The organism is Pseudomonas sp. NBRC 100443, from assembly GCF_030268185.1.
Taxonomy (GTDB): domain Bacteria; phylum Pseudomonadota; class Gammaproteobacteria; order Pseudomonadales; family Pseudomonadaceae; genus Pseudomonas; species Pseudomonas citronellolis.
Map to the genome: position 1 here is coordinate 112,222 of NZ_BSQE01000011.1, position 57,671 is coordinate 169,892.

Consider the following 57,671-nt stretch of genomic DNA (forward strand, 5'->3'; position numbering starts at 1 on the left):
AGCGGCGAGCGGCGCAGCAACGCCCAGCAGTACCTCAGCAGCCAAGCCCTGATCACTGCTGCGGGAGCCGGCGTCGCCTCCCTGCTCGACACCAGCAGCGGGCAGCTCTCCTACGTGAATAGCAACGGCGCCATCGGCACCGTCGGCATCGGTGCCAACGAGGCCATGGGCCGCATCCTCGCGGGCGGCGTGCAGGACATGTCGCAGTGGGTCAACAAATTGTATGGACAGGCCTTCGCCGCCGTGTACGTCAAGCCCGGCGCCAAGGTCGCCGTACACCTCGAGGAGCCCCTGACTATCGACTACGCACCGGCCGGCCGACGGGTCGACCATCGCCTTGGAGGAACGCCCCATGCGCAGGACCTGGATTGACAGACCGGCGCTGCTGGCCATCACGCTCATCCTTGCAGGCTGTACGACCAGCAAGGAAGAACTGCTGCCACACGACGACGCCACCATGCTCGATGTCTGGAATGCCGGTACAGGCGGCAGCGCCGTCGGCGGCCAGGCAGCCCGGCAGTTGCTCGATGCGCGCCAGTCGCTGCGCCGCCCTCTGCAGGCGCCCGACCGGCAGGCGGCAATGGCGGAACAGGCCCGCTATACCCGCACCGCGGCCAATGAAATCTATCGACAATTCCACCGCCTGCCCAATCCCGACCTGGTGATGTACGTGTACCCGCATCTTGCCGGCAGCGATCCCATCCCGGTGCCTGGCTACACCTCCGTGTTCCCTCTGTACCAGCGAGTGCAGTACGCCATGCCCGGTGAGCGGACCGAGGACTACTGATGCCCTGGCCACTGCGCAAGCGGCCTTGCCGTCAGACAGAGGGTACTGAGGCAACCGATACCTGGGCACGCCATGTCGCTGCGTTACAGGCAAAGGGCATTCCCGAGCCCGGTACAGCACTTCGGCAGCATAGGCCCGCCACCCTGGGCGACGAGCAGGCGCTCTACGACTCCGCACCGTCATTCGCCGATCTGCTGCCCTGGGTGGAGTATCTGCCAGAGTCTCGCTGCATGCTGCTGGACGACGGGCACTCCGTGGCGGCGTTCTTCGAGCTGCAGCCGATCGGCACCGAAGGCCGTGAGCCGAGTTGGCTGTTGCAGGTGCGCGACACGCTGGAGAACGTGCTACAGGACGCGTTCGACGAACTGGATGACAACCCGTGGGTAGTCCAGCTCTACGCCCAGGACGAGGCAGACTGGGAGCCCTACCTTGGCACGCTGCGCGACTACATCCAGCCCCGAGCCCAAGGCTCGGCATTTACCGAGTTCTACCTACGGTTCTTCCGCCACCATCTGGGCGCTATCGCCAAGCCCGGCGGGCTGTTCGAAGACAAGACCATTACCCGCCTGCCCTGGCGTGGCCAGATCCGCCGTACCCGCCTGGTCGTCTATCGTCACGTTGGCCAAGCCGCCGCTCGCCGAGGACAAACACCCGAACAGGCCCTCAACCTGATCTGCGATCGCCTTACCGGAGGCCTGGCCAATGCTGGTGTGCGCTGCCAGCGAATCGACGCTCCGGACATCCATGCCTGGCTGCTGCGCTGGTTCAACCCGTACCCGATCTTGCTCGGCACCGCACCCGCCGATCAGGAACGCTTCTACGCACTGACCCGCTACCCGCAGGAGCAGGAAGCCGGCGAGATCGAGTTGGCCAGCGGCACCGATTTCGCTCAGCGCTTGTTCTTCGGCCAGCCACGATCCGATGTATCCCAAGGCACCTGGCACTTCGATGGATGGCCACACCGCGCCATAACCATCGACCGCCTCCGTATGGCACCGTCCACCGGACACCTCACCGGCGAGACGCACAAGGGCGATGCCATCAATGCGCTGATGGACCAGATGCCGGAGGACACGATCTTGTGCCTGACGCTGGTCATCACTCCGCAGGATGTCCTCGAGGCGCACCTCAACCACCTGGCCCGCAAGGCGGTCGGTGACACCCTGGCGTCCGAGCAGACCCGGCGCGACGTGCAGCAGGCTCGTGGACTGATCGGCAGCGCGCACAAGCTCTTTCGAGGCGCCCTCACCTTCTACCTACGTGGGCGTGATCAGGCCGAGTTGGAGGCCCGTGGACTACAGCTCGGCAATGTGCTGCTCGGTGCTGGCCTGCAGCCTGTGCGGGAAGAAGATGAGGTAGCCCCGCTCAACACGTATCTACGCTGGCTCCCTTGCGTCTACGATCCGGGCAAGGACAAGCGGCAGTGGTACACCCAGCTGATGTTTGCCCAACACGCGGCCAACTTGGCCCCTTTATGGGGGCGCAGCCAGGGTACAGGACATCCAGGCATCACCCTGTTCAACCGTGGTGGCAGCACGCTGACCTTTGATCCGCTGAACAGGGCCGACCGGCAAATGAACGCCCATCTGTTCCTGGTTGGCCCAACAGGCTCAGGCAAGAGCGCCACCCTCAACAACCTGCTCAACCAGGTCATGGCGGTCTACCGCCCGCGGCTATTCATCGTCGAAGCAGGCAACTCGTTCGGCCTGTTCGGCGATTTCGCCGCCCGACTGGGACTGACGGTACATCGAGTGAAGCTCGCGCCTGGCGCAGGTGTGAGCCTCGCACCATTCGCCGATGCCTGGCGCCTAGTTGATACGCCAAGCCAGGTTCAGACGCTCGATGCCGACGCGTTTGATGACGACAACAGCTCGACCGACGAGGGCGATGAGCAGCGCGACGTGCTCGGCGAGTTGGAGATCACTGCGCGACTGATGATCACCGGCGGTGAAGAGCGCGAGGAAGCGCGCATGACGCGCGCCGACCGCAGCCTGATCCGCCAGTGCATTCTCGATGCGGCGCAATGCTGCGTCGCCGAGCAACGCACGACGCTCACGCGCGACGTCCGGGACGCGCTACGCGAGCGCAGCCACGACAGCACGCTGCCGGAGATTCGGCGCGCACGGCTATTGGAAATGGCAGACGCAATGGACATGTTCTGCCAAGGAGCGGACGGTGACATGTTCGACCGCCCAGGCTCGCCGTGGCCGGAGGCCGACATCACTATCGTGGATCTGGCCACCTATGCCCGCGAGGGCTACAACGCCCAGCTTTCGATCGCTTACATCTCGCTGATCAGCACGGTGAACAACATCGCCGAGCGCGACCAGTTCCTCGGCCATCCGATGATCAACGTCACCGACGAAGGGCACATCATCACCAAGAATCCGCTGCTCGCGCCCTACGTGGTGAAAGTGACCAAAATGTGGAGGAAATTGGGTGCATGGTTCTGGCTAGCCACACAGAACCTGGATGACCTGCCCAAGGCCGCCGAGCCGATGCTGAACATGATGGAATGGTGGCTCTGCCTCAGCATGCCACCGGACGAAGTAGAGAAAATTGCGAAGTTCCGCGAACTCACGCCAGCCCAGAAGACGTTGATGCTCTCCGCACGCAAAGAGTCCGGCAAGTTCTCGGAGGGCGTGATTCTGTCGCGCAGCATGGAACTGCTGTTTCGAGCCGTCCCACCCAGCCTCTACCTCGCCCTGGCACAGACCGAGCCGGAGGAAAAAGCCGAGCGCTACCAGCTCATGCAGCAATACGGCATCAGCGAGCTGGATGCTGCACTCCGTATTGCAGAAGCCATCGACCGGGACAGGGGCATTACATCTTGTGCCGGTATGGCGGGACTCGGGCACTAAGCACGTATTGCCTCACTGAGGAGTCAAGCGCTGCAGGGCTCCGTCCGGATCATAGACACGCAGTTGCGCCGCAGGCCGGGACGAGCTGCGGTAGATCACCAGGTTGGTTCCACCCGGCCTTGCCTGCGAAGGGAACAGAATGCCGTCCAGCCCAGCAGCGACCACGTCGTCAGCCATGTACCAAGTGGGCGGCTCGACCGACTTGTCGAACCACTCCGCTCGCCAGTCCACCGTGTAGTCGGCCCAGAGCGGAGGCCAGTGATCCGGATCGAAACCGGCGCTCATGTCAGCGACGCGCAGGCCGTTGACGAAGAACGTGCAGATCGTGCCGGGACGTAGCCACGGGTTGTCCTGCTTGTATTCGGCCAACGCCGTCGACTCATCCAGTGCCAGGTACAACGCCTCCTGGTCCGGACGGTTGAACCGCCCTCCCTGGCGCGCCGCCCCCATCCCGGACAAGGGCGTGCCGGCATAAGCCGGCACGATGACTCGGTAAAAGGCCTCGTCACCGTTGGCGCCGAGCATCTTCGAGATCATCCGGCCGCACCGCCGGCGAAGGATTCCAGGTAGGCGATGACCGCATCGGCGCGACCTTCCTGGATCAGGGTATCCGCGGTCTTGTAGCCAAACGCACGCAGCGGTTCATTGCGCAGCAGAAAGACCGCCCGATGGACGTCACCGGTCATCTCGGTGGCCACCGCCAGCACTCGCACCATGTCCTGCAGGTACTTCTGCAACTGCGGCGCCTGGGGCCGAGCTGTCGGAGTATTGCGATGCACGTGCGCACGCTCGGCCAACTCCTGGACCCGAAATCCAAAGAAGTCACCCACCTTGGACGGAGACAGGTAGGGCGTGTTGGGCTCGCGGAACCGCTCGACAAAGGGCTCTTGTAGCACGGTGTTCATGGTCGTTTACCTAGCGCACCTGATCATGCACTAATTTTGCACTCAAAATGAACAAACGGCAAATGTAGACTGTTCCAGATAGCGTGCGATGTAGGTGGGCTCCTCTGGGAGGATGTCGATCAAGGCTGTTCATTCACCTTTGGAGCAGTAGGCAGTTTCGTACGTTGAGAGATGGAGTGGCAGGCAACGCCGGCCACCTCCGAAGCTCGTATCGTCGCAGGCTGATCGAATCCAATCCTTCACAGCGGCGGCAGAGTAGTTGAGATCTACTGCTCCTCCCGCAGGGCCGAGAGCGCTGCAGCCTCGGGCAGACCCCAATCACGGCTGGCCAACCAGGGCAGGACCCCCATGAAAAGTGCTCCGGCCAGGGTGTTGCCCAGCGTCACCCAGCCCAAGTTCCAGGCCGCGCCCACCCAGTTCAGCCCTTCCGGATGCGGAGACAGCAGGGCCACACCGAAGACCGTCATGTTAGCGATGGAGTGCTCGTAGCCGGAGGCGATGAAAGCGAACAGGCACCAGGCGATGGCGATCATCCGCGCGGTTTCGCTGGCGATGCGGCTGGCCATCCAGATCGCCAGGCACACTAGCCAGTTGCACAGCATTGCGCGGGCCACCAGTTCCGCTGCGCCGGCGTGCATCTTGGTCTCTGCTGCCTTGTAGATGAACTCGCTCGCTGCATGGGTGATCACGCCTCCACCACCCTCGACGAAGATAGCCGACAGCGCCAGGGCGCCGAGCAGGTTACCGACCCAGCTCAGTGCCCACACACGGGCCATCTGGCGGTTGCTGACGGCACCGGTCAGGCGGCCGAGCATCATGGTCATGGTCAGGCTGGTGTACAGCTCGGCGCCGGCGAACACCACCAGGATCAATGCCAGGCCGAAGGCGGCGCCCATGGCCAGCGGGCGCACCGTCGGATCGAGCAAGGATCCCAGGCTGAAGATCAGCAGGATACCCAGGCCGATATAGGCTCCAGCCATGACCGAGGCGATGAGATAGCCCAACGGGTTACGCTCGAGAAAGGTCGCCTTGCCGACAGCGCTGTCAGATAGTTTCGCGATGGTGTCTTTGAACACGGTAGTTCTCCCGATCATGTCAGGGTCGGTTTTCCGACCCCAGCAGGTTTTCCGATACGAGCCGACCTTAGAGCAGCGGCAACGTGTAACTGACGATCAACCGGTTCTCATCCTGATCCCGCTGCGTCGCCGTGCCCGAGCCGCTGACCGGCAGGCCGCTGCGCATGGTGGCGTTCTTCCAGGCCAGGCCCAGGCCCTTGAAGGTGCCTTCCGGGACCACGTAGCCCACGGCGATGTCGCGTTCCCACTCGCCTTGGTCGCCGCGGCCGGTCCGGATGTCGTCGGCGTTGAGGTAGAGCACGCTGAAGGTCAGGCCGGGCACGCCGAGCTTGGCGAAGTCGTAGGCGTAGCGGCCGATCCAGGTGCGCTCGCCGGCGTGGTTGAACTTCAGCAGCTGGGCGTCGGTGTGCAGGTAGGTGCTGGTGCCTTCGCCGTCGCCGCGGTTCAGGTAGGGGAAGTCGCTGTCGCCGGTGAGCACCTGGTAGCCGGCGCCGATGCTGTGGCCGGCGAGGCTGTAGGTGAGCAGGCCGCTGTAGACGTTGTTGTCCACCTCGCCCTTGGTCACGCCGCTGCCGTAGTAGCCGCTGCTGACGTAGCCGTCGGCTCGCCCGGAGGTGCTGCCGTTCTTGCCGTCGGAATCGCTGATGAACACCCGCAGGTCGGTCTTCAGGGTGCCCGGGCCGACCGCCCAGTTGTGCGTCAGGCCGAGGAAGTGCTGCTGGTAGAAGTCGGTCAGCTGGCCGTAGTAGTACTGCAGCGTCAGGTCCTTGGTGGCCTTGTAGTCGCCGCCGGCGAAGTAGAACTTGTTGCTGTCGCGGGAGCTGGCGCTGCTGCCGTTGGCGCCGGCGATGGACATGCTGCGCCAGTCGGTGGAGTTGCGGCCCTTGGTGTGGGTCAGCTGGCCGCCGATCAGGGTCAGGTCCTTGAACTCGTTGGAGGTGACCTGGCCGCCCTCGTAGGTCATCGGCAGCAGGCGCGCGTCGTTGTAGACCACCACCGGCAGCTTGGGCTGCAGGGTGCCGTAGCGGAACTCGGTCTTCGACACCTTGGCCTTGGCGATCAGGCCCAGGCTGCTGAATTCGTCCACCGCGCTGCCGTCGCTCTCCAGCGGGAAGATGGTGCCGGGCTGGCGGTCGATGCCGCTCTTGCCGGACCGGCCGCCGCCGTCCAGGCGCAGGCCGAGCAGGCCCAGGGCGTCGACGCCGAAGCCGATGGTGCCTTCGGTGAAGCCGGAGGCGTAGTTGAGCATGAAGCCCTGACCCCATTCTTCCTGCTTGCTGGGCGAGGCGGGGCCGTTGCGGTTGTCGGTGTTGATGTAGAAGTTGCGCAGGCCGAGGCTGGCCTTGCTGTCTTCGATGAACCCGCCGGCGCTGGCCTGTTGAGCCAGGATGCCCAATGCGAGCGGCAGACCCAGATATGCCTTGTTCATTGTTCTTCCCCAAAGAATCCAATCGATGCCGGCGGATACATGCTCCCCTCGCCGGCGCCAGCGGCAGTCAACTCGCCAGGGCCAACTGCAAGCCCCTGTCGCCCGTTATTTGTTCGCGAGTGCGGCCCAGGCAACCGACCCGCTCGTGCAGCTTCACTCAGGCCATCAGGCCGATTTCCACCGTGTCATCCTGCAAGCGCACCGACCATCCGGTCGTAAGCACATAGCGGCTCTTCGCTGAGCACATGAATGTGGTAGCGATCCGACCCTCCGCGCTCGCCCAATTGCTCGACACAGTGGTGGCCGACCATGTCATCACCGATCACGATCAGGACTTGCGCGACCTTGAAAGTCACGGCGTTGGAGTTCATGGAAGCCCCCGGTAAGCTCAACGGTTTTGCAGCGGAAAACAAAAAAAGGCGCCTGGAGTCTCGCGACTCCAGGCGCCTTTGCCTGTTCATTCTGGGAGGGCCGTCGGGCCACGCTGCCCGATGCACCTGGTACCCCGGATCGTCGATCTGCATTGATCGTCCGGGTGGTCTACCTCGCCGGTGGACACGAGGCTGCTCTAGCGGAGTCTTTAGCAGACTCCATGCCAGACTTCTGGGCCCCCTCCTCCGAGTCCTTCCTCCCCCAGAATACATAGACCGGACAGCCGGTCACGTTCTTCCAACTGCCCTCCGCACCTGGCGCGCCCCGGTACGACAGGCGAGCCAAAACAGTGCGCAGAATGGTAAGCGCGCCCCAGGATGCACCCTTCACTAGCCCAGACGAGTGCCATCTCTCCTCACTGAAAACTCTGCCTTGGCCCGTCCCCACATATACGCCGTCACCCCCTCGGGCATGGGCGAATCCGAGGCCACCAATACCGGCAAGCAGGCTCTGCTCGGCCTGGCTATGGACATCACTGCTGATCTGCTTCTACACCTTCAAGCGGAGCCCCGACGGTAACCGATGCTGGACGGCAATGACATTTTCATCGCATGGGAGAAGTTTGGTGAGGCCTCGGAAGCATGGGTTCTACCTTCGTGGTAGCTGATAACACCGGGATGATCGCCTGCACAGCGATCGCATGGCACCATTCGAGCCTGTCGAACCCCATTGGACGCTCGCTGAGCGAACAGAAGCGTTACCTGCGTGATGTCTATTGAGGCGCACGTTCGGAAAGCTGCCCGGAAGTTCCGGGCCTACGTTATCTACCGTCCACAAATTGCGCGGTACACTACCGGCTCGTTGATGCCCTGCATGGTATAAGAGACACCGCTGTGACCTTGACTGACACAATGATCGCCTTGCTGCTCGCCGCAAAGATCCATGGTACCGATAAGGCGGTGAGAGCCACGGCCAAGCGCTGTGCACAAGCCCTGCCTCGCAGCCAGCGCGACTTGATGTTTTCAATCATCAATAGCCCGCAGCCACTGAAGCGAATCGCCCAGATCGCCGAGAACCTGAGCCTGGACTAACCCGTCCATAGCGCTCCTGTCCCAGTGGTTTGTCGCTTCTTACCACCACAGCCTAGTCAGGCCTGAAACCTGTGACAGCCCCCGCACCGCGTCCCTGGAGCGAGGCTTCTCTTTCGTAGATTGGCTGTCTATCATGCCGTTGTCCCAGAGGCCATGCCTGTGGGGCAAAGCCGTCTGGAGTCCCCTCTCCTGGACGGCTTTTTTGTTTGACGATGACTCCAGCCCGGTAGTTCGCCGGACTGCACCACAGCCCGATACAGAAGGCTTATCAATAACTTAGGCGCATCCATCATATGCCGGTGCTTTCTGAAAACTGACCCGGTTTCCCCTCGCACCGCTCCTATATGGCTCCTGAACAGCAGGCGTTCCAGAACGCCCCGCGCCACAGCAGCAAGCCGGCCACGCGCGAGGCCCGCCGCATCGCCTCGCTGGAAAACCGTCTCGAAAAGATCGACGCCGAACTGGAGGACGCCTGCGACGCCGATAGCAAGCGCCCCGGCTTCGACCGGGGCGCTTTGCTGCTTCCGCATCGCCAGCCGCGATGCCATCCCGCCTTCGGACGGTGGTTCAAAAGTCCGGGCGCGACGGTGGCCCGCCGCGCCCGGCTTCAACAGCCTACGGCCACAGCAGCCGCACCGGCATGGCGTCATGCCACGCAGCTAGTGGCTGTGCTGGTGATGCACGTCAGGGAAATGCGCATGACGATGGGTGACAGGCGCATGCCGATGCGGATGAGCATGTGGCTCCGATCCGTCCCAGGGGAAATCGTGCTGATGCTGGTGGTGTTCGTCATGGGCATGGCGGTGCGTGTGCTCAAGCGGTTCGTGCATATGCGTATGCTCGTGCCGCTCCGTCAAGTGCAGCCAGACGCCAGCGCCCATCAGCATGGCCGCCAGCCAAAACATCAGCGAAGTTGGCTCGTGGAAACCGACGATGGCAATGACTGCGCCGATGAAAGGCGCGGTCGAGAAATACGCGCCCGTGCGAGCGGAGCCGAGACCACGCAGCGCGACAACGAACAAGACCAAACTGATGCCATAGCCGGCCAGTCCGACGCTCATGGCTTCGACCATGCGTGGCCAGGCAGGCAGCGCGGCGCCTAGAGTCAATGCCAGCACGAGGTTGGTGATACCTGCCACTAGCCCCTTGGTGCCGGCGATGAACATGGCATCAGATGCCGATACCTTGCGCGTCAGATTATTGTCCACCGCCCAGCACAGGCAAGCCCCTGCCACGGCAAAGCTGCCCAGTGCGCTGCTTTGCCCGGCACCACTCTGTTGCCACCATGCCAGCAGCAGGCCGCCCGCCACGATGAACATCATGCCGAGCACGATGCGGCGGTCAGCGTTTTCGCGGAAAACCACCCACGCGAGTAACGCAGTCAATACCGCTTCGAGGTTGAGGAGCAGCGATGCATCGGCGGCCGAGGTGTGGGTCAGCCCCATCATCAAGAGTAAGGGGCCAAGCACGCCGCCGCTGGCGATTGCGCCCAGCAGCCAGGGCCACTCCTTCTCGGCCAAGCCCGATGCCGCGAAACCGCGATTTCTGACTATACGAGCCGTCCACAGGCCGATACCGCTGCCCAGGTACATCAGCCCGGCCAGCAGCACCGGCGACACGTCGCCTGTCAGTTGCTTGGCAAATGGTGTGCTGGCACCGAACAGTAGGGCGGCACCCACTGCCGCGAGGATAGAGGTACGACCCGTCACGGAAAAAGCTCTCAATCGACTTTCAAGAATGTCACCTTACACCTGATTTTCTGATCCCGCATATGCTCGAAGCCTTCATCGCCGGAGATCGGGGGTTCAGGAAGGGCTCCGCAACGCGGAGTGTGCCGTCCAAGCCGACATGATGGCCTCGATCGCTGTCCAGTGGCCTCCATTGAACGCGCAGCTCAAGGCTGCGCGTTCTTCATTCTAGATCGCCAAGAGACGCTTGGGCTATGATGATGCGACAGCCCGGCCGTTCCTCAGCAATCCAGCGCGATACAGTGCGATGCGGCTTTCTCTCCCGATGCTCCTATGCCGCTCCTAGCCCACGAGGCCATATCTCGCCAAAGTGGCCAGAAAAGAGCTGACCTATTGTCCCATATATGGTTTCAAGCCCTGCGTGATTTGCACGAAGGACTTGACGCCGGAAATTTTTTGTTTCCAGCGACAGCATGTGCATTCTCAGAATGGGGGCAGTGAGATTCCCGTTTGTGTATCGCCGACCTCTCCCTCCTCAAGTCAACTATCGCCATGACCCATCCCGCGGTAGTTCGACATGCCATCGCTGTTCGCTCGCCCATGCTCCTCGCAGCAGTTCCTGCTCTCCATAGCGCGGTGCGGGATACTGATTGCTTCGCAGGCGCGAGCCGATGAGATCCTCGTCGTCACCGACAGCCTGCATCCTGTTCAGGGATTCACCAATACCCGCATCATCCAGCTGGACCTGCCGACGCGAATAGAGGCCGAACTAGCAGCCCGCTTGCCCAGTGATATCAATCGCAGCACAGCGCTCATCCAACAGCGCCTGGCCAGCGGCGGAGAAGAGCTTCAGCAACGCATAGCAACCGCCTACCAGGGAGTACTGGAAGCCTGGAGCCTAGGCATCACCACCCTTCCTGCAGTGGTCGTCGATCGACATTACGTGGTTTATGGCGAGCCGGACGTCGCCAAGGCGGTTGCGCTCATCGAGGCGCACCGAGGGACGCAACCATGACGCGCCCTAGCCGCCTGCGCGCCGGCATCGCCACCCTCTTCCTGCTGGCTGCCTCGCCATCGTTTGCCCTCGACACGGCGACCATCGTGGCCTCGGTTGTGTCCCCCGATTGCCTGGCCTACCGTGTCGTGGGCATCTGTTATTGGCTGTACTGCAGCCATGGCGGTTGCTCGATACGCACCTCGGTGAAGGTCAGGCACTACGTGCCCGATGCGGTGGTGTCCAGCTACTCGGATACCGGAGCGAACCCCTGGGTGGAAGTACGCCCACTCAGCCCTCCCAACTTCACCGCACAAGCCGGTGGAGACGGCACGACCAATCACGACACCGAAAACAACCTGGCGAAATTCAAGAATACGGACGTGCTCGGCCATCCCGGAGGCTATGCCCTCAGCCGCTTCGCCGCAGCCACGGGCTACGCCTGCCGAGGTGCAGGGATCGCCTTCATGCCCTACCTGCTGAGCACCCTCGATACGCTCGCCTGGCGCTACGATGTGCCAGAGCTGGCGTACCCTGAGGCCCTCACGCCGGGCACACGCGAGATAGGTAGGCGCTCCTCCCTGAACCTCTGGGGCAACGTCTATCCGCGCGGCGGTTTTCTTCACCAGGCCGATGACTACAAAGCCGCTGCCGTGGTGGCTCAACGCGCTGGCGACATCGTCACTCGCCGCGGACAGATCCATGTCTACCAGACTCTGCTCGCCGCTCCTCAAGACGGCTACTGGCCCGCTGGCGCGCTCATCGAGAGCGATGAGGCGACAGGCAAATGGCAGGAGCTGACTCCGTCGCTATCGCCCACCTGCGCGGTTTTCCCCAACGTAGCGCAGCATGTGCAGGCGCCGCAAGGAGACTACGCCTGGGCGTTGTGGCGTCCCTACCGCTGCTGCCAGCGACGCGGCCAAGTGCTTCTCGGCAGCGCGGATTTCGAGTGAGGAATGCCCGCGTGCGTCGGCCCTCCCCCTCCCCCTCACCCATTCGCTTCGGCAGTCTGGCGCTGCTCATGGGAGCCTTCGCGATGGCCTGTCCACTGTTCGGAGCACAAGCCAGCGAGTACAGCGCGCAGCAGCAAGGCTCAATCATCGGCGACGACGTCCTGTACAGCATCGGCGGTGGCCAGGCCGTTTCGATGTCACCAGCCTCGAGCATGCATGGCCTTGGTGTCGGAGTGGGTTGGAACAACAACCTGATCTGCGGAAACATGTCGCTGTCCACGACCATCCAGAACCAGTTGAACGGCCTGACCAACGGCTTCCAGACGATCATGAGCAGTGTCATCCAGAACGCCACCTCGGCCGTGGCGTCGCTGCCGGCACTGATCATCCAGCGCGCCGATCCGGGGCTCTACAACTTGCTCACCAATGGAGTATTGCAAGCCCGGCTCGACTTCGATCGCTCCAAGCTGACCTGCCGCAGCATGGCCGACAAGATGGCCAGCACAGCCGGCGGCCAGCTCGGATGGGACCAGCTAGCCGAAGGCATGGCGTTGAAGCAGGCGGTCGCCAGCCATGACGCCGTCTCCGCCGTCGAGCAGGCCGAAACCCGTCACGGTAACGATGGCGTGCCCTGGGTCGGCGGCGACAATGCCGGCGGCTCAGGACAACGCCCGATACGCATCGTCAGCGACGTTACGCGCGCCGGCTACAACCTGGTCAACGGCCGCGATGCCACCGACGGCAGCTCGATCGACACACGCCAATGCGACGGCAATCTCGCCTGCCAGACCTGGAGCTCTCCAGACGCCGCTGCCAACTGGGCGGTACGGGTGCTGGGCGAACAGGAACAACGGACCTGCGAAGCCTGCACCAAGAGCGTCGCCACCCCGGGAGTGGGCCTCACCCCGCTGATCCAAGAAGAGTACGAGGCGAAGCTGCAGGCGCTGCAGCAGCTGGTTGCCGGCAGCCGCACCATGAGCATCGAGAACCTGCGGGCCGCCGGCAGCAGTTCCCTGCCCATCACCCGCGGCGTCATCGAGGCGCTCAGGGACGAACCCGACCAGGACCTGCTCGCCCGGCGCCTGGCCTCCGAGGTTGCGCTGGCCAGCGTGCTGGAGAAGGCCCTCCTGCTGCAGCGCACCTTGCTGACCGGCCGTAAGGAGCCGAACGTCGCCGCGAACGACCTGGCACAGAAAGCGGTTTCGAACGAGAGCGATGTCCTCGACCGGGAGATCCTCAGCCTGAAAACCGAGTTGGAACTACGCCGTGAACTGGCAGCCAACTCACCGACCACCATCATCCAACGGCACAGCACGCGCGCCGCTGGCTCTCGCGGTATCTACCAAGGCGACCCGACACGCGACCGCCTGGACAAGCTGCAGCAACCTTCGAACGGCGGAGCCACTCCGTGAGTCGCACCTTGCAATGCCCTCGATGGCTACGGCGCAAAGGCGCGCTCCTTGCCGGGGGCATCCTGCTGCTTGCAGTCATTGCCGTGATCAATGCGATAGGCCTTCGCCTGGCGGGTAGCGCCCTGACCTGGCAAGCATGGCTGACGACACACAGCAGCGACTTCCTGGCCTGGCGAATACTGCTCTATGCCACCACCGCTCGGGGCTGGCTGTGGATGCGCAAACGCGTGCTGGCACGTGAACCAGATCCCGCTACCCGGCTGCAGCTGCTGTGTGCCGAGTTTGCCGCGGTCGCCGCACTCGCCGTGCTGGAAGTGTCGTCACTCGTTCAGCACGGCTGACCTGGAGCTGACGATGACGCTCTACACCACCGACTACCTGGAGTATTACCTGACGCTGGTGAGCTGGATCATCCATAACGGCATCTGGTCAGTGCTGACGGCCAGTGGCGCTTTCGCCCTGCCATTCCTGGCGATCATCCTCCAGGAGTGGCTCCGCGCCCGTGCCGAGGGCGCCGACGAGGGCAACAAAGGCGCGCTGTCGGCCAGCCGCATCGAGAACCGCGTTTTCGTGGCGATCGTCATCATCATGTTCGCCGGAATCCCGTTCATCGACGTGGACTTCAACACGCTGCAGTTCGATCAATCCCGCTCCACCCAGTGCCAGGTGAATGCCCCTCAACCTGCCGAAACCGGTTGGTCGCAGTCCTTCAGCACGCTCAACAACCAGTCGGCGAAGGTGCCAGTGTGGTGGTTCTTCATGCATGCCCTCTCCCGCGCGATCACCGGCGCCTCGGTGGCGGCCATCCCCTGCGGCACGGATTTGCGCCAGATCCGCATGGATATCGATGCCACCCGTATCGACGATCCGCTGCTGGCCCAGGAGGTCAGCGATTTCACACACGACTGTTACGGGCCCGCACGCGCCAAGCTCTTCATGAATCGTCCCGAGATGACTGAGGAGCAGATGTACGACGTGACCTGGATTGGCTCGCACTTCTTCCTCGACCACGGCGGCTACTACGACGCCTACCACTCCAGTACGCCCCGCGAGGGTTGGGCCTATGACAGCAATCGCGACGCAGGGCTCGCCGAGGTCCCCAGCGGTGCTGGCTATCCCACCTGCCAGCAGTGGTGGTCGGATAGCGACGGCCTACGTGCGCGGCTGCTCAGCCAGGTCGACCCCAATCTGCTGACCAGGATCGCCAACTGGGCAGGCTTCCTCTCCCAGGATCAGGTCAACGACTCGGTAATCCGGGCCATCGCCTCGCCCCAGCAGCAGAAGCTCAACCAAGGAGCTGTCTACAGCGACTACGGTGGCCAAGTCAGCATGACTGCGCCGAACGTAGCCGCGCGTGCCACCAGTGATGCGGGTCTGGCAGTAGGCTCGGTGGCCTTTTTCCCCGCTATGGATGCCATGCGCCAGGCACTGCCGATGGTTCTGGCGTTACTCAAGATGGCGCTGGTGATCTGCATTCCACTCGTGCTGGTGATCGGTACCTACGACCTCAAGACAGTGATCACCGTCAGCGTGGTGCAATTCGCGCTGTTCTTCGTCGACTTCTGGTTCCAGCTCGCTCGCTGGATCGACTCGACGATCCTGGACGCGCTCTATGGAACAGGCTGGGGATGGAATCGCCCGCACACGAACTTCGATCCGATGATTGGGCTGAACAACGCCTTCGGCGATCTGCTGATCAGCTTCGTGATGGCGACGATGTTCCTCGTACTCCCCACCCTATGGGTGACCGCATTAGGTTGGGCAGGCGTGCGTGCAGGAGGTATAGCGCAGAATCTAATGAGCGGAACCAAAGATGCTCAGGCGGCAGGAGGCAAGGGGGCTGGCACACTGGTAAAGGGAACTAAGTAGACGTCCCCTACTGCTCATCGTCAGGATCATATGGATCAATGCGGGAGCCATCCGGATGATACAAGCCGAAACCAAACACTCCGTTTCGCCATTGCGGCTGCTCTTCTTCCCAGTCTACATTCCGAGCGGTCCACACGGCCGTAACAGCAAACAAAAGCAACATCGCCAACCAGAATGCACCGTACAAAAGCACGCCGAGCACCACTAACTTGACGCCCCAGAGCAGCACCGTAGCGCCACCGGCCGATACCCCCTGCCCCACCAACCAGCCATTCACCTTCCGCTCCTGGCGAACGTATCCGCGACATACTCGACCTAACGTCTGACCCCGCCGTTCTGCCAAAGAGATCGATACCGAAGATTTCATCGTCACTACCTCACGGTTGCTCTGTCTGTGCTCTCCGAAAATCTCCTGCTTCGCAATTGAAGCCCACGCGTCGGTGCAACGACAAAGTGCTGCGACCTCATTCACTGATATGAAACGCCAAAAGCTCAGCAAGGTGCATCGCACCTGATAACCGGTATATCGCTGAAAAATTCCAACAACCCACGGATAATCCGGGCGACGTTATGCCGGATTGGCTGGCCTTGGCCTCTCCTGCCCGTGCTTCGATGGTCCTGCAAACGGTTCGCAGTCTGCGGACACTGCATCGCCTACCAAGCGATACCCCATAGCAGCTTCTTCCGGTGCCACCTGGCAACGCTGCAGCCCGCTGATTGACCTCAGCAGGCTCCCGGAACCGCTGTTCTCCCCCGGAGGGGCATTCGTGCCCTTCCGCCCGGATGCCCTGTTCTTCTATCCCAGAGCATCCGTCCTCCTCACTTCCTTCCCGAGGTGTTGTCCTCTAGACGGCTGCTCCTGCTCCAGGAGTGATGACCATGGGTATGGACGTTTTCGGAAAATCTCCTGTCTCCGAACGCGGCAAGTATTTCCGCAACAATGTGTGGTGGTGGCATCCCTTATGGGACTACTGCGAGCGACTCGCTCCTGACATCATCCCTAGCGACAACCTGGGCCATTCCAATGATGGCTGGGGACTCAACAGTCGCGATGCACTCATACTGGCTGATCGCCTAGCCACCGCGCTCGCATCTGGCGAAACGGAGCAGTATGCGCAGCGCTACTCTGCCTACCTCGAATCGCTACCTGATGAGCCTTGCAGCATCTGTGGAGCAACAGGCAAGCGCGCTACACCACCTGCCATCGGTCCCGGTATGCAGCCATGCAATGGCTGCAACGGTACCGGCCATACTCCGAGCTTCGAGAAGCATTCCCCCTTCTCGATCGAGAACGTCCGTGAGTTCGAAGCGTTCCTTCGAGAGTGCGGCGGATTCGAAATCTGCTAACGCTTGTCCCAACGAGCCGCGCATTGCGCGGCTCTTCTATTTGTGCGCCAGTCTTCAGTGCTGTGCCAGCGATATCAGGTCTGCGAGCATGTCGAAGTCAATCTGCTTCAGGTGCCCAAGCAGCACATGAAATTCTCGCTCGCCACTCAGTAAATACCAAAAAGGGAAAGCGCCCAGCGCACATTGAAGCTGGCTGCAGATTACGATCTCTCTATATCAAAGGGCTCCCGCAAAGGCCGAAGGGAGCGGAGCCCAAGGGAAATGGGCCCACCTGGAAAAGGAAAAGGCTCTCCCGCTCGCCGCAACGCCAGGTGTCATCGATGCCCAGGCTGTTCCAACGAAAACGCCTCTCGCTGGCGCCCACCACGCTCTCGACCGAAGGCAAGGGCAAAGGGCTGATTCAACCGGAGTCGGCGACCACTCTGCTGTCCGCCCCACGCCGGCAACGCCTGTTGGAACACATCTGGCAGCGCACCTCGCTCTCACGCAAGCAGTTCGCCTCGTTGTACCTGAAGCCGCTGGAACGCTATGCCGAACTGGTCCAGCAGTTCCCGGCCTCCGAGAATCACCATCACGCCTACCCGGGGGGCATGCTGGACCACGGCCTCGAGATCGTCGCGTATGCGCTCAAGCTGCGGCAGTCGTACCTGCTACCCACTGGCACCACCCCCGAGGATCAGGTCGTACAGGCGGAAGCGTGGACCGCCGCCGTCGCCTATGCGGCCCTGCTGCATGACATCGGCAAGGTGGCCGTCGACCTGCACGTCGAACGGGCCGATGGCAGTCCCTGGCACCCCTGGCACGGTCCGCTGAGACACGCCTATCGATTCCGCTATCGCCAGGACCGCGAGTACCGACTGCACAGCGCGGCGACGGGCCTGCTGTACCGGCAGGTGCTCGATGGCGAAATTCTGGATTGGCTCAGCACCTATCCCTCGCCCTGGTCCGCGCTGCTGTACGTGCTGGCAGGCCAGTACGAGCATGCTGGTACGCTGGGCGAACTAGTCGTGCAGGCGGACCGAGCATCCGTCGCCCAGGCCCTGGGGGGCGATCCAGCCCGGGCCATGTCGGCGCCGACGCATACACTGCAGCGCAAGCTGCTCGATGGCCTGCGCTACCTGCTGAAAGAGGAACTGAAGCTCAACCAGCCCCAGGCTTCGGATGGTTGGCTGACTCAGGACGCGCTCTGGCTGGTCAGCAAAACCGTCTCGGATAAATTGCGTGCCCATCTGCTGGCTCAGGGCATCGACGGCATCCCCTCGAACAACACAGCAATCTTCAACGTGCTGCAGGACCACGGCATGCTGCAGCCCACGCCGGACGGCAAGGCGATCTGGCGGGCGACCGTCACGAGCGAATCCGGCTGGTCGCATGCGTTCACGCTGCTGCGGCTGGCTCCGGCCTTGATCTGGGACGCAGATGATCGGCCGGCGCCGTTCGCCGGCACCGTCGTCGTGGACCTGGAGCCCAGTGAGGCTCCGGCCGCAGCCAGCAGCACCTCGCCGGAGGTCAGTGGCACACCACCAGCACCGGGTGCAGCCTCCGATGCAGATAGCGTCGATACTCTGCTGGCACTGCTGGGCACCGCCGCTATCGAACCAGCCCCATGCGAGCCAGAGATGGAGACCTGCGCCGATGAGTTGCCCGCCGACTCCCTGCTGAGCAACTCAGCATCCCCCCCAATTCCCACCCTTCCATCCAGTAGTTTCAGCGGAAACGGGCGAGAACCACCATCAGGCGAACACTTCATGAGCTGGCTGCGGCAACGCATCCAGAGCCGCACACTCATCATCAACGACGCCCGAGCACTGGTGCATACCGTGAACGATACGGTGTTCCTGGTCAGCCCCGGCCTCTTCCAGCGCTACGCCCAGGAACATCCACAGACAGCATCGCTCGCGAAGCAGGGTCAGGTCGCAGACTGGCAGTGGGTGCAAAAGCGCTTCGAGAAGCTGCAGCTGCACCGTAAACAGGAGGGCGGATTGAACATTTGGATCTGCGAAGTGACAGGACCGCGTAAATCTCGACGTTTATATGGGTACCTACTGCAGAACTCCAACTATCTATTCGGTGAATTGCCACCGAATAATCCTTACCTATCACTATCCAAATCTAAACAAACAACTACACACTAGGCATCGCCTCCAGGGAGATTCGATTCAAACAGACACCCCTCCTTAATTGGGCAGAATATAAAAACAAATCTTCTTCAAAAAGTCCGCACCACGAGCGTATGAAGCATCCTCCCCATAGAGATTTTTCAACAACCACTCATTCCCCCCGAACAGATCAGGACCAAGAGCCACAATTAGCAAAACCCCGAAGCCCAACCAAAATACCGGAGTGCGCAATGGGCTGATAGTCTTACGTATCTGTCGGGCCAGCCAAATCTCATATTCTGTCTTATTCTTCTTCCGATCAAGCTCTCGCAACCTGCTCATTTCATTTCGCGCCAGCGTATAATGAAAGGCAAATAGGAAAACCAAGCTTACAACCCCCCAGAACTGTGGAGCAGGTGTTCCTAGAGCGGCAATAGCAAGGGTGAACCCCACAAACCCGGTCACCTCATTAAGATACCGCTCCCAGCTACGAACCTCTGCGGCAACAACTTTCGCATCCTTTACCGGATCAGGCTTCTCAGGAGCACTCATATATATCTCCACGTTTCCATATAGAAACCACTTAATCAGAATAATGCAGCAATCACAAAAGCGCCTCATATTAACTGCACACAATCGTACTATACCCCTGAACGAGCACTAGCCAGAGAGATCCGCATCAGAAGCCTGCAAGGGCATCCTCATTTGCAGTTTCTTACTTATCGAGCTGCACGAGAAGCTCTAGTCCTTGCATTGCTCAGCATCACGGAGCAGTACTAAGTTGCGCTCTGTATTCGCGACCAGAGTCGAGGCCTCGCAACCCAGCGCTTCGGCAACCCGAAGAATGATAGCCAGTGTCGGCATATGCCTGCCGCGCTCAATCTTCCCCATATGAGAACGATCAATTCCAGCCATGTTGGCTAGCGTTTCCTGCGCGAGGGCTTTCTGAGTGCGAAGCGCGCGTACAGCCATGCCAAAAGCCTTTGCTGTGTCGGCTTCGAAGGTGGTTGTGCCTGTGGGACGGCCTGCCCGGATGGAACGCTTCTGCATCTGCAGCAGCGTCATTGACAGAGCCAATTTAAACCACGGTAAATTTAACTCATTCTGCTAATATTTATCTGCTTGCCCTGTCCATGCCCCCACCTTCGAAAGGTCTGCCATGCTTTCCGAGCCAGCCATCGCACCACTGCACCTCGCTGTCACTACTGGCGCGATATCGCCCTTACTGACGGCCTTACTGACGAAACAACGTATCGAAGAGCCTCAGACGCCAATACATATCGTTGAAACATCTGCTGCAGAGCAGTATCAAGGCCTAAAAGAGGGACGCTATTGCCTGGGATTGTCGCTGACGGCAGAAGAAAATCATCTCTCTCTGCAATCGGAGCCTCTTTGGCAGGATGAGCTGGCGATTGCCGTCCCCCCCCTCTTCCCATTATTGAGATTCGCTGAAATACCGCTGCAAGAGGCCATTCAATACCCACTGATCATGTGGTCCAAGGGAGCCTGTCCCCCCATCGATGAACAGATCGAGTCGTTGCTGGAGTCAACCACAACAAACCTCAACATCGTTCACTGGGTAGAAAACTTCGAACTCATGGTGGCACTGATTGCATCCGGATACGGTATTGGGTTTTACATAAAATCACGCATCAGAACCTTGCGCGGCCTAGACATAGTAATGCGTCCGCTTGCCGGTGGACCTCAACGAGTGACGACCTATCTAATTCGAGCCCGCTCGTTTCCTTCGACTGCCGTTGATCGTATCATCCAACGCGCCAGATCAATATGAACCCCCTACGCCTGAGTAGGCTCTTGCATTTATTAATGGGCTACCAGCATTCACAGATCCAATTACTGACTGAAACGGCTTGAGTGTCAAGACATCATTATAATTAATGACCGCCAACATCCAGAGCGCCAAGAACACGTAAAATTATCCAAGGTAAAGATAACAAATACCGACGACGCCAACTGCTCTCTGATCGCCCAATCCCCAGATAAAAAAGAGGGGCCAACTAGCCCCTCCGCCTTGTTATTTCTTTAGCATTTATCTCAGTAAGATGTAGCCACGTCAAAGCTGGCCTCCTCTACTCGTGCCAGTCAACATTGCAGCTACTGTCCATTAGTTTCACTTGAAGGGTAATTCTCTCCAACCCAGCAAACGTCCCAAGCCACTCGACACCCGGGAAACTTTCTAAACAACTGCAAACAATATTCTCTTTACACAGTAATATGTAATTCCGAAACGTTCACTTTTCGCCCAGCACGCCTGTCCCTATCTTTTGCAAACAAGCTGTCCTTCAACAGGAAATGTGACAAGGCTGGAATCAGTACCAAGGCAGCCAGCATGTTCCAGATAAACATGAATGCCAGCAGGAGCCCCATGTCAGCCTGGAATTTGATTGGCGACCCAATCCAGGTCACCACACCCACCGCAAGCGTTACACCGACCAGAGCGACCATCTTTCCGGTGAACCGGATAGCCCGGCGATACGCCTGCTGTAACGGCAATCCCAGGCGCTGCCCCTCTAACTGCACGCTGAGTAGATAAAGCGCATAATCCACACCGACCCCCACTCCCAGCGCCACAACAGGCAAGGTGGCGACCTTCAGACCAATGTTCAGCATCACCATCAATACCTCGGCCAACAGGGACGTGAGTACCAGCGGTAAAAGCGCCACTATCGTCGCACGCCAACTGCGGAAGGTAACCAAGCACAACAGCGCCACAGCCGCATACACAGCCAGCAGCATCTCCAGTTGTACACTCTTGACTACGATGTTAGTTGCCGCCTCGATACCCGCGCTACCGGCAGCTAGCAGGAATTCGCGATCCTTGACGCTATGCTTCTCAGCAAACTCGCTGGCGACTTCAACGACCCTGTTCAGGGTGTCGGCCTTGTGATCGGACAGGTAGGCGAGTACCGGAATCAATGAGCATTCACTATTGAGGAGTGGTGAGTTCCAGACCAAGGCGTTGTTAACCTGGGGCCACACCACCCCCTTGTTGTCGCTGATGGTGAACCACTTCGGGCTTCCCTCGAAGCTGCCAGCAGTGTAGGTGCGTACGGTATCGGCAAGTGAAGCCGTACCTTGTACTCCCGGCACCTGCGCCAGTTGCCAAGCAAGACGATCAGCCTCAACCAGGGTCTCGTAAGCGCCACACTGATCGGCAGGTGTCTTGATCATTACCGCAAAAACATCGCTGGATACAGCGAACTTGGAGATGATGAATGCATTGTCGCGGTTGTAACGCGAATCCGGGCGTAGTTCCGGACTACCGGCCTGCAGATCGCCAACCTGAAGTTTGGTGCGTTCGACCAAAGCCATCGCGGCCAATCCGGTCGCTACGACTATCGCAGCGATAGCCCAGCGTTTCTGGGTGAAGTTGTCCAGATGGCCCCATATCCGGTCGATGCCCAGTTTATGAACCGTTTCATCATGCTCGATAATGTGGCGCTTCGCTGCTTCCTGACTGATTCCAGTGAAAGACAGCAATACAGGCAGCAGAATCAGATTGGTGAACACCAGCATTGCGAAGCCTAGGCTAGCCGACAGCGCCAGTTCACGGATGATTGGAATGTCCACCAGCACCAGTACCGCGAAACCTACTCCATCGGCGATCAACGCAATCAAACCCGGCAGGAACAGGCGGCGGAACGTATAGCGGGCGGATACCCAGGGATGAGTGCCGCGGGCAATATCCTGAGAGATGCCATTCATCTTTTGGCAGCCGTGGGACACACCGATGGCAAAGATCAGAAATGGAATCAGGATGGTAAATGCGTCCAGTACACCACCAAAAGCGGTCACTAGGCCCTGCTGCCAGACCACGGCAATGATCGAGCAGAGCAGTACCAAGCAGGTACTGCGTATGCAACGTGTATGGAAGAAGATGATCAACGCCGCCACCACTGCTGCGACGATGAAGAACAACATGACCTTGAAGATCCCGTCGATCATATCGCCCGAGACTTTGGCGAATCCGGTGATGTAGATTCCGAGGTTATTCCCTTCGTACTTGGCCCGAACACGCTCTAGGTCGGAAGAAAGACTCTGATAGCTTAGCGGCTGGCCATCCACTGTCGGCAGCAGCGGAATCTCGATCATGCTGGAGCGATAGTCGTTGGCAATCAAGCTCCCGACCACACCGGCACGGGCGATATTCATCCGCAACTGTTTGATCGACTCGGGAGAGCCGTCGAAGTTTGCCGGCATCACGGGCCCACCAACAAACCCTTCCTCCGTCACTTCGGTCCAGCGTACTACCGGACTCCAGATGGATTTCACCCACGTTTTGTCAACGCCTGGGATGCGGAAGATCTCGTCGTTGATCTGCCCCAGTTCTTTTATATAGTCAGCATCGAATATATCGCCCTTGCGATTTTCGACTACGAACCTCACGGAGTCTCCAAGGCCACGTAACTGGTCACGGTTCTCCAGGAAATTGCGAATGAACGGGTGACTGTGCGGCAACATCTTGTCGAAACTGGTCGTCACCGCGAGATTGCGCAGCTGCCAAGCCGAAAACAGTGTCGTAAGCACGCAAAGTGCCACGATGAGCAGACGGTGGTTGAAGATCAGGCGCTCGAAAAAGTTCCCCGAAAACCGGTCGAACAAAGCGGGATCCCGAATGACGCTCATCAGCCCTGAGTTTTCATGCTTGCGATCAACATTCATCACATTCTTCTCGTTGTTTTTTCCGCGCCTGCTACAGCGTTAGAGCGACTCGATCCGCACACCTAAAGCCCCGACCAGGACGAGATGATGCCCATCGAGTAAGGCAGCACCGTAATAGGGCATAGGCCCCGCCAGCGACAGCAGCTTGAAAGCATGAGCACCTGGCTCGCCAAGCGAAACTTCGCCACTTTGTGAAACCACAAGCAGGCGACGATCTTCGGTCAGCAGTATCCGCATCAGGCTCCCCCCCGTCGGCAGCGTCAAACGCTCCCACGTCCGCCCGGCATCAGTGCTGTGGAAAAAACTTCCGCGCATGCCAAAGGCATAGAGGTCATCACCGTCTACGGAGAGCACCCCAAAAAGGGTGCCGTTGTACGGTGTGTCGATGGAAAGGAAATGGCCGGCCACTGTATCCCAGCGCCACACATGTCCCTGTTCACCGGACAGGTAAACTTGAGTGCCATTGCCCGAGACCGAGTAGAAATGCCATTCCTGGGCATTATTGGTCAGGTGCATCTGTGGCTCCCAATTGCGCCCGCCATCCTGCGTCATGAAGATGCGGTTGAAGGTCCCGACCACATAGCCACGTTTTTCATCGGCGAAGTACACATCCAAGAAAGGCTGAGTTTCGTTGCCATTCGACAGCCGTTGCTCCTTGGCCAGGTAGTCGGAGGCCCCCTGGAGACTGCCTACCCGGGCGCTGTAGTAATCCATTGCCAGTTTCGATGCTTGCAGGCCGTCGAGTTGTTTTACCCAAGATGCCCCCGCATCGTCGCTATGCAGGACCACCCCGCCATGCCCAACGGCCCAGCCTTTCTTCGCTCCCACGAAAGTTACGGCAACCAGGTCGACGCTGACCGGGACGTCAGCCTGGGTCCAATTGCGTCCCTGGTCGTCGGAGTACAGAATCGCGCCCCGTAGGCCCACCACCACCAGCCGATTACCGGCTCGAGCCACCGCCTGCATGGGGCTGGTGCTATATCGATCGCTCTTCATCGCCGGGACCTCCAACGGCGACTCGAAGGCCTGTGCAAGTGGCGTGGCTAGATACAATGCAGCCAGAAACAAGCCACGCAAAAATATGCGAGACAGAAAAAAACTATGAAGCGTGGCAACTGCAGACATGACAAACCCCAGGTCAATGTTCTTGGATCCACTCGCTCCCCAGCAGCCTACCGCCAGCAGCAGCCTGGCGGCAGACTGAGGGACTTATCAGAACGAAGTCTTGAAGGTCAAAGACACCCAGTCACGGTCCCAGTACTTACCCAGCGTGGCATTGCTCAGGCTGCTGGCCCCCAGATCATCCTCAGAATGTCTGGCGATGAAACCGTTGTATTTCAGATCGACAGTGTACCGAGCAAAGATGTCAGCGCTTAGGCCTGCACTCCAGGTGCCCTGTCCTTCGTTACTGCCGAACCACACCGGCGAGTTACCATGTAGCCCCATATCGACAAACAGCGGCATGGACAAGTCGATACCAGGGGACACCTGGAACCACGTCGGGCGGAACATCACTGACGCACCCACCGCCCCACGAGTTTGGCAGGCGATTTTGGTGGCATCATGATCGTTGGCACAGTTATAACCTTTGCCGTTATAGTTCTGCGCGTTCTCAGTGACCTTATCGAGGTATGAATAATTGATCTCGGCAGTAAGTGACGCCGCATCGTAAAACGGGCTTGCACTGAAGGAGGCAATTCCGTTGAATACGCCCGCCCACAACTTTCCGCGCGGAACCCAGGTATCAGGATCGGTACCCTTTGGAACATAAAGGGAAAAAGGTGTCGCTTGCAGAACAGCATCTTCGCGATAAGTAAGATCGGCACCCCAAGAAATACCCCAAACCTCTTTGGACAGACTAACACCGAGCAACTTCTCGCGCTTATCAGAAGAGTAGTCAATACCAGTTCCCCCCGGCACGACTCCAACACCAGGCACCACATTTACCCGAGTGATAAGCAGTTGCGGGAATCTATTGGTATATTCACGATAGTAGAGTCCTAGGGTACCATCCAGCCATTCAGGCCTCCAACGCGCAGAAATCCCCCAGTCCCCATACTGCTTATTCGGTTCGTCGGTCACCTTAAATGGCATGCCGAAGACGCTACCACCACCACCAAGGCTTACACCGTCAGCCGCCCCGAAGTAGGTACCACCATCCGGAAGCGTCATGGGCTTCCAGTCAAGGTAGTACTGCGCCGCCACGGTCAACTCCTGGCTTAGCTGTGCGCTCATAGAAATCTGATCGATCGGCTTAAATAGTTCCTTTGCTTCGGTACCAGGCGTGGTGATTGACTTGCGGATATCCACCGGACCTTGCCCGAAGGAAACACCATTGGAAATGGAGAACAGCGCCTCCCCCCAGTAGATGTTGTGCTGGCCAACCTTCATATCGACCGGCACACTACCTAGGTCAAAGCCAGTGAATACGAAGGCATCAAGGATTTCTCCCGAAGGTCCATTGTTCCAGCGGTTAGTATAACTGCTATAGCCTGAACCAGAGCGACCGGCCCCCGCCCCAACCCCGGAGGCGTCCAATACTCGGTCACCCTTGATGTCTCCATCATAGGCCTGATCGTACCAACCACTGGCGCTGATACGAGCTCCATGCCGCTGCTTATAAATAAAATCAGCCTCGGAGAGAACATCAACTCGGTTCGTGACTATGTCGCCAGCATGCGCAAACTTTCGATCCGACTGATACGCCGTGACATCGCCGGCGCCAGAATTGTTGCCACAGATATTTTTATCACAATCATGGACACGGAAACCCAAGTTGTAACGCACAGTATTGTCCCAGCGCAGCGAATAGTCTGGGTTGCCCAGGTCAATGTTGAAAGCACTCGCCGGCCCAGCCATGCAGAACATCATGATGGGTGCCAGCAGGCATTTTCCACCAACCACCCGATATTGACTTACCATCTTCATATGTTGGAGTCCTTCTTATTTTTCTGCTCGCTCATACATACCGACATCGCGACGGAACCTTGCCAAGCGAAGTCGCCATGGGAAGGCCCTGCGCACCATTTGCTACTCAACGTTACTCTCCGGTGTACCAATTCCCGTCGTCGGAACCGACGAATCCTGCGAATGCTAGTGACTACCATCGGACACTCAACGATGAGCATCTGGAAAATCGTGCGTCACGAGACGGGTCAACGAAAGGCTGGAGTCGATGCAGGAAAGAAAAGGTCTACTAAACGGGTCGCATGAAAATCTGCGACCCGAGAGCAACCCGAAGACAATGCCAGTGGGCGCAAGCACGAAACAGCCTCCAGCGGCACAGATTTATAGATTCAAGGATGGTCCAGGCCTCCGCAGCTTATCGCTTAATCAAGCTCATTCCCCAAATAAAATCATCAAGCGCTATAACTCTTCCACACAGTTTTCGAAGTGAGCACTAACATTTCAGCGGGGGGAGATCGACCAGCCGCCATCGGAATACATGAGATAGGACGGCATAACCACACGGGTATCAGCAAACTGCGAGAAGGTATAGAATCCACCAAAATACACTCCCGTGCACAAAGCGGCAAAACCGGTAGCAGCAAACATCCGTGCCGCTGGACGCAGTCGTAGCGGCAACTCAGACACACCGCGCTCGATGAAAGATATACCGTCACGCCGGACCGAATAGCTCAGCCAGCTGTATAGGGAAGCATAAATCGCCACCAGAAGTGACTCATAGAGTGGAAATTGGAACTGAGTACCGGGCCATAGACTGAGGGCACCGATACTGTACGGCCAAGCATATGCCTCACTGAAACGGATAATTGCCACTTCAGCGAGCAGATCGAAGACAAAGGCCGAAGCAAACGCCAGTAACAGCGCTGCATAACACCCCAACTGGGGTCGTGTCCGGCGGAATACCAGAAGCTGAATGCTAGCCAGTGCGACACCGAAGTACATGTACATGGGGGGGCCCCACAACCAAGCCTCAGCATAACGAGTCGGCCCGTGATGACCAGGAAAAAAAGCACCCCAAGTCCCCATGTTGAACGAGTGCTTATTCCAAGCCATATAGTAATCACTGAAATTTATGCTGGTATCGAGCACATAAGAAATCAGTGAGCCGATTAACATCAAGCCCGTGATCGGTGCCCGCCCTGTCTCCAGCCAGGGGCGCAAAAGATAGACATATAGCGCTGCCAGCGCGATCAATAGACTCCCCCCTTCTAGTCCACGCAGCATTAGCAGAGAAGGCAAAGCCATCGCATCGACCGCACTCAGCGGCACGGGAGCGAACTCAGAGGAAAACAGCCAACGAGCAAAGACACTAAAAGAAAAACAGCTGAACAGGAACCCACTCAGCCCCCAGCCCACAATTGGGAGGAAAGGCCAAGCGTAATATCTGCCAAACACCTTACCACCATTAGGCAAAATACCAGGAAATCGAACAACCATCTTCCCTGCCCCTTTATAGGCAAATAAGCCTCTGGACAGATGTATATGGCTGCAAATCAACCTGACTGCAGCCATATAAACCACTCAAGTTAGCGAATACCGACCTGAGCCATATTTTCGGGAGACCAGACAGACTCAGGAATATCCACTACTTGATAGCCACCGCCTTTGAATGCGGTGAATGCAGGTATCGTATATGCACCACGCTCCAGATCGAAAGTAACGGTATTGTCCTGGATAACACCATATCCAAACACGTAATCCGGGATGCTCAGCATTGTGTCGATACGGATCAGCTTGCCGGCAGAGTCATAGCTATCAGCAATGCCCAAGCCGCTCGCATCTTCGTCCAGATAGAAGCTGCGCTTAGGCAGCAAATGTCGGAAGCCTGGCTTCAACGTGGCCTCGACTACTCGCACTCGGTGCAGCTCCCAGCGTATACATTCAGGATTCGGGAAACTCTTGGTAAACAGCTTGTCTTCCGAACAACTCTTGTAGTCGTAGACCGCGAAATTGTTATAATTGATGAGTTTTTCCTGCACGCCGACATACTTGAAATCATAGCGATCCTGCCTACCTAGGAGCAGGCGCTGCTCATCCATTGTCGTGATTCCTCCCGCCACCGGTGAAGGCGTGTCATACGATAAATCCGGAGCGAGCTTCACTCGACGCTGACCGGGCAGGTATTGCCAAGCACGCTGCTCACCCGCAAGGTTCGTACGAATCATGACCAACTCCCCGTTGCGCCGCGCAGGCTCATATACGGCGTTACGGACTCGGAAATACTCGATCGATTGCTGACTCGGCCCCGTATTGGTCGAATCAGTGAAAGGATTAGACGTCAAGTTATTTTGCGCATTGACCATGATGCGCCGACCGCTCCCATCAACCAGGTATGAGCGAAGATTGGCGGATAAATGAGGTGTGTATGCGAGTTGATGATTCCATAAAACTTCGTTGCCAGTTTTAGGTAGCGGGAACGGAACGCCACCATAACAACCCTCGATAGCAGTACCTTCCTTAGTAGTCTTACAGGAATCAACATTCTTCTTAGAATTGGCCAAGTAATACTCCGGGGCACGCATGGTACGGCGGCTCGGGTAGACATTCATCTTAAAGTCGGGGTAGCGGGCGAACATCGCTTTCTGCCCCTCGGTCAGGCTACCAGCATACTGCTCAAGGTTTTGAGCGGTGATCGTATAGAGCGGCTTATCATTCCACGGATCACATAAATTTCTCGGCTCACTCTTGTCGTAACACGCCGGCAGTCCGATTGGTTCGCCAGTGTAGGCAGGGATTCGACCATCGGCGCTTGCACCGCGTTGCGCGCCAAAGGCTGTCAACTCGGAGTCGTCCAACTGGTTGGCGCCGGCAGATGCGAACTGAACGGCACCACCTAGAACGGCAAGCGCCAGCACGCTGGCCAAGTTGCTTCGCTTCATATTTCCCTCTCTTCTTGTAATCATGGGTGACGCCGCTGAGGCGGCGCCTGACTATGAACCACCGGACACTGGAGTCGGTACCCGGTCTCCAAAAACGCTTCAGAAATCAGACATGCAGCGATCCGCGGAACCTGAATTTCGCACCAGAGCGGCCTGGAGTCGGTTCGAGTACCTTACGGTCCTGGCCGACTACTTGCGGTCGTCGGAAACGACGAATCCTGCCGACATCCTGCTTAGCGCAACTCGTCTCCGCTAGACACCTTTTCCAGCAACAGCGTCGGCGGAGCGAAACGTTCACCGTAGCGCTCATGCAGTGCACGAGTACGCTCCACGAAGCGTGACACCCCATAGCCATTGACGAACTGCAGGAAGCCACCAGTCCAGGTCGGCGCGCCGATACCCAGGATCGAACCGACGTTGCCATCAGCCACCGAACGCAGCACGCCCTCCTCCAGGCACTTGACCGCCTCGATGACCTGACGGAATAGCAGACGATCTTTGATGTCTTCGATCGGTAGATCGACTTGGGGGTTATGGAACCGCTCATAGAGTCCCGGCCAGATGGTTTTTTCCCCTCCTTCGGGATAGTCATAGAAACCACCGCCATAGTGACGACCGGCGCGACCGAACTCTTTGATCAGAATGTTGCCGACCTCATCGCTGTGGCTATTGTCGAAGACGGTGGCGAACACACCCATTTCCTTCTGGGTTTCGTTGACCTTGCGCATCAGCTCCAAACTGACTTCATCGAGCACGGTCAGCGGCCCGACCGGCATGCCAATCTGCTTGCCGAGGTTGTCGATCAGCACCGGATCGACGCCTTCGAGGAGCAGCTTGCAACCTTCGTCGAAGAAACTGCCAAAGGTGCGCGAGGTAAAGAAGCCCAGCGAATCATTGACCACAATAGCGGTCTTGCCGATCTGCCGAGCAAAGTCGAAGGTCTTGGCCAGGGTTTCGTCGCTGGTCTGATCACCGCAGATAATTTCAACCAGTGGCATTTTCTCCACTGGCGAGAAGAAATGAATGCCGATGAAATTCCCTGGGCGTTTCGACGCATTGGCCAGCAAGGAAATCGGCAGGGTCGACGTATTACTACCGAAGACGGCGCTGTCGCGAAGCTGCTCCTCGGCCAACTGGGTGACCTTGGCCTTGAGCTCAACGCTTTCGAATACCGCCTCGACGATAAAGTCGGAACCCTGCAAATCGACGTAGTCGGCGGTGGGGGTGATTCGAGCCAGTGTTTCAGCCTTCTTCTCTTCGCTCAAACGACCTTGGCTGACCAGCTTTTCCAGCAATTTGCCGATATTGGCCTTGCCACGCTCAGCGCTCTCCAGACTGACATCGAGCAGCACCACCTCAATCCCGGCCTTGGCCGCGACATGAGCGATGCCATTGCCCATCATGCCTGCTCCGAGAATGCCGAGCTTACCAACCTTGGAACGTTCGAAGCCTTTCGGCCGGCTAGAGCCGCCATTGACCTCGTTCATCTGGAAGAACAGCGTGTTGATGATGTTCTTCGCCTGCACACTGGCCGCCAGGCTGGTCAGCCCGCGGGTTTCCACCTGAAGAGCAGCATCGAACTCCAGCAGCGTACTTTCCACCGCCACTGCGAGAATACGCTCGGGCGCCGGCAGCAGCCCCCGGGTGCTCTTCGCCGTCATAGCCATTGCGCCGGCAATCATTTGCGCCACCTGTGGCTGTTGGGCACTACCGCCGGGAATACGGAAGCCCTTGCGATCCCATGGCTGCACCCGGGCCTCTTCATTGCCCCGCTGGGTCTTGATCCAGGTCTTGGCCGCCGGCAGCAGCGCCTCTGCCGTTCCGACCAGCTCCTCCACCAGCCCCACCTCCAGCGCATCGAGCGGCTTCAATTTTCGTCCTTCGAGAAGCAACGGCAGCGCCTTCTCCAGACCGAGGCGACGCACCAGGCGAACAATGCCTCCAGCACCTGGCAGCAGCCCCAGGGACACCTCCGGCAACCCGACCAGCGCTGTCGGCACGTTGAGGAGAATGCGGCGATTGCAGGCCAGTGCGATTTCGAAGCCACCGCCCAGGGCGGCGCCATTGATGGCGGCGACCACCGGGACAGGCAAGAGCTCCAGACGCCGCAGATCGTTCTTGGTCCGCTCGATCTTGGCCTGGAAATCCGCTTCGTCACCAGGCTTGAAGTCGAGCAGTTCGTTGAGGTCGCCGCCGGCGAAGAATGTATTCTTCGCCGAGGCAATGATCACACCGGCCAAATCCGGCTCCAATTCCAAGCGTCGTACAGTCTCGGCCATGCCTTCACGGTACAGCTGGTTCATGGCATTGACTGGACCGGGCATATCCATGGTCACGGTGACGATGCCATCGGCATCCTTCTCATACTTGAATGCGTTCATGATTGGATCTCGAAGTGAGGATGATGCGCCGACTCAGACACGTTCGATGATGGTGGCTATACCCATGCCGCCGCCGACACATAGGGCTACCAACCCGCGCTTAAGGTTGCGGCGCTCCAGCTCGTCGAGCACGGTCCCGACCAGCATCGCGCCAGTCGCCCCGATCGGATGCCCGAGAGCGATGGCACCGCCATTGACGTTGGTGATTTCCGTCGAAATGTCGAGGTCACGCATGAAACGCAAGGCCACCGCGGCGAAGGCCTCGTTAATCTCGAACAGATCGATGTCGGCGACAGTCAAGCCAGCCTTGGCCAACGCCTTCTTCGCTGCGGGCCCGGGGCCGGCGAGCATCAGCGTCGGCTCGGTGGACAGCACCGCCGTGGCAACGATGCGCCCACGCGGCGTCAAGCCCAGGTCGCGACCGGCCCGCTCGCTACCGAGCAGGGTGGCGCTGGCACCGTCGACGATGCCGGAGGAGTTACCAGCAGTGTGGATGTGCTCGATGCGCGCTACTTTGGGGTATTTGCGCAGAGCAACCTCGTCGTAGCCGGCCTTCCCCATCGCAGCGAAGGAAGGCTTGAGCTGGGCCAGTCCCTCCAGCGTGGTAGCAGGCTTGATGAACTCGTCGCGCTCCAACACCACCAGGCCATTGAGATCACGCACCGGCACCACGGAACGATCGAAATAGCCGTTGTCACGAGCCTGTGCAGCACGCTGCTGGGACTGCAGGGAGAAACGGTCGATATCCTCGCGGCTATAGCCGTCGAGCATCGCCAGCAGATCAGCCCCGATCCCCTGCGGCACCGACTGCAGCTTGAAGGCGACTTCCGGATCTTGAATCCAGGCACCGCCGGCGCTGCCCATCGGCAGACGCGACATCGACTCGACGCCGCCGGCCACGATAAGGTCCTCCCAGCCACTGGCGATTCGGCTGGCAGCCTGGTTGACCGCCTCCAGGCCGGAGGCGCAGAAGCGGTCGATCTGCACGGCGGGCACACTCTGGTCCCAACCGGCATACTGTACCGCGCACTTGGCGATGTCACCGCCCTGCTCCCCCACCGGCTGACCACAGCCAAGCACCACATCCTCGATCCGGGCAGTGTCCAGATCATGGCGTTTCTGCAGCTCGCTCAACAGGCCCGCTGCCAGATGCACCGGCTTGACGGTATACAGCGAACCATCCTTCTTGCCTTTTCCACGCGGTGTACGAATGGCGTCGTACACGAAGACTGACTGGGACATCGGGGATTCCTCTCAAGGATTTCGTCGGAATACCCGCAGCCTAGAAATCTCGATGCCATCGCACATCGTCGAAAGCGACGATCACCGGCTGCCCCTCGTAGATGGACCATGCCTATGAGCGCATGATTGCCATTCATGGCATCTATGCAAGCACCCAATACAGCCTTCGAAAAAACGGCCCCAATAGATGGCATTTTAATATCACAAAACGCTAAAAGGCGCTTGATGCCAGAGAAGGTTGCCTCATACCTTAAGGCTTCGAAAATAATAGGCAGGGAGTAGCACAGCCAAACCCTGCAGAAGGACTCGTAATGTCTTCGACTCAACGCTCTGCGCCCTACATCTCACGGACCAAGATCACGCCGCCGCCCCCCTCACGCTTCCAGGTACTGCGCCAGGCCATCCTCGATCGCGTGACGCAGACCGACTCCGCTCGGGCCATACTGGTCCACGCGCCGGCGGGCTTCGGCAAGACTACCCTGATGACCCAACTGCTCGCCCAATATCAACGCCAGGGCGCAGCTACAGTCTGGCTTACTCTCGACACCGGAGACAACGATGTCTCTCGCTTCCTCAGCGGCTTCTCTTCGGCGATCGCGAGCCTTCAGCCAGACGCCACTCCAGACTTCTCGCAAATGCGCAACGCCGATCTGGTGTCCTGGATACTGGAACGTATCAGCGAATACCCAACGCCCCTCGCAATCTTCTTCGACGACTTCGAAGCCATCCGCAATCCCGTGGTATTGGGCCTGGTCGCACGCGGCATAGAGGCCGTTCCCAACAAGGCGCACCTGATCATCGGCAGCCGCACGCTGCCGGAAATCGGCCTAGGGCGGATGCGTGCGCGCGGCAACCTGATCGAGATCGATGCCGCCGGGCTGCGCTTCAGCAGCGAGGAGACCCAGGACTTCCTGACCTTGCGGCGTGGCATGAACCTCAACGCGACGCAACTGAAAAAGCTGCAGAGCAGTACCGAAGGCTGGGCGACAGCACTCTGGCTAGCCTCACTCGCGATGGAGAACCATGGCGACACAGACAAGTTCCTCGACTCTTTCTCTGGCTCCAACGCAGCCATTGCCGCCTATCTAGCCGAGGATGTCCTGGCGGCCCTGCCCGCACATCTGCGAGACTTTTTGCTGCGCAGCAGTGTATTGGACGAACTGAGCCCCGCACTCTGCAACGCGGTGTGCTCGGTGAGTGACAGCCTGGAAAGATTGCACGAACTGGAACGCCTGCAACTGTTCCTGGTTCCCGTCGACGAGCAGCGCAATCTCTACCGCTACCACAGTCTGTTCCTCGATTTTCTCCGGCACCAATTGCAGCGCCGCCATGCCAGCGAACTACCGTCGCTGCACCGCGCGGCCTGTACGGCCTACCTCGCGGAGGGCCGCGCGATCCCTGCTATCCGCCATGCCTTGCTATCTGGAGAAACACAGACCGCCATCGATCTCATCTACCAGCATGTAAACAATCTACTCAGCCAGGGACGGCTACGCCTTCTCGCCGAATGCATAGGCCAACTACCAAGGGCGGAATTGCAGCGACATCCACGGCTTCGCCTGATTCACGCCTGGTGCACAGCCTTTACCTGGGGCCCACGGGAAGCCCTGGCCTTGGTCAACGAGATCGATGGCTCGGAGCTAGAAGGCGAGCCCGCCATGTACCTGTCGGCACTACGGCCGATGCTGCTGGTCATGATGGATCGTAACCAGGAGGCCCACGATCTGGGTCTCAAGGCGCTGGCCGAAGTGTCTACCGAGTATCCATTCGCCTGGGCCATGCTCAACCAAGCCCTGACCCAGACCAGCATCATCCTTGGCCTCCACGATCAGGCGCACCGCTTTGTCGATGAGGCTCGCCGCGCCCAGAGCGAGTCGACCGGCGCCTTCGGCTTCGTCCTGGCGGAATCGGCGGAAGCCCTCCTGGACATGATGGCCGGCCGATTGAAACAGGCGACGGCGCGTCTACGCCTGGCCAGTACGATGCTCGAGGCATCTCGCCGCCGTGACCGCAATGGCAACGCACTGGCGGCAGTGCAACTCGCCGAAGCGCTTTATGAAAGCGACGAATGTGCCGAAGCGCAGAAACTGCTGCGAATATTCACGCCGCTGGTACAGGACCTTGGCCTATCGGATGCCCTGATAACGGCTCATACACTGATGGCCCGTATGGCGGAGGATCAGGGGGATCACGACCGCGCTTTGCAATTGCTTACCGAGCTGGAGACTATCGGCCATCGTTCTGGGCTACCTAGAGTCACCGCCAGTGCCCGAGTGGAGCGGTCAATGGTGACACTCTCCCGTGGCGACCACATTGGCGCCATGGAGCAGTTGACGCTCGCGGAGCAGACATTCCCCTGGCAAGAAACCCGAGGGCATTGGTTCATCGGCAATGACACGCTAACCCCGTTCATCGCCCGGCTACGTTGCCTGATCCGAACCGGCTCTGCCGCCAAGGCGATAGCGCCTCTTCGTAGCGAGTTGGCCGAAGCCGAACGGCAGCTGCGCGGCCGCAGAGCACTGAAGCTACGCATCCTGCTGGCGGAAGCGCTCTACGTGGACAACCAGACCAAGATGGCTCTGCGAACGCTGGAGCGCGCCCTCAAGTTCGCCCAAGCCGAAGGATACGTGCGGACCTTCCTTGAAGAAGGCCCAGCTATTCAAGTCATGCTGCAGGAGTTGCGTGACGAGCAAGGCGAAACAGGACAAAGAGAAAGTCTGGAACGCTGGTTGCGCCATAGCGCTCCAACTCAGCCCGAGACGACGACAGCGGCGCTGGTCGATCCCCTGACGCACAAGGAGCTGAAGGTGCTACAACTCCTCGGCCAGGGGCTCTCAAATGCGGCAATGGCCGAAAAGCTGTTCGTATCGGACTCCACCGTGCGCACCCATCTGCGCAACATCAACCTGAAACTGCACGCAAACAGCAGAACCCAGGCCGTGGCCATCGCCCGGAAGCTGGGCCTGTGCCCTTAGGGAGGAGCATCTCGCTCCGCAGCCAGGCCGTGATATTTCACGGCCTGGCGAGCATCATCCTAAGCCAGGCGAGCCCGATATTCGTCGCGTAACAACCGTTTGAGCAATTTTCCGTTGGGCTCCCGCGGCAGGCTATCGACAAAGTCAATGGCGCGCGGGCACTTGATCGGGGACAACTGTTCACGACAGAACGCAACCAATTCCTCCCGCAGAGCGTCGGAAGCCTCTACACCGGGCTCAAGCTGAACGACAGCACGGACTTCCTCTCCCAGGTCGCTGTGCGGCGTACCGATTACCGCTACGTCGAACACCTTGGGATGAGTGGCCAGGACATTCTCGGTTTCCTGCGGGTAAACATTGACGCCGCCGGAAATGATCATGTTGTTCTTGCGGTCAGTGAGGAACAGGAAGCCATCCTCATCCACGTGCCCGATATCACCGACAGTGGCCCAGCCCTTGTCGTTGTACGCTTCACGAGTTTTTTCCGGAGCTTTGTGATAACTGAAGCGAGGGCCATTGGCAAAATACACCAGCCCATCCTGACCGGGGGGCAGCTCCCGACCATCCTCATCGAGAATATGCAGCTCGCCGAGCACCGCACGGCCTACCGTACCCGGGCGCTCCAGCCAGGTCTTGCTGTCTACCATGGTGGAGCCGATGGTCTCGGTACAGGAATAGAACTCGATAAGGATAGGGCCCCACCAGCGGATCATTTCCAGCTTGGTCGGTACCGCACAGGGCGCGCCCGCATGCACGGCGACTTTCTGACTGGACAGGTCATAGCGCTCGCGTACCTCCCGGGGAAGCGCGAGCATGCGATGGAACATGGTCGGCACCCATTGCGAATGCGAGACACGATAGCGCTCCACAGCTTTGAGCGCACCTTCCGCATCGAAGCGCTCGGCCAGTACGAGAGTACCGCCCAGGCTGGTCATGCCCTGCCCCCACTTCATCGGCGCGGCGTGGTAGTACGGGGATGGCGAGAAGTATACCGACTCGAGCCCTACGCCGAAGCCGCGCTGCATCAGACCGGCAATCACCCCGGTACTGCCCAGCGGGAGCCCGCTGAGCACCGGTTTGACCCCCTTCGGCCGGCCAGTGGTTCCTGACGAATAGAGCATCTCGCTGCCCTCTACCGCATCACGGATCGGACTACCGTCGAACGCCGAGAGCGCATCGTCGAACAGCTTGATCCCAGCGACCGGATCGAGGCTATAGATCTGAGGCGGACTGGGAAGTGCACGGACCGCCTCGATGACTGCTGGGGCGGTCTTGGCACTGACTACCAGGACTTGGGCCTCGCAGTCCTCCACTATGTAGGCCGCCTCGGCACCGGTAAGGCGCGTGCTAATGAAGGTGTAGTAGAGTCCCGCGTAGTGCGCCCCCCATTGCACGGCAGGGCATTCCAGCCGGTTCTCCAGGCAGTAGGCGACATGGTCCCCTGGCTTGAGGCCGAGCCATTGATAGAGACGGCCAAGGCGATTGGCGAAGGTATCCAGCGCGCCGTAGCTCAGCACATCTCCCGTCTCGGCCATGATGACGGCAGGCTTTTCGGGCGAGTGTGCGGCATGCGCACCGGGGTACAGAAGGGGCTTTTCACTCATAGGGGTGGCCTCTTGGACGTTAGCTCTGTTTTTTGTGACGGCACAGGTAATTGCGCTAGCTCATGAGGTGCTCAAAGACGCTTTAGCATCCAGCCGAGAATCCTGGCTAGCCGGGGGGTATAGGGCGGGAAAAACAGACGAGCGAGCATGACTCGCGTTCTGACGATGGCACGTTCGTGAGAGAAGGCACGAATGCCCCATTCGCCGTGGTAACTGCCGATCCCGGAATTATTGACGCCACCGAAGGGCAAATTGTGGTGCAGGAAATGCGCCGCCACATGGTTCACGCAAGTACCACCAGCGCTGGTTCGGGCAATCAGCGCATCGATAGCGCTCTCCTCCCGGGACCAGATATACAGTGCCAGGGGCTTGGGCGCAGCGTTGATCCGTGCGATCACCTCATCCAAGTGTTGGAAGGGCAGGATCGGTAGTAGCGGACCAAAGATCTCCTCCCGCATGATGCGTGCATCGTCGGGCAGATTGTCCAACAGAGTCGGCGAGACGAAGTGCGCCTCAACATCCACTACACCGCCATAAAGGACGCGTGCACCTCGACTGCGCGCATCATCCATGAGGGCGGCAACCCGCTGGGTATGACGGGCGTTGATGACCCGCGACAGAGGTGCCGCCTTGGCCGCAGCGCCCTCCCCGTACCAGGCATCGAGATTGGCCCGCAGGCACTCCACGAAGCGCTCACGTACGGCCTCATGCACATAAATGTGGTCCGGCGCGATGCATGTCTGACCGCTGTTGATGAACTTGCCCCAAGCAATGGTCTTGGCCGCCAGTTCGACGTCCGCGCTACGATCGACCACCACCGGTGACTTACCCCCCAGCTCGAGCGTGACGCTGGTCAGATGCTTAGCCGCCGCACCCATGACCAGCTTGCCGATCTCCGGTGAGCCGGTGAAGAAGCTATGGTCGAACGGCAGCGCCAGCAGGGCTTCGGCGACGCTGGCGTCCCCCTCGAAGATGGCCACCTCAGACTCGTCGAATACCGCCCGGACGATCTTCACCAATACCGCCGACAGCTTCGGCGCGATCTCCGAGGTCTTGATCATCACCGTGTTGCCACAAGCGATGGCCGGTACCAGTGGTCCCAATGTGAGAGTCAGCGGATAGTTCCATGGAGCGATGATGAGGCAGCGCCCCCGCGGCTCGTAGCGAACCCAGGCCGAGGTCCCCAGCATCATCATCGACGGTCTGACCTTGCGTGGCTTCAACCACTTGCGCAGACGGCGACAGCAATCGGATATATCCATGAGCACCGGCATCAGCTCGGTGAAGTCGACCTCCACTGGCGGGCGCTGGAAATCCTGGGCAGCGGCTTCGATGACCATGTCGCGGTGCGCGAGGATAACCTCGCGCAGACGCCTGAGCTTGGCGATACGCTCACCGACGGTCGAGCCCCGCAGGCGCAGCGCTGCTTCGCGCTGCGCCTCGAATACCCGCCGGATATCCTCCGCCAACTGTGGCGTCAAAGCCCCCGGGATAGTGAAAGAAGTCTCGACAACAGACATGGCACGCCTCTCTGGCCATTTGAGTTCTTCCATCATCGCTTGCACGCCGCCAATGGAAATCGTCGTAAACGACGACACTGCCTCAATGACTCCCCGCCTAGCATTCGGCCATCGGCCCATACATGCACGGATATCCCAATGATCGACGGCTACCAACCACGCTGGATGAATGAAGAGCTTCTGGCATTGCAAGACATGGCACAGCGCTTCACCGCTGAGGAGGTCACCCCCCACCAGGAACGCTGGCACACTCAGGGCGCGACTGACCGGGAAGTGTGGCTGAAGGCCGGAGCGGCGGGCATCCTGCTGCCAGACATTAGTTCAGACTACGGCGGCTCGGACGGAACATTCGCCCATGAAGCCGTTCTCGCTCACCAGTTGTGCCTGAGTGGCGACACCAGTTGGCGCTGCGGAAAACAGATCCATGTGATCGCCGCGCACTATATCGAGCGCTACGGAACCGAAGAGCAGAAGCTTCAGTATCTGCCGAAACTCGCCAGCGGCGAGTACATCGCCGGCATGGGCATGACCGAACCAGGTGGCGGCACCGACCTACAGAACATGCGCACCCGTGCCATCAAGCAGGGCGACCACTACTTGATCAACGGTGCCAAGACTTTCATCACCAACGGCTCCACCGCCGACATCCTGGTGCTGGCAGCCAAAACCGATCCGAAGCAGAAAGCCAAGGGCGTCTCGCTGTTCATCTTCGAAACCCGCACCTCCGGCTTCCGTGTCGGCCAACGGCTGAAAAAGATCGGCCTGCATGGTTCCGATACTTGCGAACTGTTCTTCGAGGACTGCCTCGTTCCGGAAAGCGCCCTCCTCGGTGGCGCCGAAGGACGGGGCTTCTATCAGATGATGCAGGACCTGACTTACGAGCGGACTCTCACTGGGGTGAACTGTGCCGCTGTCATGCAGCACGCCTACGAGGTCACCCGCGATTATGCCAATGATCGCCACATGTTCGACAAACGCCTGATCGACTTGCAACACGTGCGTTTCGAACTGGCCGAAGTGAAGACCGCCGCCACGGTCGCGCGAATCTTCGCCGACTTCGCCATCGAGCGCTATCTGGACGGTTCCATCTCTACCGATATCGCCTCGATGAGCAAATGGTGGATCAGCGAACAGCAGTGCGAAGTGGTTAACCGTTGTCTGCAACTGTTCGGCGGCCACGGCTACATGCTGGAGTACCCCATCGCCCGCATGTACGTCGATGCCCGCATCGAGCCGATCTACGCCGGCGCCAATGAAATCCTCAAGGAACTGATCGGCCGAGCACTCTGACTCCCAAAGCACAGGGCCGCGGCAAGCGGCCCTGTGTCCGTGCCCCCAACTCAGTGCCATTCGGTGCCCTCGAACCCCCGCAGAAACAGCTGCGAAATCCGCGCCGCCAGCTCCTCCGGTGACACCGTACCGTCCCTTTCATACCAAGTGAATGTCCAGATCACCATGCCGAACAGCAGCATGGCATAGGGAACTCGTACCTGCGCCGGCTTCATCAGACCGGGGTTGACTTCCTCCAACAAGCCAACCAACAGCCCCACCAAACGATTCTCCATTGCCCGAACCTCTTGGCGCTTGTCCTCAGGCAGGAAGTTAACGTCGTTGAGCAGTACCAACTGCTCGCTTCGCGAAGAGACTCCTTGCTCGACGAAAGCTGCGACGAACCGGGCAAAACGGGCACTGGCAGGCAATGGCTCGGCGATCGCCTCGGTGAGCGTCTCATACATTGACTCGACGTATCTCATAGCGATCGCGAACAGTACTTCTTCCTTGCTGGTGAAATAGTGATACAGCCGGGATTTCGAAGCACCACAAGCCTGCGCGATATCGATCATGGTGGCGCTGCCGAAGCCTTTTCGGGCGAACAGATAGGCCGCGCGCTCGAGAATCAGGCGTTTCTTCTCATCGTAATCATCAGCACGTACTCGGCTCATGGCACTGGCAAGCTCCTGTCACTGGACTGATCGCACCTGGCGATCCTGCACTCAGTCCGCATCCTATTGATCCTGTTCGGCTTTTGCCAGGGCATCAGCCCGTCCGGCATGCATCTCACTGTTCTCTACCGTGTAAAAAATTGACCTAAATCAATAGGATGGTGAACAGCCATTTAATAGACCGTCCAGACGGTTTATTTTTAAAGCACTTGGCTCCGGCCAGGCTGCCGCTCCTGATGAGAGCGAACTAACAAGAGTCAATTCCGAGGTAGAAAAGAGATGCAAGATCACCAGACCTCGCCCGTGCCGCAATGCCCGGATCTCCAATCGCTGATACAGATCGACAAGGTGCACGGCTCGATCTACACCGACCCGCAGATCTATGCCCAGGAGCTACGCCAGATTTGGCAACGCACATGGGTCTATGTCGGCCACGAAAGCGAGATTCCCGAGCCGAACGACTTCATCATGAAATCCATCGGCCCCGAGCCGATCCTGATGACACGCGATCGCGACGGGCAGATCCACCTGCTACATAATCGCTGCCCGCATCGTGGCAACAGAGTCTGTGACGAGCACCGGGGAAACGCTCGCACCTTCACCTGCAACTACCATGGTTGGAGCTTTGGTAACGACGGCAACCTGCGCGGTTACCCCTTCCCCTCCGGCTACCCGGACGACAAGCGCAAGGAACTGGGCCTGGGCAAAGTGCCTCGGGTAGCCAGCTACCGAGGCTTCGTCTTCGGCTCCCTGGCTGAGGATGGCCCCTCGCTAGAGGAACACCTGGGCGGCGCCAGGGCGGCACTGGACAATCTCTGCGACACCTCCCCCGAAGGCGAGGTGGAAATCACCGCCGGCTTCCTCCAGCACAAGGTAATGGCCAACTGGAAGTTCGTGCTGGAGAACGAGACCGATGGTTACCACCCAGCCTTCACCCACGCCTCGATCTTCGAAGTGGCAGACAGCCAGATCGGCTCGCTGTACGTGGACGGCTCCACCGCCGTGACCCGTTATTTCGGCAACGGCCACGCCGAGGTCGACCTGCGCCCCGAGTTCCGCAAGCGAGACGAGCCCATGAGCTGGTTCGGTACCAGCGCCGAGCGGCTGCCCGATTACACAGCCAGGATGCAGGCCGCCTATGGTGCGGAGAGAGCACGGCAGATCATGATCGACGGCACGCCGCACATCATGATTTTCCCCAACCTGTTCATCGCCGAAATCCAGATGTTCGTCATCCAACCGCTGTCGGTCGATGAGACCGTGCAGCACGTCACCGCTCTGCAGTTCAAGGGCGCGCCCGACCTGAACCGGCGGCTGCGCCAGCAGACCATGGGCTCGGTGGGGCCGGCCGGCTTCCTGCTCGCCGACGATGCAGAGATGTACGAGCGCTCTCACGCCGGGGTACAGGACAAGAGCCCGGAATGGGTGTACCTGGGCCGCGGCACGCACCGCGAACGGACTGATGAGAATGGCTACAAGATCGGCGAAGTCACTGACGAGGTGCCCTCCCGGGGTATGTGGCAGTACTACCGCGCACTGATGGAGGCCGTGTGATGCAGGACACTATCCAACGACTCGCCCAATTGCACGACATCAGCCAGTTCCTCTATCAAGAAGCGCGCCTGCAGGACGAGCACCGCTTCGCCGAATGGGAAGCCCTATGGACCGATGATGCCATCTACTGGGTGCCAGCCAATGGCGAGGCTCCCGATCCGGAACGGGAGATGTCGATCATCTACGACAATCGCTCACGCATCGCCCTGCGCATCCGCCAGTTCTTCACTGGCAAGCGCTTCAGTCAGATCCCCCGCTCACGCCTGCGTCGTGTGATCGCCAACATCGAGTTGCTCGGAGAGAACGCCGAAGGTATCCGCGTTGGTGCCAACATGCTGCTGTTCGAATCGGGACGCCGGGGCGACTCGATCTGGGCCGCCCGTAACGAGTACTTGCTGCGCCAGGAGCAGGGGCAATGGCGCATGGCCTACAAGAAGGTCGCCCTGGTCAACAACGAAAGTGCCTTGTTGACCATGGCCTTCCTCATCTGACCTGCAGGAACGGACGGCCCAGGGCCGTCCGTTTCACTTCGCTTCGATTCGGAACCACATCGCATAGAGCGACGGTACCAACAGCAGGGTAATCAAGGTGCCCAGTGCAACACCACCGATCAGAACGAAGGCGAGCGGCCCCCAATAGGCGTCGTGGGTGAGTGGAATGAACGCTAGTACCGCCGCGATAGCGGTCAGCACCACGGGTCTAGCTCGTTGCACCGCCGCCTCCACAACTGCCTCACGCGCCACCATGCCGATCCGCAGATTGTCATTCACCTGCTGGGTGAGGATCAGCGTATTGCGCATGACGATGCCCGCCAGTCCCGTCAGCCCGAGCAATGCGACGAAACCGAACGGCTGGTGGAACACCAGCAACGCCAGAACCGCGCCGACAAGTCCCAGCGGTGCGGTAATTACGACCATGAAGGTGCCGGAGAACGAACGCATTTGCAGCATGATGAGTACCAACATGCTGAGGAGCATCAGTGGCTGCAGCTTCTGGATAGACCGGTTGGCCCGTTGCGAGGCCTCGACAGTACCAGCCACCTGCAACTCGTAGCCTGGCGGCAGCTCAGCGCGAAGTGGGGCTAGGCGTTTCCACAGCGCATCGCTCACGTCATTGGCCTGCGCTCCCGCCACGTCGGCCTGAATAGCCAAAGCTCGCTGGCGCATGAAGCGTCGGATTACTGGTTCTTCGAAGCGCACCTCGAAGTGACCGAGTTGCCCCAGGGGCAGCTTTCGGTTGTCCGCAGTGGTTATCTCGACCTGTGCCAAACGATCGACTTCGAAGCGACCAGGCGGCCGCTTCATGCGCGCCACTACATCGACCGTACGGACATCCTCACGCAGCCGGGTTACGTTCACTCCGTCCAGCTGAAACTGCAGTGCCTGTGCCACTGCCTGAGGTGTCAGCCCGAAGCGGCGCAGACGCTCGCTGTCCATCGCCAGATGCAACACAGGCACCCGCTCCTCCCATTCCAAATGTGGGTCGACCAGATTCGGTTGGCTGGCCATGAGCGTCTGGATACGACGACCGAAGTCGCGCAGCACCTGCGGGTCTGTTCCCAGTAGACGGAACTCCACCGGCCATGTCACCGGCGGACCATATTGCAAGCCAATGACCCGGACGCGCGCTTCGGGAAAACGACCTTCAGCCGCGGCCTGATTAATTCGAGCAATGACACGGTCACGGGCTTCGGCATCCTGGGCGACGGCAATTACCCGAGCGAATGCCGGATCGGGCATTTCCGGATTGGCGGCAATGTAAAAGCGCGGCGCCCCGGCCCCGATATAGGAGGAAAAGGTCCGTACATCCGCCATCGGAGCCAGCAATGTCTCCAATCGCCGCACCACCTGATCAGTAGCCTCGATACCACTGCCCCGAGGCAGATAGACACTGATCATCACTTCCGGTCGGTCCGACACGGGGAAGAACTGCTTTTGCACCCACAGCACCATCGCCACAGCCGACAGGACCAGAAGCCCGGCGGTAACAACGATCACCAGCCTGCGCCGATGTACGCACCAGGCCACCGTACCACGCAAGAGACGATACCCAGGGGTGTGGTAGGTTTGACCATGTCCGCCGGTTGCCGGTGAAGCATCAGGCAACAACGCGACACCTAGATAAGGTACGAAGATCACCGCCACCAGCCAGGAAGCAATCAGTGCGATGAGAAGAACCCAGAACAGGTTACCGGCATATTCGCCAACCGAAGAGTGGGCGAAACCGATGGGCAGGAATCCTGCAACCGTGACCAAAGTACCGACCAACATAGGCGCGGCGGTCAAACTCCACGCCTGAGCCGCAGCCTGAAGCCGTGGATAGCCGGCCTCCATTTTTACCAGCATCATCTCCACAGCGATGATGGCATCGTCGACCAGCAAACCCAGAGCGATGATCAGCGCTCCCAGGGTGATACGGTCCAAGTTGATGCCCTTGGCCAGCATCGCCACGAAAGCGATACACAGTGTCAGCGGAACCGCGATCCCCACTATCAGCCCTGCCCGCCAACCGATGGCCAGAATGCTGACCGCGACCACCACTAATAACGCAATCACGAACTTGATCTGGAATAGATTGACCGCCCCCGCTACTTGCTCAGCCTGGTTGCTCAGGATGCGCAGCTCCATTCCCAGGGGCAGGGCCTGGCGCTGCGCTGTAATGAAAGCGCCGAGCTGGCGACCCAATTCCAGGCCATTGGCGCCGTCGGCCATGACCAAGCCGAGCAACAGTGCGTCCTGCCCCTTGGAGCGGACAAGGTAACTCGGCGGATCCTCATAGCCACGGCGGATGCTGGCGATATCTGCCAGCCGCACTAGGCGCCCGCCAACGCTCAAGGGAACCGCAGCCAGGCTCTCGAGATCGGCAAGATCGGCATCCAAACGCAAGTACAGGCTCGGTCCGCGTGTTTCCAGACGGCCAGCCGGCAACAACCGGTTGTTGGCGTCGATGGCGGCAAACACCGCTTCCGGCGATAGTCCAAGATTACTCAGGCGAGCGTTGTCGAACTCGATGAATACCCGTTCCTGCCGCTCGCCGAGGATCTGCGCCTTACGCACTCCGGGTAGACGCTGCAGCGCGTCGCGTAGCGTTTCAGCGTTGCGACTCAGCTCGTGCAGCGGCATGCCTGGTGCGCTCAGGGCGATCAGGCTGAAATACACATCGCCAAAATCGTCATTGACGAGTGGCCCGACCACTCCAGCCGGCAGGGTAGCAGCCTCCTCCTCCATGCGCTTTCGTACCTGGTACTGCAGGGCCTGGATCTGCTCGCGAGTGGTATAGTCCTCGAACTCGACCTGGATGTACGCCTGTCCCTGCAGGATAGTGGTTTCAATGCGATAGAGATCGCTGACCTCCTGGATGCGTTTCTCCAGGCGATCAACCACCTGATTCTGCAATTCCTCGGGGGTTGCCCCTGGCCAGCGCACCGTGACGATTATCGCCCGCACCGTGAACGCCGGATCCTCGGCACGCCCCAACTCGAGAAAAGCATATGACCCGGCTCCCAAGGCCAGTATCAACAGGAACAAGGTTACTGCGCGCTCGCGAACGGCCAAGGCCGACAGGTTCGGAAAATTCATCGCGGCAGTTCCCGCACCTGCATGTTCTCGTTCAGCAAGTGAACTCCCAAGGCAATAAGGCGATCGCCCACACGCAGCGCCCCACTGACTCTTGCCCGCTCGTCGTCGATCTGCAGGACGCTGACCGGTACGGAATGAACCTGGCCCCCGCCGTACAACCAGACTCTTGCCCCCTGACCGCGCTCACTCAAAGCTGACAAGGGAATGCTGAAGCTTTCCGTGCTCGCCGAAGCTCTGTGGAAGCGGGTACGCACGACGCTGCCCAGCGCCAACTGCGTAGCTGGCCCAACGAAAGCATAACGTACCCGCAGCGTGCCACTGGCAGCATCGACGGCGCCGGCCCGCTCTCGCAGCGTCAAGGGTCGCGGACCTTCGGCCAGGAGAATCTCGCCACTATCGGGTGGTACCAGGTTCTCGGGAAAGTGCACCTCCACCTCGGGCTGCCCCGCCTGTGCCAGGACTGCGATGGCTTGGCCAGCACTCACCACCTGGCCTACCTCGCCACTGACCTCCAGCAGAACACCCGCCGCGGGAGCGCGCAGTTGGCCATAGTCGAAGGCATTGCGCGCTTGATTGAGCAGGGCGCGTGCCGCATCCCGACGCCCGCGGGCCTGGTGTGCAGCGTCCTCGACCGCCTGCAGGGCCTGAAGACTGATGAATTGCCGAGCCTGCAACCGACGACTGCGGACCAGTTCGGCTTCGCTCGCGTCCAGCCCCGATTCGGCCGCCGACAAGGTCGCTTCGGCCGCTCGCAATGCTTGCTGCAAATCGCGCCGATCAAGCTCGAACAACACCTCCCCGGCAGCGACTCGCGCCCCGGCATCGACCTTGCGTGCCAGTATCCGTCCAGATACCTGAAATGCCAGCGGAGACTCGACGCGGGCACGCACCACGCCTGATAACCCGAGCACGGCATCGGAATCAGGAAGCACCTGTTCCGTCTTGACGAACGGCACGACGCTGGCCGAAGCGGGTGCCTGGGAGTTCCCACAGCCCTCCAGGACCAGCATCATCGCGCCACAGAGAAACAGAGGAACACGCATGATCGTGGCTCCTGAGCACAAAGAGATAGAGGTACGGCGGATGAAAAGGCTGGCGGGGCGCTATTGACCATGCAGAGCTTCTGCAGGTCGTCAGCAACCCGGCCACTCATTAGCGGGCAGGTATATCGGCCAGTCGCAACAGAGCCCAGACCACCAGCACGGATAGCGCGACAGTCGCCAGGGTGCCCAGGTACAACAGGGCTGCGGGAAGGTTGGCGGTATCGGTCCCCAGTAGGTTGTACATCGGCCAGGCCGCTCCAGAGTGCCCCATGAACGCGCCCGAGGGCATCAGAGCCACCAGCAACCATTGACGCGCGCCGGTGAACAACGGAAACAGCCGATAAACCAGGATGAAGGGCACCAGAACCGCAGCGGTATTGGCGAATATCCACCAGATCGGCATCAGACCGATCTTCGGAAGTTGTTGGCCATAGTAGATCCACACTCCGAAATACAGCGGAATCTGCTCTACCAATGCCGCGCCAAGTACTACGCTGGCGAATACTCCCCAGACGAAACGGCGATTCAGCGATTGCCGCTTGAGCATCGAATAACACAGCAACGGCGTACCAGCGAAATACCAGAGATAACCAATCAACACAGCCCAAGGCACCGGGTGCCCATTGGTAGTCAGGAGGTTGAACTGGCCGATCTGTGGATGCAGAGCGTTGCCCAGCAGATCGACGACAGGCTCCAAATAAACGGTCAAGGCTGCGCCGAGGAGCATCAGAAGTGGCAACGCTGACCGCTCACGCCAAGCCAAATAGCAGGCCAGCAGTACAAATACCGCAGCCCCCACGGCGTAGATCAGCGTTGTCCACAATTGAGCGGCAGCAGGCATGACCAGTCCTACGGGAGGCTGGGTGTAAAGTTCGAGCATTGGGGAAGCCTCGTCTTTGTTGTTTTTGTCAGTTGTATGCGTTCGCGCTCAGCCCTGGGTTTCAGGGATCCGTAGGACAAGCCCGTCCCACTCATCGCGCATTTTCAGCTGGCAGCTCAGCCGACTACGCTCATCCACTGCCACCGCTCCCTCCAGCATGAAACTCTCATCGCTGCTGCGCAGAGGTAGGCGTTCCTGCCAATCCGGCTCCACATAAACATGGCAAGTGGCGCAACTGCAGGCTCCACCACATTCGCCATCGATGCCAGGCACCATGTTGTCCACCGCTACCTGCATCAGTGACCGTCCGGGCGCGGCTTCGATAGTGTGCCGAACATCCGCGCTATCGATAAAAATGACTTTGGGCATAACACGACTTCCTGGTATCAGACGGAGGAAAGTAGCGACTTGAGCGGGACGCTCTCATCGGCCAGTTGATGAGGCTCCACTTTGATCCGCTCTGCCACCAGGCGCTTGGCGACCATGAAGTCCTGAGGGCGGTTGATCGCATCGACCGACAACACCACGCCATCGCGCAGGTAGAAGGCACTGAAGCTTTCGTTAGCCGGATCGCCACGCAGTACCAACTGATCGTAGCCCTCCGACATCCCCACCATCTGCAGCTTGAGATTGAACTGGTCGGACCAGAACCAGGGTACCGCGGTGTGTGGAACAAACCGGCCACAGAGTGTCGCTGCCGCCGTTTTCGCCTGTTCCTGGGCACTCGGAACCGACTCGATACGCACGAACTTGCAGAGGAAACCATTGAGGTGTTTGGCGCAGTCGCCGATGGCGAGAATGTCGGGATCGACTGACGTCTGCGCATGAGAGTCGACAACTATGCCGTTATCCACTTCCAGACCGGCTTCCAGAGCCAGTTCGACATTCGGCAGAATACCAACGCCTACGATGATCAGATCGACAGGCAATTGATCGCCATCGCTGAGCCGAACCGACTCCACGCGCTCGGTACCAGAGAACGTTTCAACGCTCACGCCGGTCCGGACATCCACACCACGCGCGCGATGGGCTCGTTCAAAGAAGGCCGATATCTCTGGCGCAGCGACACGTGCCAGCAGCCTCGGAGCGGCCTCCAGCACAGTCACCTGCAACCCATGCTTGACCCCAACGGCAGCAGCCTCCAGACCGATGTAGCCACCACCGATCACCAACAGACGCCGGGCAAAAGCAAGGTCGTGCCTGAGTCGATCGATGTCGGCCAGCGTGCGAATGTAATGGACATTGGGTTTGTCCGCCGCAGGATCGGCCAGTCGCCGAGGACGGCCCCCGGTAGCCAGTACCAATTTGGAATATTCCAAATAGCGGCCATCATCGAGCAGGACACGGTGCCCAGGACGGTCGATAGCGCGAACGGCAACCCCGGTCAGGCACTCGACCTGGAGTGCATCGTAGGCTGCGGCACTACGAATCAACAGTGAATCTCGATCGACTTCGCCAGACAGATAAGCCTTCGACAGCGGCGGCCGCCGATAAGGTAGTTGCGGCTCATCGCCGACAAGGATGATGCGTCCGCTATATTGCTGTTGGCGCAGAGCCGCCACCAGTTCGGCGCCGGCATGGCCGGCGCCGACCACGAGGGTCGTTTCCTGTGAGGACATGGTCGCTACCTGTAATGACTGTGTTTCAGCGTTACAGCCATACTCACGGCCCGCGGCGGGCGTCGCATCGTCGATTGCGACGAACTTGCCCGCTGCATCAGGCGCAGCGCAGCAGCCCCTTGTCGTGCAACCTGCCGAACTCCACCGAACTCAACCCGAGCACGTCCAGCAGCACCGCCTCGGTATCCGCCCCCAACGCCGGCGCCGGTTTCGCCGGCAAGCGGGTCTCATCAAAGCGAAGCGGAATGGCCGGGCTCAGCACCTGGCCTACCCCGATCTGTTCCACAAAGCTGAACATAGGGTTGGCCAGCGAACAGGACGGGTCCTCTCGAAGCAGCTGCTCCACACTCTGATAGCGGCTCCAGCATACGCCGTGGCGCTCGAACACCTCACGCACCTGCTCCAGCCTACGTTCCGCCATCCAGGGCCTGAGCAGTGCGGCAATTTCTTCTCGCGCGCGGAAACGCTCTCCCTCCAGATCCAGGCTCACGCCCAGGCGCGTCTCCAAGCCACGTATGCCATCGCCGATGTCGGTTGCCGCACACAGGCTGCGCCACTGCTTGAGGGTGAGGCCAACGACCATCACTCGCTCGCCATCCGCACATATGAAGTCCCGTCCAAAAGCGCCGAATAGGTCATTGCCATAGCGCCCTCGGGAATGGCCACCCTGTACCTCGGCAAGAAAACCCAGATGCCCCATCACAGCCAGGGCGACATCCTCCAGCGCCAATTTGACGTGCTGCCCCACCCCCTCCCGGTGGCGCCGTCGCTCGGCAGACAACAGGCCGACGGCAGCCATCTGCCCCGTGATCAGATCCCAAGCCGGCAGCACATGGTTGACTGGTGCCTGGTAATCCTGAGGCCCGGTCAACCAGGGTAGTCCGAGGCGAGGATTAACGGTGTAGTCAACGGCAGAACCACCGTTGCGATCCCCCTGGATGGTCAATTGGATAAGGTCCGAGCGGCGGATACGCAAGCGCTCGAAATCCAGCCAGCCGCGTGCAGGAAAATTGGTCAGCAGGATACCGGCATCCTTGCCTGGCGCGGTGATCAGCTCCTCGGCCAATTCACGGCCCTCTGGTCGATCGATATCGATCACCACCGAACGCTTGCCTTTGTTCAGGCCAGCCCAGAACAGGCTGGCGCCGCTGTCGGTGACGGGCCAACGGCGATAATCGAGTCCGCCATTCAGGCCATCGATACGGATCACTTCCGCCCCCAGCTGTGCTAGGGTCATACCTCCCAGAGGGGCGGCCACGAAGGCTGAAACCTCCACCGCCCGCAGTCCCGCGAGAATTGCCCCGTCCATCAGACTGCCTCGGCGCTGAGCGCCGCCTCCAGCAGGTTGCGTCCGATGACTTTGAGCGCCAGCGTCTCCTCGGCTCCCTCGAAGATCGACAGAACCCGCGCATCGACGAAATAGCGGCTGACAGCCACCTCCTCCGCGTAACCCATGCCACCATGCAACTGCAGCGCATCACGGGTGACCAGCTCGGCACTACGACAGGCGAACAGCTTGGCCAGGCTCGCCTCCATCTCCACTCCCCCCTGCCCCAGAAGACGGCCGACCGAATAAGCCAGATGACGGCTTGCCACATAGCGCGCAGCCATCTGCACCAACCGGGCGGCACTGAGCGGATAGCTGGCCAACGGCGCACCGAATACCTTGCGCTCGCTGGTATAACGTATCGCGGCGAGCAACGCAGCGCGCATCACACCGCTAGCACGGCCGGCAGTCTGCATACGGCCGCCGGTCATACCTGCCATGGTGTAGTAAAAGCCCTTGCCGAGCCCCCCCTCCTCGCCGATGACATTGGCGTCAGGGACAAAAAAATCCTCGAAGGCAAGATCGAAGGAATGCATGCCGCGATAGCCAATGGTGGGAATAGCCCGCCCGCTCACACGGCCGCCATCGGGCTGGCGATAATCGAAGTCATGGCCGTCATAAGAAGGTTTTTCCGCTAGCAACAGGCTGAGCCCCCGATGACCGAGCCTGCGGTCCGGGTCAGTGCGCGTCACCACCATCAGCACCCCAGCCTTGCCGGCGAACGTACACCACGTCTTCGCCCCATTCAGTAGCCAACCGCCCTCGCAACGGCTACCGCGCAAGGTTAGACCGGCGACGTCCGAACCATAGTCCGGCTCGGTAATGGCTATGGCGCATAACGGTTCGCCCAAGGCCAGACGCGGAAGCCAGTACTGCTTCTGTGCCTCGCTACCACCGGCAAGCAACGCCCGCGACAGGATCTCCGGCCGGGTAATGAGACTGCCTGCCGCAGCCAGAGAAGCCTCGGACAGCGCCTCGGTGACCACTATCATACTCAGCGCCTCATCCTGGCCGAGCAGTGCACTGCCGCCATATTGCTCGGGGATCGACAAGCCGAATACGCCCATTTCACGCATGGCATCGAGCAGGCTGTCGGGCACCGTCAGGTCTTCCCTGTGGATACGCTCTGCCAACGGCACCACCGTCTCGGCAGCAAATCGACAAAACTGGTCCTGAATCAGCACCAGGTCCTCGCTCAGGCGCATGCGGCCAATCTCCTCCGGACGCTCGGCCAACCGCTCGGTGGCTCGGCGCAATACCGACTCATCGAGCAGTTGCCGGCGCAAGGAACGCAAACGCCCATCCCCAGCCAGACTGGCGAGTGCCTGGTCATCCAGGTCCAGGTTGGCCAGTACGCCTTCGAGACGGCCGCGTACCAAGCCAATCGCCTCCAGGGCGAACACCGCCACCAGATAATGGTCCACCTCGCTGCAGGCATCATCCAAGGCTTGAAGCGAGCGTTCTGCAGCGAGCAGTTCTGCACGGGCCCAAGCCAGCTCGTACGTGGCCACCTGATGCCGATCGAGCAACCCAGCGTCCAGCATGCCGTCGCTGGCGCAATGCTGCGCCAGGGCGGTACAGGCTCTCTCTTGAATAGCGTGCAGTTGCGAAACGAGCCCCAGCAGGTCAGCTCTGCGGTCAATCGGTAACATAGGTCGAACTCCAAACATCAATGATGATCGAGGGCCGCCAAACGGCGTAGACTGGCACGGTGGCGCTCTAGAAGCTCAAGGGCGCGAGCGACAACCGGAGGGTCGACCATCCGTCCACGGTAAGCGAAGGCCCCGCGTCCCTCGGCCCTGGCGTTCGCCAGTTCGACAAGCAAGCCTTCGGCGTACTCCACGTCTTCGGAGGCAGGGGAAAACAGCTCGTTCAGCACAGCCACCTGCGCCGGATGAATGCAGAAGGCACCAACCATACCCAGTTGACGAGCGAGCAGGACGCTATGGCGCAGCCGCGGCAGATCGGTGAACAGTGCAATCGAGTCGGGATAGCCAAACGGAAGGATGCCTGCTCGACGACAAGCGAAAGCCACCTGCTGGGAAGGACCGAACAGCGTCTCGGGCAGCGCTTCCATGCTGGCGGAAACACAGAAATCCTCCGGCCCCAAGCTCATACCCAACAAACGTGGCGAGGCGCTAGCGATCTCATCCAGGCGTGGTAACGCCGCCACGTCCTCAATCTGCGCTAGCAGCCCAATCCCTCCCTTGGCCAAGCCACGCTCCAACTCCAGACGCTCGAGAACTGCAGCAACCACCCGCACGTCCTCGGCCGACCCCACCTTGGGCAGGACGACGGCACACAAACTCGGAGAACTAATCACCTCCAGATCGTCCAGGCCTCCGCCCTGTAGGCTATTGATACGCGCCAACACGTCCAGGCCACGCGCTTGCAGCTTGGCTGCAGCCGCAGGCAGCGCCTGACGGGCCATAGACTTCTGCGCCAAGGGTACGCTGTCTTCCAGGTCCAGGATGCAGGCGTCGGCACCACGCTCATGGGCTCGATCGATGAATTTTTCTACATGTGCGGGAACGAACAACAGTGACCGCCAGAAACAGCTGACGCCACTCATGCCATCACCCCCAAGGTGGCAGTCATCGTCAGATAACCATCCTGATTCTCTGCCCACAGCTCCAGGGTATCGCCCTCGCGCCGCCCACACAGCTGCAAGCGGTCACCAACGAAGCTTGGCCGCAAGGCACGGAATTCGAGGCCAGTCAGCCTCTGTTCCGGCAACTGCCGCGAAGCCTGCTCGCGGAGCAAGGTGGCCAGTAACGGCCCATGCACCACAAGTGCGGGATAATGCTCGTAGCCAGTGGCGTAGGCGTGGTCGTAATGGATGCGGTGCGCGTTGTAGGTCAAGGCGCTGTAGCGGAATAGCAACACTGGATCGGGCACGAAGGGCACACGAAAGTCCGCGTCCACCGGAGCAACCTGGCCACCGGGCAACACGCCGGGCCCAGTCGGCATCTCCCGGTAGACCAGGTGCTGGCGCTCGAACAGACAAGGCCGGCCATCTTGCTGGATATTGTGTTCCAGGCTCACAAAAACCAAAGTGCCACTGGATCCACGCTTGAGCTCTACCGAGGTCACCACGGAGCGCTGCTCGGCGTCCCTCCCCAGGAGTAGTGGCCGCCTACTGGCGAACTCACCGGCAGCCCACATGCGACGGGGCAGCGGTACCGGCGGTAGAAAGCCACCAGTGCGAGGATGGCCATCCGGCCCCAGGTCACGTTGCAATGGGGTGTCATGGAAATAGAGCCATTGCCAGGCTGGGGGCAGTTCATCGCCAACCTCCGGCAAGCTTTCTCGATCAAGCGCGGCAGCCAGGGCTCGGGCCGGGAACAATGCCAACTGATCCTGGACGCTCTGTTCGCGACCGACCCAACCGCGCAGGTATTCGATATCGATAGCGCTCATAGCCGGCTCGCCTCCGCAGTGGCCAACGGCAAGCCAAGTGCAGCACGACGTGCCAACCAGGGACTCGGGCGATAGCGCGGATCGCCGCTCAAGGCGTGTATGCGTGTGAGGATCTCCAGTACTCGCCGGGAACCAATAGCGTCGCCCAATCCCAAAGGACCGAGTGGGTAACCCAGGCCCAGGCGCACAGCGTCTTCGAGATCGGCAACCGTCGCGATACCACGCTGAGCGATCTCGGCGGCGATATTGACAATGGTCGCCAGTATTCGCTGGAGGACAAAACCACAACTGTCGTTGATCACCGTGACCGGAGTACCGTCACTGGCCAATATCGCGTGAGCGGCATCGCGCAGTTCAGGTCGAGTAATGCTGGACAGCATCAAGGTTCGGGGGTTCTCCAGTCCGGCCAGTGGGTCCACGGCTACCGCGCGGGCAGCATCCAATCCATGCTCCGAGCAATAGCGGCTGACGTCCCAGCCCCAGAATTGCAGCAGCAGCAGTTCGGCATCGAATGAAAACTCAACTACCTGGCCCCCAGCCTGCCGCACCAGATCGATCAGCTTGTGGTACTCATCGGCGGCCGGGTCGACCCAGACTTGTATCTGGGTACTCGCCTGGGGCACCTTGCCCCATACCGGTTCTAATCTTTCGTTGCCGTCATAGGCATACCAACCTGCCCCTGACTTTCTCCCCAGCAGGCCAGCGGCAATTCGCGGAGCGACCAGACTGGAAGGGCGAAAGCGCGGCTCTTGATGAAATTGTCCGTAGATCGACTCCATTACCTTGCCGGATACATCCAGACCAGTGAGATCGAGCAGTTCGAATGGCCCCATGCGAAAGCCCGCTGCTTCGCGAACCAACCAATCGATATCTGCCGCCTCGGCAACACGCTCCTCGAGCAACCGCAAACCTTCGGTGTAAAGACCACGGCCAGCGTGGTTTACCAGGAAGCCCGGCTGGTCCGCCGCCACCACAGGACGATGGCCAGTGGCACGCACCAGCGCCTCCAGACCAACGATCACGGACACGGCAGTGCGAACGGCGGCGATGACCTCGACGACTTTCATCAGCGGCACCGGGTTGAAGAAATGCAGACCCGCCACCCGCTCCGGGCGACGACAGACTGCAGCGATCTCAGCGATCATCAGCGATGAGGTATTGCTGGCCAGGATCGTGTCATCTCCGACGATCGCCTCCAGGGCCAGGAACAGTTCGCGCTTGACCGTCAGATCCTCGACCACCGCCTCGATGACCAGTTCGCAGCCAGCCAGGTCCTGCAGACGCTCGCAAACGCCCACCCGGGCAACCATGGCCGCCCCTTCCTCCTCGCTATAGCGTCCCTTGGCCACCGCTCGAGCAATCATCCCTGCGACGAATTCCACCGCCTGACCTGCAGCACCGGCAGCGGCGTCATAGCAAAGCACCTCATGTCCAGCCTGGGCGAACAACTGAACTATGCCTCGTCCCATGGTGCCGGCACCGATCACGCCAATCCTCTGAATGCCGCCCATCTTCATTTCCCCTCATATCGTGGCGTGCGCTTGTCGAGAAAAGCGCGCATGCCTTCGTGCTTGTCGTGGGTATCGAACAACAGTAGGAATTCGCGGTTCTCCAGGGCCAGCGCTACCTCCAGCGAGTGATCGGCACCTAGCGCCAGGCTGCGTTTGATGGCGCGTAGGGCCTTCGCTGGCATGCCAGCAATGACCTGAGCCAGCGCCAGCGCTCTGGGCAATGCAGGACCGTCCTCGACCAACTCGCTGACCAGGCCAAGCTGGGCCGCACGCTCGGCAGCGAGTGTCTCGCCCGTCATCAACATCAGACTGGCCACGGGCTTCCCGACGGCTCGCAGCAGCCGCTGAGTGCCGCCGGCGCCAGGCATGATGCCAACACGGACCTCAGGCTGGCCGAAACGCGCACTACGATCAGCAACGATCAAGTCACACATCATGGCCAACTCGCAGCCAGCCCCCAGTGCGACGCCACTTACCGCGGCGATGACTGGCTTCGGGCAGCGCACCAGCGTCGCCCAGTACTGGCCCAAGTCCAGATCGGCGACGTCCTGCGCCCCCTTGTCGACCAACAGGTTGAGGTCAGCCCCGGCAGCGAAGACCTTGTCTCCACCGCTGATGACGATCACTGCCACACGGTCATCGCTCGCCAGTTCCAATAGTGCTCCGGCGATCGCAGCCCGCGTGATGAGGTCCAAGGCATTACGCTTGTCTTCACGCGCCAGTTGCAGAATCGCCACCGCTCCCTCGCGCCACAGCCGTATCGGTTCACTCATGGGAACCGTCCTCTCGCTGGCGGAAACGCGGCTCACGTTTTTCGTTGAACGCGGCGAACCCCTCCCGGAAATCGTCACCAAGCAGCAACCGCACCTGGTCGTCCTCTTCGCGCTGCAACTCCTCGGCGAAGCTCGGCGCTGGCTCAGCCAGGCGAGACTTCATCTGCCGGAAGGCCTCATGTGGTAGCTCAGCCAAGCGAGCGGCAATACGCAGCGCCGCTACCATCGCGTCGTCCACGGCCAGTTCGTCGGCCAGCCCCAGACGTACCGCTTCTTCCCCACCGACTGTTTCGCCGCCTAACAGCAAGCGACGAGCACGCGCCGGCCCGAGACGTGCCGGTAAGGTGCGCAGCAGCCCCCAATCCGGCGCCAGGCCGAGACGGAGGAACGGAAACAGAAATTTGCTCTGCGGCTCGCAAACGATTAGGTCGGCGAACATGGCCATGCCGGCGCCAGCACCGGCACAGTAGCCCTGCACGGCGGCCACCAATGGCATCGGCAGGTTCTGCAAGCGCTGGCACAGGGCATGGATGTGACGCATCCGATCACGAGCGCCAATCTCATCGAGCCCATCCATGCTGGCAATATCGCCGCCGGCAGAGAAGGTGCCACCGACTCCGCCGATGACCACAGCACGGCAGTCACGGTCGGCAACAGCAGCATCCAGTGCCTCGATCAGTGCCTGGCGAACGGAAAAATCAATTGCATTGCGCTTTTCCGGACGGTCGATCAATAGGCGCCAGAGGCCCTCGACGGGATGATCCAGCCGCACACTCATCAGCGTTGCTCCCGACCGACGATAGAAATCGAGCAGACATTCTGCGATGGCTGCCCACCGAGGTTGTGTATCAGCCCGGTGTGAGGGTCAGGTAGCTGCCGCTCGCCGGCG

General features: G+C 60.0%; 50 protein-coding genes (2 of these 50 only partly in view). 18 read left to right on the forward strand and 32 right to left on the reverse strand.

Annotated features, from left to right (window positions below):
* The 3 genes in view from QSJ95_RS16375 to QSJ95_RS16385 are tightly spaced (each overlapping or abutting the next) and all read left to right on the forward strand, a layout consistent with a single transcriptional unit that may run on beyond the window.
* A protein-coding gene (locus QSJ95_RS16375; RefSeq protein WP_285643780.1) for a TIGR03752 family integrating conjugative element protein crosses the window boundary here: on the forward strand, positions 1–372 show its 3' portion. 1,050 nt of this gene lie to the left of the window's left edge; the window shows 372 of its 1,422 coding nt (coding positions 1,051–1,422); the start codon falls outside the window, past its left edge; its stop codon occupies positions 370–372.
* Positions 353–787 carry a TIGR03751 family conjugal transfer lipoprotein gene (locus QSJ95_RS16380; RefSeq protein ID WP_285643782.1) on the forward strand — a complete coding sequence of 145 codons (435 nt, stop codon included), beginning with the start codon at positions 353–355 and terminating at the stop codon, positions 785–787. Before QSJ95_RS16375 ends, QSJ95_RS16380 begins: the two co-directional genes overlap by 20 nt.
* A complete protein-coding gene (locus tag QSJ95_RS16385; RefSeq protein ID WP_285643783.1) occupies positions 787–3,648 on the forward strand; it encodes a conjugative transfer ATPase in 2,862 nt (953 codons plus the stop codon). Before QSJ95_RS16380 ends, QSJ95_RS16385 begins: the two co-directional genes overlap by 1 nt.
* 12 nt (positions 3,649–3,660) lie before the next feature.
* Here QSJ95_RS16385 and QSJ95_RS16390 read toward each other — a convergent pair whose 3' ends face one another.
* The 5 genes from QSJ95_RS16390 to QSJ95_RS16410 form a co-directional block, all read right to left on the reverse strand.
* Entirely contained in the window at positions 3,661–4,185 is a 525-nt protein-coding gene (locus QSJ95_RS16390) for an RES family NAD+ phosphorylase (RefSeq protein ID WP_285643785.1), read from the reverse strand.
* Positions 4,182–4,553: an antitoxin Xre/MbcA/ParS toxin-binding domain-containing protein gene (locus QSJ95_RS16395; RefSeq protein ID WP_275629483.1), complete on the reverse strand. Its 372-nt coding sequence runs from the start codon at positions 4,551–4,553 to the stop codon at positions 4,182–4,184. The genes QSJ95_RS16390 and QSJ95_RS16395 overlap by 4 nt, the downstream gene beginning before the upstream one ends.
* Positions 4,554–4,819: 266 nt before the next feature.
* On the reverse strand, positions 4,820–5,629 hold the full coding sequence (locus tag QSJ95_RS16400; RefSeq protein WP_285643789.1) for a formate/nitrite transporter family protein: 810 nt from the start codon (positions 5,627–5,629) through the stop codon (positions 4,820–4,822).
* Between the two features lie 67 nt (positions 5,630–5,696).
* A complete protein-coding gene (locus QSJ95_RS16405; protein WP_285643790.1) occupies positions 5,697–7,058 on the reverse strand; it encodes an OprD family porin in 1,362 nt (453 codons plus the stop codon).
* 185 nt (positions 7,059–7,243) lie between these two features.
* Positions 7,244–7,429, reverse strand: a complete 186-nt coding sequence (locus QSJ95_RS16410; protein WP_285643791.1) for a hypothetical protein — start codon at positions 7,427–7,429, stop codon at positions 7,244–7,246.
* A gap of 894 nt (positions 7,430–8,323) precedes the next feature.
* Between QSJ95_RS16410 and QSJ95_RS16415 the strand changes: the two genes are divergently transcribed.
* A complete protein-coding gene (locus QSJ95_RS16415; RefSeq protein ID WP_285643792.1) occupies positions 8,324–8,521 on the forward strand; it encodes a DUF7740 domain-containing protein in 198 nt (65 codons plus the stop codon).
* Positions 8,522–9,180: 659 nt separating this feature from the next.
* Here the strand turns inward: QSJ95_RS16415 and QSJ95_RS16420 are convergent.
* On the reverse strand, positions 9,181–10,230 hold the full coding sequence (locus QSJ95_RS16420) for a DMT family transporter (RefSeq protein ID WP_285643793.1): 1,050 nt from the start codon (positions 10,228–10,230) through the stop codon (positions 9,181–9,183).
* Between the two features lie 14 nt (positions 10,231–10,244).
* Here QSJ95_RS16420 and QSJ95_RS16425 point away from each other — a divergent pair, with 14 nt between their 5' ends.
* From QSJ95_RS16425 to QSJ95_RS16450, 6 genes are all read left to right on the forward strand, one after another.
* A complete protein-coding gene (locus QSJ95_RS16425) occupies positions 10,245–10,373 on the forward strand; it encodes a DUF2274 domain-containing protein (RefSeq protein ID WP_502945277.1) in 129 nt (42 codons plus the stop codon).
* Positions 10,374–10,786: 413 nt separating this feature from the next.
* Positions 10,787–11,224 carry a TIGR03757 family integrating conjugative element protein gene (locus tag QSJ95_RS16430; protein ID WP_285643794.1) on the forward strand — a complete coding sequence of 146 codons (438 nt, stop codon included), beginning with the start codon at positions 10,787–10,789 and terminating at the stop codon, positions 11,222–11,224.
* The gene (locus QSJ95_RS16435) at positions 11,221–12,156 is read left to right on the forward strand and encodes a TIGR03756 family integrating conjugative element protein (protein ID WP_285643795.1); all 936 of its coding nucleotides are present in this window, start codon (positions 11,221–11,223) and stop codon (positions 12,154–12,156) included. Before QSJ95_RS16430 ends, QSJ95_RS16435 begins: the two co-directional genes overlap by 4 nt.
* A 68-nt stretch (positions 12,157–12,224) precedes the next feature.
* Entirely contained in the window at positions 12,225–13,568 is a 1,344-nt protein-coding gene (locus tag QSJ95_RS16440) for an integrating conjugative element protein (protein WP_488428324.1), read from the forward strand.
* Entirely contained in the window at positions 13,565–13,909 is a 345-nt protein-coding gene (locus QSJ95_RS16445) for a hypothetical protein (RefSeq protein ID WP_285643797.1), read from the forward strand. The genes QSJ95_RS16440 and QSJ95_RS16445 overlap by 4 nt, the downstream gene beginning before the upstream one ends.
* Before the next feature lie 13 nt (positions 13,910–13,922).
* On the forward strand, positions 13,923–15,437 hold the full coding sequence (locus QSJ95_RS16450; RefSeq protein WP_285643798.1) for a conjugal transfer protein TraG N-terminal domain-containing protein: 1,515 nt from the start codon (positions 13,923–13,925) through the stop codon (positions 15,435–15,437).
* A gap of 7 nt (positions 15,438–15,444) precedes the next feature.
* Here the strand turns inward: QSJ95_RS16450 and QSJ95_RS16455 are convergent, their stop codons facing one another.
* Entirely contained in the window at positions 15,445–15,804 is a 360-nt protein-coding gene (locus QSJ95_RS16455) for a DUF3742 family protein (protein WP_285643799.1), read from the reverse strand.
* 512 nt (positions 15,805–16,316) lie between these two features.
* Here QSJ95_RS16455 and QSJ95_RS16460 point away from each other — a divergent pair.
* Both QSJ95_RS16460 and mobH read left to right on the forward strand, forming a co-directional pair.
* Complete coding sequence (locus QSJ95_RS16460) at positions 16,317–16,784, forward strand: hypothetical protein (RefSeq protein WP_285643800.1); 468 nt, start codon at positions 16,317–16,319, stop codon at positions 16,782–16,784.
* Positions 16,785–17,104: 320 nt separating this feature from the next.
* The gene (gene mobH, locus QSJ95_RS16465) at positions 17,105–18,919 is read left to right on the forward strand and encodes a MobH family relaxase (RefSeq protein WP_285643801.1); all 1,815 of its coding nucleotides are present in this window, start codon (positions 17,105–17,107) and stop codon (positions 18,917–18,919) included.
* Positions 18,920–18,961: 42 nt separating this feature from the next.
* Here mobH and QSJ95_RS16470 read toward each other — a convergent pair whose 3' ends face one another.
* Both QSJ95_RS16470 and QSJ95_RS16475 read right to left on the reverse strand, forming a co-directional pair.
* Positions 18,962–19,435: a hypothetical protein gene (locus QSJ95_RS16470; protein ID WP_285643802.1), complete on the reverse strand. Its 474-nt coding sequence runs from the start codon at positions 19,433–19,435 to the stop codon at positions 18,962–18,964.
* Positions 19,436–19,624: 189 nt separating this feature from the next.
* Complete coding sequence (locus QSJ95_RS16475; RefSeq protein ID WP_479725283.1) at positions 19,625–19,948, reverse strand: helix-turn-helix domain-containing protein; 324 nt, start codon at positions 19,946–19,948, stop codon at positions 19,625–19,627.
* 94 nt (positions 19,949–20,042) lie between these two features.
* Between QSJ95_RS16475 and QSJ95_RS16480 the strand changes: the two genes are divergently transcribed.
* The gene (locus QSJ95_RS16480) at positions 20,043–20,675 is read left to right on the forward strand and encodes a LysR family substrate-binding domain-containing protein (RefSeq protein ID WP_285643803.1); all 633 of its coding nucleotides are present in this window, start codon (positions 20,043–20,045) and stop codon (positions 20,673–20,675) included.
* 431 nt (positions 20,676–21,106) lie between these two features.
* On the opposite strand, the gene QSJ95_RS16485 is transcribed toward QSJ95_RS16480, so the two are convergent.
* The 7 genes from QSJ95_RS16485 to QSJ95_RS16515 form a co-directional block, all read right to left on the reverse strand.
* Positions 21,107–23,566 (reverse strand): efflux RND transporter permease subunit, encoded by a 2,460-nt coding sequence (locus QSJ95_RS16485; RefSeq protein ID WP_285643804.1) that lies wholly within the window; start codon positions 23,564–23,566, stop codon positions 21,107–21,109.
* Positions 23,567–23,605: 39 nt separating this feature from the next.
* Complete coding sequence (locus QSJ95_RS16490) at positions 23,606–24,691, reverse strand: WD40/YVTN/BNR-like repeat-containing protein (protein WP_285643806.1); 1,086 nt, start codon at positions 24,689–24,691, stop codon at positions 23,606–23,608.
* Between the two features lie 87 nt (positions 24,692–24,778).
* Positions 24,779–26,494 (reverse strand): DUF1302 domain-containing protein, encoded by a 1,716-nt coding sequence (locus QSJ95_RS16495; protein ID WP_285643808.1) that lies wholly within the window; start codon positions 26,492–26,494, stop codon positions 24,779–24,781.
* 480 nt (positions 26,495–26,974) lie between these two features.
* Positions 26,975–28,045 carry a spirocyclase AveC family protein gene (locus tag QSJ95_RS16500; protein WP_285643810.1) on the reverse strand — a complete coding sequence of 357 codons (1,071 nt, stop codon included), beginning with the start codon at positions 28,043–28,045 and terminating at the stop codon, positions 26,975–26,977.
* Positions 28,046–28,059: 14 nt separating this feature from the next.
* Positions 28,060–29,412 carry a DUF1329 domain-containing protein gene (locus tag QSJ95_RS16505; RefSeq protein WP_285643812.1) on the reverse strand — a complete coding sequence of 451 codons (1,353 nt, stop codon included), beginning with the start codon at positions 29,410–29,412 and terminating at the stop codon, positions 28,060–28,062.
* A 233-nt stretch (positions 29,413–29,645) separates the two neighbouring features.
* On the reverse strand, positions 29,646–31,796 hold the full coding sequence (locus tag QSJ95_RS16510; protein WP_285643927.1) for a 3-hydroxyacyl-CoA dehydrogenase NAD-binding domain-containing protein: 2,151 nt from the start codon (positions 31,794–31,796) through the stop codon (positions 29,646–29,648).
* A 30-nt stretch (positions 31,797–31,826) separates the two neighbouring features.
* Entirely contained in the window at positions 31,827–33,035 is a 1,209-nt protein-coding gene (locus QSJ95_RS16515) for an acetyl-CoA C-acetyltransferase (protein ID WP_285643814.1), read from the reverse strand.
* A 311-nt stretch (positions 33,036–33,346) separates the two neighbouring features.
* Here QSJ95_RS16515 and QSJ95_RS16520 point away from each other — a divergent pair, with 311 nt between their 5' ends.
* Positions 33,347–36,010: a winged helix-turn-helix domain-containing protein gene (locus QSJ95_RS16520; RefSeq protein ID WP_285643816.1), complete on the forward strand. Its 2,664-nt coding sequence runs from the start codon at positions 33,347–33,349 to the stop codon at positions 36,008–36,010.
* Between the two features lie 59 nt (positions 36,011–36,069).
* Here QSJ95_RS16520 and QSJ95_RS16525 read toward each other — a convergent pair whose 3' ends face one another.
* Positions 36,070–37,614 carry an acyl-CoA synthetase gene (locus tag QSJ95_RS16525; protein ID WP_285643818.1) on the reverse strand — a complete coding sequence of 515 codons (1,545 nt, stop codon included), beginning with the start codon at positions 37,612–37,614 and terminating at the stop codon, positions 36,070–36,072.
* Between the two features lie 71 nt (positions 37,615–37,685).
* Positions 37,686–39,212: an aldehyde dehydrogenase family protein gene (locus QSJ95_RS16530; RefSeq protein ID WP_285643819.1), complete on the reverse strand. Its 1,527-nt coding sequence runs from the start codon at positions 39,210–39,212 to the stop codon at positions 37,686–37,688.
* 60 nt (positions 39,213–39,272) lie between these two features.
* Between QSJ95_RS16530 and QSJ95_RS16535 the strand changes: the two genes are divergently transcribed.
* Entirely contained in the window at positions 39,273–40,424 is a 1,152-nt protein-coding gene (locus tag QSJ95_RS16535; RefSeq protein WP_285643821.1) for an acyl-CoA dehydrogenase family protein, read from the forward strand.
* Between the two features lie 50 nt (positions 40,425–40,474).
* Here QSJ95_RS16535 and QSJ95_RS16540 read toward each other — a convergent pair whose 3' ends face one another.
* Positions 40,475–41,077, reverse strand: a complete 603-nt coding sequence (locus QSJ95_RS16540) for a TetR/AcrR family transcriptional regulator (RefSeq protein ID WP_285643823.1) — start codon at positions 41,075–41,077, stop codon at positions 40,475–40,477.
* A 279-nt stretch (positions 41,078–41,356) separates the two neighbouring features.
* On the opposite strand from QSJ95_RS16540, the gene QSJ95_RS16545 reads away from it, so the two are divergent.
* The 3 genes from QSJ95_RS16545 to QSJ95_RS33010 are packed head-to-tail and all read left to right on the forward strand — an operon-like array spanning position 41,357 to position 43,214.
* The gene (locus QSJ95_RS16545) at positions 41,357–42,631 is read left to right on the forward strand and encodes an aromatic ring-hydroxylating oxygenase subunit alpha (protein WP_285643825.1); all 1,275 of its coding nucleotides are present in this window, start codon (positions 41,357–41,359) and stop codon (positions 42,629–42,631) included.
* The gene (locus tag QSJ95_RS16550) at positions 42,631–43,122 is read left to right on the forward strand and encodes an aromatic-ring-hydroxylating dioxygenase subunit beta (RefSeq protein WP_285643826.1); all 492 of its coding nucleotides are present in this window, start codon (positions 42,631–42,633) and stop codon (positions 43,120–43,122) included. Before QSJ95_RS16545 ends, QSJ95_RS16550 begins: the two co-directional genes overlap by 1 nt.
* Entirely contained in the window at positions 43,047–43,214 is a 168-nt protein-coding gene (locus tag QSJ95_RS33010; RefSeq protein ID WP_479725282.1) for a DUF4224 domain-containing protein, read from the forward strand. Before QSJ95_RS16550 ends, QSJ95_RS33010 begins: the two co-directional genes overlap by 76 nt.
* Here QSJ95_RS33010 and QSJ95_RS16555 read toward each other — a convergent pair.
* The 13 genes from QSJ95_RS16555 to QSJ95_RS16615 form a co-directional block, all read right to left on the reverse strand.
* Positions 43,156–46,209: an efflux RND transporter permease subunit gene (locus tag QSJ95_RS16555; RefSeq protein WP_285643828.1), complete on the reverse strand. Its 3,054-nt coding sequence runs from the start codon at positions 46,207–46,209 to the stop codon at positions 43,156–43,158. The two genes, QSJ95_RS33010 and QSJ95_RS16555, sit on opposite strands and share 59 nt — an antisense overlap.
* Entirely contained in the window at positions 46,206–47,252 is a 1,047-nt protein-coding gene (locus QSJ95_RS16560; protein WP_285643830.1) for an efflux RND transporter periplasmic adaptor subunit, read from the reverse strand. Before QSJ95_RS16560 ends, QSJ95_RS16555 begins: the two co-directional genes overlap by 4 nt.
* A 109-nt stretch (positions 47,253–47,361) precedes the next feature.
* Positions 47,362–48,132: a hypothetical protein gene (locus QSJ95_RS16565; RefSeq protein ID WP_275629455.1), complete on the reverse strand. Its 771-nt coding sequence runs from the start codon at positions 48,130–48,132 to the stop codon at positions 47,362–47,364.
* 48 nt (positions 48,133–48,180) lie between these two features.
* Entirely contained in the window at positions 48,181–48,501 is a 321-nt protein-coding gene (locus QSJ95_RS16570; protein WP_285643834.1) for a 2Fe-2S iron-sulfur cluster-binding protein, read from the reverse strand.
* A 17-nt stretch (positions 48,502–48,518) separates the two neighbouring features.
* Positions 48,519–49,751 (reverse strand): NAD(P)/FAD-dependent oxidoreductase, encoded by a 1,233-nt coding sequence (locus QSJ95_RS16575; protein ID WP_285643836.1) that lies wholly within the window; start codon positions 49,749–49,751, stop codon positions 48,519–48,521.
* Positions 49,752–49,848: 97 nt separating this feature from the next.
* The gene (locus QSJ95_RS16580; RefSeq protein ID WP_285643838.1) at positions 49,849–51,060 is read right to left on the reverse strand and encodes a CoA transferase; all 1,212 of its coding nucleotides are present in this window, start codon (positions 51,058–51,060) and stop codon (positions 49,849–49,851) included.
* A complete protein-coding gene (locus QSJ95_RS16585) occupies positions 51,060–52,730 on the reverse strand; it encodes an acyl-CoA dehydrogenase family protein (RefSeq protein ID WP_285643840.1) in 1,671 nt (556 codons plus the stop codon). The genes QSJ95_RS16580 and QSJ95_RS16585 overlap by 1 nt, the downstream gene beginning before the upstream one ends.
* Positions 52,731–52,747: 17 nt before the next feature.
* On the reverse strand, positions 52,748–53,650 hold the full coding sequence (locus QSJ95_RS16590; RefSeq protein WP_285643842.1) for an HpcH/HpaI aldolase/citrate lyase family protein: 903 nt from the start codon (positions 53,648–53,650) through the stop codon (positions 52,748–52,750).
* The gene (locus QSJ95_RS16595; protein WP_285643844.1) at positions 53,647–54,498 is read right to left on the reverse strand and encodes an HTD2 family dehydratase; all 852 of its coding nucleotides are present in this window, start codon (positions 54,496–54,498) and stop codon (positions 53,647–53,649) included. The genes QSJ95_RS16590 and QSJ95_RS16595 overlap by 4 nt, the downstream gene beginning before the upstream one ends.
* Complete coding sequence (locus QSJ95_RS16600; protein WP_285643846.1) at positions 54,495–56,009, reverse strand: 3-hydroxyacyl-CoA dehydrogenase; 1,515 nt, start codon at positions 56,007–56,009, stop codon at positions 54,495–54,497. The genes QSJ95_RS16595 and QSJ95_RS16600 overlap by 4 nt, the downstream gene beginning before the upstream one ends.
* A 2-nt stretch (positions 56,010–56,011) precedes the next feature.
* A complete protein-coding gene (locus QSJ95_RS16605) occupies positions 56,012–56,782 on the reverse strand; it encodes an enoyl-CoA hydratase-related protein (protein WP_275629447.1) in 771 nt (256 codons plus the stop codon).
* The gene (locus QSJ95_RS16610; protein WP_285643848.1) at positions 56,775–57,560 is read right to left on the reverse strand and encodes an enoyl-CoA hydratase/isomerase family protein; all 786 of its coding nucleotides are present in this window, start codon (positions 57,558–57,560) and stop codon (positions 56,775–56,777) included. The genes QSJ95_RS16605 and QSJ95_RS16610 overlap by 8 nt, the downstream gene beginning before the upstream one ends.
* Positions 57,560–57,671, reverse strand: the 3' portion of a protein-coding gene (locus QSJ95_RS16615) for an acetyl-CoA acetyltransferase (protein ID WP_275629445.1). Its footprint extends 1,091 nt past the window's final position; 112 of the gene's 1,203 nt are visible here — the last part of the coding sequence; its start codon lies off the right edge, out of view — the gene reads right to left on this strand; it ends in the stop codon at positions 57,560–57,562. The genes QSJ95_RS16610 and QSJ95_RS16615 overlap by 1 nt, the downstream gene beginning before the upstream one ends.

Bases quoted from the DNA above. Each gene is read 5' to 3' on its own strand.
- QSJ95_RS16450 (WP_285643798.1), top strand. From the start codon at position 13,923: ATGACGCTCTACACCACCGACTACCTGGAGTATTACCTGACGCTGGTG.
- QSJ95_RS16505 (WP_285643812.1), bottom strand. From the start codon at position 29,412: ATGAAGCGAAGCAACTTGGCCAGCGTGCTGGCGCTTGCCGTTCTAGGT.
- QSJ95_RS16520 (WP_285643816.1), top strand. From the start codon at position 33,347: ATGTCTTCGACTCAACGCTCTGCGCCCTACATCTCACGGACCAAGATC.
- QSJ95_RS16535 (WP_285643821.1), top strand. From the start codon at position 39,273: ATGATCGACGGCTACCAACCACGCTGGATGAATGAAGAGCTTCTGGCA.
- QSJ95_RS16475 (WP_479725283.1), bottom strand. From the start codon at position 19,948: ATGACGCTGCTGCAGATGCAGAAGCGTTCCATCCGGGCAGGCCGTCCC.
- QSJ95_RS16460 (WP_285643800.1), top strand. From the start codon at position 16,317: ATGGGTATGGACGTTTTCGGAAAATCTCCTGTCTCCGAACGCGGCAAG.
- QSJ95_RS16585 (WP_285643840.1), bottom strand. From the start codon at position 52,730: ATGTTACCGATTGACCGCAGAGCTGACCTGCTGGGGCTCGTTTCGCAA.
- QSJ95_RS16440 (WP_488428324.1), top strand. From the start codon at position 12,225: ATGGGAGCCTTCGCGATGGCCTGTCCACTGTTCGGAGCACAAGCCAGC.
- QSJ95_RS16560 (WP_285643830.1), bottom strand. From the start codon at position 47,252: ATGCGTGTTCCTCTGTTTCTCTGTGGCGCGATGATGCTGGTCCTGGAG.
- QSJ95_RS16540 (WP_285643823.1), bottom strand. From the start codon at position 41,077: ATGAGCCGAGTACGTGCTGATGATTACGATGAGAAGAAACGCCTGATT.
- QSJ95_RS33010 (WP_479725282.1), top strand. From the start codon at position 43,047: ATGGCGCATGGCCTACAAGAAGGTCGCCCTGGTCAACAACGAAAGTGC.
- QSJ95_RS16385 (WP_285643783.1), top strand. From the start codon at position 787: ATGCCCTGGCCACTGCGCAAGCGGCCTTGCCGTCAGACAGAGGGTACT.
- QSJ95_RS16490 (WP_285643806.1), bottom strand. From the start codon at position 24,691: ATGTCTGCAGTTGCCACGCTTCATAGTTTTTTTCTGTCTCGCATATTT.
- QSJ95_RS16600 (WP_285643846.1), bottom strand. From the start codon at position 56,009: ATGGGCGGCATTCAGAGGATTGGCGTGATCGGTGCCGGCACCATGGGA.
- QSJ95_RS16515 (WP_285643814.1), bottom strand. From the start codon at position 33,035: ATGTCCCAGTCAGTCTTCGTGTACGACGCCATTCGTACACCGCGTGGA.
- QSJ95_RS16565 (WP_275629455.1), bottom strand. From the start codon at position 48,132: ATGCTCGAACTTTACACCCAGCCTCCCGTAGGACTGGTCATGCCTGCT.
- QSJ95_RS16405 (WP_285643790.1), bottom strand. From the start codon at position 7,058: ATGAACAAGGCATATCTGGGTCTGCCGCTCGCATTGGGCATCCTGGCT.
- QSJ95_RS16590 (WP_285643842.1), bottom strand. From the start codon at position 53,650: ATGAGTGGCGTCAGCTGTTTCTGGCGGTCACTGTTGTTCGTTCCCGCA.
- QSJ95_RS16550 (WP_285643826.1), top strand. From the start codon at position 42,631: ATGCAGGACACTATCCAACGACTCGCCCAATTGCACGACATCAGCCAG.
- QSJ95_RS16430 (WP_285643794.1), top strand. From the start codon at position 10,787: ATGCCATCGCTGTTCGCTCGCCCATGCTCCTCGCAGCAGTTCCTGCTC.
- QSJ95_RS16500 (WP_285643810.1), bottom strand. From the start codon at position 28,045: ATGGCTGCAGTCAGGTTGATTTGCAGCCATATACATCTGTCCAGAGGC.
- QSJ95_RS16390 (WP_285643785.1), bottom strand. From the start codon at position 4,185: ATGATCTCGAAGATGCTCGGCGCCAACGGTGACGAGGCCTTTTACCGA.
- QSJ95_RS16410 (WP_285643791.1), bottom strand. From the start codon at position 7,429: ATGAACTCCAACGCCGTGACTTTCAAGGTCGCGCAAGTCCTGATCGTG.
- QSJ95_RS16545 (WP_285643825.1), top strand. From the start codon at position 41,357: ATGCAAGATCACCAGACCTCGCCCGTGCCGCAATGCCCGGATCTCCAA.
- QSJ95_RS16435 (WP_285643795.1), top strand. From the start codon at position 11,221: ATGACGCGCCCTAGCCGCCTGCGCGCCGGCATCGCCACCCTCTTCCTG.
- QSJ95_RS16485 (WP_285643804.1), bottom strand. From the start codon at position 23,566: ATGAATGTTGATCGCAAGCATGAAAACTCAGGGCTGATGAGCGTCATT.
- QSJ95_RS16555 (WP_285643828.1), bottom strand. From the start codon at position 46,209: ATGAATTTTCCGAACCTGTCGGCCTTGGCCGTTCGCGAGCGCGCAGTA.
- QSJ95_RS16395 (WP_275629483.1), bottom strand. From the start codon at position 4,553: ATGAACACCGTGCTACAAGAGCCCTTTGTCGAGCGGTTCCGCGAGCCC.
- QSJ95_RS16380 (WP_285643782.1), top strand. From the start codon at position 353: ATGCGCAGGACCTGGATTGACAGACCGGCGCTGCTGGCCATCACGCTC.
- QSJ95_RS16525 (WP_285643818.1), bottom strand. From the start codon at position 37,614: ATGAGTGAAAAGCCCCTTCTGTACCCCGGTGCGCATGCCGCACACTCG.
- QSJ95_RS16470 (WP_285643802.1), bottom strand. From the start codon at position 19,435: ATGAGTGCTCCTGAGAAGCCTGATCCGGTAAAGGATGCGAAAGTTGTT.
- QSJ95_RS16495 (WP_285643808.1), bottom strand. From the start codon at position 26,494: ATGAAGATGGTAAGTCAATATCGGGTGGTTGGTGGAAAATGCCTGCTG.
- QSJ95_RS16580 (WP_285643838.1), bottom strand. From the start codon at position 51,060: ATGGACGGGGCAATTCTCGCGGGACTGCGGGCGGTGGAGGTTTCAGCC.
- QSJ95_RS16610 (WP_285643848.1), bottom strand. From the start codon at position 57,560: ATGAGTGTGCGGCTGGATCATCCCGTCGAGGGCCTCTGGCGCCTATTG.
- QSJ95_RS16595 (WP_285643844.1), bottom strand. From the start codon at position 54,498: ATGAGCGCTATCGATATCGAATACCTGCGCGGTTGGGTCGGTCGCGAA.
- QSJ95_RS16605 (WP_275629447.1), bottom strand. From the start codon at position 56,782: ATGAGTGAACCGATACGGCTGTGGCGCGAGGGAGCGGTGGCGATTCTG.
- QSJ95_RS16455 (WP_285643799.1), bottom strand. From the start codon at position 15,804: ATGAAATCTTCGGTATCGATCTCTTTGGCAGAACGGCGGGGTCAGACG.
- mobH (WP_285643801.1), top strand. From the start codon at position 17,105: ATGCCCAGGCTGTTCCAACGAAAACGCCTCTCGCTGGCGCCCACCACG.
- QSJ95_RS16480 (WP_285643803.1), top strand. From the start codon at position 20,043: ATGCTTTCCGAGCCAGCCATCGCACCACTGCACCTCGCTGTCACTACT.
- QSJ95_RS16570 (WP_285643834.1), bottom strand. From the start codon at position 48,501: ATGCCCAAAGTCATTTTTATCGATAGCGCGGATGTTCGGCACACTATC.
- QSJ95_RS16575 (WP_285643836.1), bottom strand. From the start codon at position 49,751: ATGTCCTCACAGGAAACGACCCTCGTGGTCGGCGCCGGCCATGCCGGC.